At 63.9% G+C, this 57,671-nt stretch carries 50 protein-coding genes, 1 pseudogene and 1 CRISPR repeat array (1 of these 52 cut by a window edge); of the genes and pseudogenes, 17 read left to right on the forward strand and 34 right to left on the reverse strand.

All coding sequences use genetic code 11. The annotated features are described in order from the left end of the window. Nucleotides 1-1,445: the 5' portion of a S1C family serine protease gene (locus B5F40_RS02635; RefSeq protein WP_087192828.1), read on the reverse strand. 52 nt of this gene lie to the left of the window's left edge; only the first 1,445 of its 1,497 coding nucleotides appear in the window; its start codon is at nucleotides 1,443-1,445; the stop codon falls past the left edge of the window. Between the two features lie 515 nt (nucleotides 1,446-1,960). On the opposite strand from B5F40_RS02635, the gene B5F40_RS02640 reads away from it, so the two are divergent. The 4 genes from B5F40_RS02640 to B5F40_RS02655 all read left to right on the forward strand — a co-directional run bounded on the left by B5F40_RS02640 (nucleotide 1,961) and on the right by B5F40_RS02655 (nucleotide 6,692). Beyond that, nucleotides 1,961-2,479 carry a D-alanyl-D-alanine carboxypeptidase gene (locus B5F40_RS02640; RefSeq protein WP_087192829.1) on the forward strand — a complete coding sequence of 173 codons (519 nt, stop codon included), beginning with the start codon at nucleotides 1,961-1,963 and terminating at the stop codon, nucleotides 2,477-2,479. Between the two features lie 160 nt (nucleotides 2,480-2,639). Then, nucleotides 2,640-3,827 (forward strand): iron-containing alcohol dehydrogenase, encoded by a 1,188-nt coding sequence (locus tag B5F40_RS02645; RefSeq protein WP_087192830.1) that lies wholly within the window; start codon nucleotides 2,640-2,642, stop codon nucleotides 3,825-3,827. A gap of 214 nt (nucleotides 3,828-4,041) precedes the next feature. Continuing rightward, nucleotides 4,042-5,454 carry an aldehyde dehydrogenase gene (locus B5F40_RS02650; protein ID WP_087192831.1) on the forward strand — a complete coding sequence of 471 codons (1,413 nt, stop codon included), beginning with the start codon at nucleotides 4,042-4,044 and terminating at the stop codon, nucleotides 5,452-5,454. Nucleotides 5,455-6,002: 548 nt separating this feature from the next. Next, a complete protein-coding gene (locus tag B5F40_RS02655; protein ID WP_239442870.1) occupies nucleotides 6,003-6,692 on the forward strand; it encodes a C39 family peptidase in 690 nt (229 codons plus the stop codon). 195 nt (nucleotides 6,693-6,887) lie between these two features. Here B5F40_RS02655 and B5F40_RS02660 read toward each other — a convergent pair whose 3' ends face one another. Beyond that, nucleotides 6,888-7,727, reverse strand: coding sequence for a deoxyribonuclease IV (locus B5F40_RS02660; protein WP_087192832.1), 840 nt, complete (start codon nucleotides 7,725-7,727; stop codon nucleotides 6,888-6,890). Nucleotides 7,728-8,179: 452 nt separating this feature from the next. Here B5F40_RS02660 and B5F40_RS02665 point away from each other — a divergent pair, with 452 nt between their 5' ends. Next, on the forward strand, nucleotides 8,180-8,518 hold the full coding sequence (locus B5F40_RS02665; RefSeq protein ID WP_342395010.1) for a GNAT family N-acetyltransferase: 339 nt from the start codon (nucleotides 8,180-8,182) through the stop codon (nucleotides 8,516-8,518). Between the two features lie 1,136 nt (nucleotides 8,519-9,654). After that, a CRISPR array of direct repeats spans nucleotides 9,655-11,535; the repeat unit is 36 nt; unit sequence GTTTTCGTCCCCTCTCGGGGTTTGGGGTTATCTGCC. 89 nt (nucleotides 11,536-11,624) lie between these two features. Here the strand turns inward: B5F40_RS02665 and cas2 are convergent. The 13 genes from cas2 to B5F40_RS02730 all read right to left on the reverse strand — a co-directional run bounded on the left by cas2 (nucleotide 11,625) and on the right by B5F40_RS02730 (nucleotide 24,575). Beyond that, on the reverse strand, nucleotides 11,625-11,978 hold the full coding sequence (cas2, locus tag B5F40_RS02670) for a CRISPR-associated endonuclease Cas2 (protein WP_087192833.1): 354 nt from the start codon (nucleotides 11,976-11,978) through the stop codon (nucleotides 11,625-11,627). A 4-nt stretch (nucleotides 11,979-11,982) separates the two neighbouring features. Then, nucleotides 11,983-13,005 (reverse strand): CRISPR-associated endonuclease Cas1, encoded by a 1,023-nt coding sequence (gene cas1, locus B5F40_RS02675; protein WP_087192834.1) that lies wholly within the window; start codon nucleotides 13,003-13,005, stop codon nucleotides 11,983-11,985. Then, nucleotides 12,986-14,290, reverse strand: coding sequence for a type III-A CRISPR-associated CARF protein Csm6 (gene csm6, locus B5F40_RS02680; RefSeq protein WP_087192835.1), 1,305 nt, complete (start codon nucleotides 14,288-14,290; stop codon nucleotides 12,986-12,988). Before csm6 ends, cas1 begins: the two co-directional genes overlap by 20 nt. Continuing rightward, a complete protein-coding gene (gene csm5 / locus B5F40_RS02685; protein WP_239442879.1) occupies nucleotides 14,290-15,708 on the reverse strand; it encodes a type III-A CRISPR-associated RAMP protein Csm5 in 1,419 nt (472 codons plus the stop codon). The genes csm6 and csm5 overlap by 1 nt, the downstream gene beginning before the upstream one ends. A gap of 36 nt (nucleotides 15,709-15,744) precedes the next feature. After that, nucleotides 15,745-16,668, reverse strand: coding sequence for a type III-A CRISPR-associated RAMP protein Csm4 (gene csm4 / locus B5F40_RS02690; RefSeq protein ID WP_087192837.1), 924 nt, complete (start codon nucleotides 16,666-16,668; stop codon nucleotides 15,745-15,747). Next, a complete protein-coding gene (csm3, locus tag B5F40_RS02695; protein WP_087192838.1) occupies nucleotides 16,665-17,324 on the reverse strand; it encodes a type III-A CRISPR-associated RAMP protein Csm3 in 660 nt (219 codons plus the stop codon). The genes csm4 and csm3 overlap by 4 nt, the downstream gene beginning before the upstream one ends. A 3-nt stretch (nucleotides 17,325-17,327) precedes the next feature. Then, on the reverse strand, nucleotides 17,328-17,753 hold the full coding sequence (gene csm2 / locus B5F40_RS02700) for a type III-A CRISPR-associated protein Csm2 (RefSeq protein ID WP_087192839.1): 426 nt from the start codon (nucleotides 17,751-17,753) through the stop codon (nucleotides 17,328-17,330). A gap of 3 nt (nucleotides 17,754-17,756) precedes the next feature. Then, nucleotides 17,757-19,985: a type III-A CRISPR-associated protein Cas10/Csm1 gene (cas10, locus tag B5F40_RS02705; protein WP_087192840.1), complete on the reverse strand. Its 2,229-nt coding sequence runs from the start codon at nucleotides 19,983-19,985 to the stop codon at nucleotides 17,757-17,759. Next, a complete protein-coding gene (gene cas6 / locus B5F40_RS02710) occupies nucleotides 19,982-20,623 on the reverse strand; it encodes a CRISPR system precrRNA processing endoribonuclease RAMP protein Cas6 (protein WP_087192841.1) in 642 nt (213 codons plus the stop codon). Before cas6 ends, cas10 begins: the two co-directional genes overlap by 4 nt. A gap of 244 nt (nucleotides 20,624-20,867) precedes the next feature. After that, nucleotides 20,868-21,638, reverse strand: coding sequence for an energy-coupling factor transporter transmembrane component T family protein (locus B5F40_RS02715; RefSeq protein WP_087192892.1), 771 nt, complete (start codon nucleotides 21,636-21,638; stop codon nucleotides 20,868-20,870). Next, on the reverse strand, nucleotides 21,635-22,588 hold the full coding sequence (locus B5F40_RS02720) for an energy-coupling factor ABC transporter ATP-binding protein (protein WP_087192842.1): 954 nt from the start codon (nucleotides 22,586-22,588) through the stop codon (nucleotides 21,635-21,637). Before B5F40_RS02720 ends, B5F40_RS02715 begins: the two co-directional genes overlap by 4 nt. After that, the gene (locus B5F40_RS02725) at nucleotides 22,585-23,424 is read right to left on the reverse strand and encodes an energy-coupling factor ABC transporter ATP-binding protein (RefSeq protein ID WP_087192843.1); all 840 of its coding nucleotides are present in this window, start codon (nucleotides 23,422-23,424) and stop codon (nucleotides 22,585-22,587) included. Before B5F40_RS02725 ends, B5F40_RS02720 begins: the two co-directional genes overlap by 4 nt. A 353-nt stretch (nucleotides 23,425-23,777) precedes the next feature. Next, a complete protein-coding gene (locus tag B5F40_RS02730) occupies nucleotides 23,778-24,575 on the reverse strand; it encodes a tryptophan transporter (RefSeq protein ID WP_239442871.1) in 798 nt (265 codons plus the stop codon). Between the two features lie 906 nt (nucleotides 24,576-25,481). Here B5F40_RS02730 and B5F40_RS02735 point away from each other — a divergent pair. After that, a complete protein-coding gene (locus tag B5F40_RS02735) occupies nucleotides 25,482-25,799 on the forward strand; it encodes a nucleotidyltransferase domain-containing protein (protein WP_087192844.1) in 318 nt (105 codons plus the stop codon). A gap of 29 nt (nucleotides 25,800-25,828) precedes the next feature. Beyond that, nucleotides 25,829-26,158 (forward strand): annotated as a pseudogene (locus tag B5F40_RS16920) (HEPN domain-containing protein); the annotation flags it as partial. 198 nt (nucleotides 26,159-26,356) lie between these two features. On the opposite strand, the gene B5F40_RS02745 reads toward B5F40_RS16920, so the two are convergent. Continuing rightward, nucleotides 26,357-27,994 carry an MDR family MFS transporter gene (locus tag B5F40_RS02745; protein ID WP_204217302.1) on the reverse strand — a complete coding sequence of 546 codons (1,638 nt, stop codon included), beginning with the start codon at nucleotides 27,992-27,994 and terminating at the stop codon, nucleotides 26,357-26,359. A 215-nt stretch (nucleotides 27,995-28,209) separates the two neighbouring features. Here B5F40_RS02745 and B5F40_RS02750 point away from each other — a divergent pair, with 215 nt between their 5' ends. The 3 genes from B5F40_RS02750 (at nucleotide 28,210) to B5F40_RS02760 (ending at nucleotide 31,845) form a co-directional block, all read left to right on the forward strand. Next, nucleotides 28,210-28,767: a TetR/AcrR family transcriptional regulator gene (locus B5F40_RS02750; protein WP_087192845.1), complete on the forward strand. Its 558-nt coding sequence runs from the start codon at nucleotides 28,210-28,212 to the stop codon at nucleotides 28,765-28,767. A gap of 450 nt (nucleotides 28,768-29,217) precedes the next feature. After that, complete coding sequence (locus tag B5F40_RS02755; RefSeq protein WP_087192846.1) at nucleotides 29,218-29,745, forward strand: PadR family transcriptional regulator; 528 nt, start codon at nucleotides 29,218-29,220, stop codon at nucleotides 29,743-29,745. Nucleotides 29,746-30,360: 615 nt separating this feature from the next. After that, complete coding sequence (locus B5F40_RS02760) at nucleotides 30,361-31,845, forward strand: MFS transporter (RefSeq protein ID WP_087192847.1); 1,485 nt, start codon at nucleotides 30,361-30,363, stop codon at nucleotides 31,843-31,845. 20 nt (nucleotides 31,846-31,865) lie between these two features. On the opposite strand, the gene recN is transcribed toward B5F40_RS02760, so the two are convergent. Together recN and B5F40_RS02770 are read right to left on the reverse strand one after the other, a co-directional pair. Then, complete coding sequence (gene recN / locus B5F40_RS02765; protein WP_087192848.1) at nucleotides 31,866-33,590, reverse strand: DNA repair protein RecN; 1,725 nt, start codon at nucleotides 33,588-33,590, stop codon at nucleotides 31,866-31,868. A gap of 116 nt (nucleotides 33,591-33,706) precedes the next feature. Beyond that, nucleotides 33,707-34,405 carry a hypothetical protein gene (locus tag B5F40_RS02770; RefSeq protein WP_087192849.1) on the reverse strand — a complete coding sequence of 233 codons (699 nt, stop codon included), beginning with the start codon at nucleotides 34,403-34,405 and terminating at the stop codon, nucleotides 33,707-33,709. 29 nt (nucleotides 34,406-34,434) lie between these two features. Here B5F40_RS02770 and B5F40_RS02775 point away from each other — a divergent pair, with 29 nt between their 5' ends. Further along, nucleotides 34,435-35,001 (forward strand): hypothetical protein, encoded by a 567-nt coding sequence (locus B5F40_RS02775; RefSeq protein ID WP_239442872.1) that lies wholly within the window; start codon nucleotides 34,435-34,437, stop codon nucleotides 34,999-35,001. A 155-nt stretch (nucleotides 35,002-35,156) separates the two neighbouring features. Here B5F40_RS02775 and B5F40_RS02780 read toward each other — a convergent pair whose 3' ends face one another. The 14 genes from B5F40_RS02780 to bilS all read right to left on the reverse strand — a co-directional run bounded on the left by B5F40_RS02780 (nucleotide 35,157) and on the right by bilS (nucleotide 49,811). Beyond that, the gene (locus B5F40_RS02780) at nucleotides 35,157-36,071 is read right to left on the reverse strand and encodes a MerR family transcriptional regulator (protein ID WP_087192850.1); all 915 of its coding nucleotides are present in this window, start codon (nucleotides 36,069-36,071) and stop codon (nucleotides 35,157-35,159) included. A gap of 484 nt (nucleotides 36,072-36,555) precedes the next feature. Next, entirely contained in the window at nucleotides 36,556-37,194 is a 639-nt protein-coding gene (locus B5F40_RS02785; protein ID WP_087192851.1) for an NAD(P)H-dependent oxidoreductase, read from the reverse strand. Next, nucleotides 37,191-37,739 carry a flavodoxin family protein gene (locus B5F40_RS02790; protein WP_140396392.1) on the reverse strand — a complete coding sequence of 183 codons (549 nt, stop codon included), beginning with the start codon at nucleotides 37,737-37,739 and terminating at the stop codon, nucleotides 37,191-37,193. The genes B5F40_RS02785 and B5F40_RS02790 overlap by 4 nt, the downstream gene beginning before the upstream one ends. A gap of 493 nt (nucleotides 37,740-38,232) precedes the next feature. Next, nucleotides 38,233-38,868, reverse strand: a complete 636-nt coding sequence (locus tag B5F40_RS02795) for a TetR/AcrR family transcriptional regulator (RefSeq protein ID WP_087192853.1) — start codon at nucleotides 38,866-38,868, stop codon at nucleotides 38,233-38,235. 351 nt (nucleotides 38,869-39,219) lie between these two features. Further along, complete coding sequence (locus B5F40_RS02800) at nucleotides 39,220-40,659, reverse strand: radical SAM protein (RefSeq protein ID WP_087192854.1); 1,440 nt, start codon at nucleotides 40,657-40,659, stop codon at nucleotides 39,220-39,222. A 42-nt stretch (nucleotides 40,660-40,701) separates the two neighbouring features. Further along, nucleotides 40,702-41,574, reverse strand: coding sequence for a TorD/DmsD family molecular chaperone (locus B5F40_RS02805; RefSeq protein WP_087192855.1), 873 nt, complete (start codon nucleotides 41,572-41,574; stop codon nucleotides 40,702-40,704). Nucleotides 41,575-41,970: 396 nt separating this feature from the next. Continuing rightward, a complete protein-coding gene (locus B5F40_RS02810) occupies nucleotides 41,971-42,549 on the reverse strand; it encodes a 4Fe-4S dicluster domain-containing protein (RefSeq protein ID WP_087192856.1) in 579 nt (192 codons plus the stop codon). 15 nt (nucleotides 42,550-42,564) lie between these two features. Then, entirely contained in the window at nucleotides 42,565-45,192 is a 2,628-nt protein-coding gene (locus B5F40_RS02815) for a molybdopterin-dependent oxidoreductase (RefSeq protein WP_239442873.1), read from the reverse strand. Nucleotides 45,193-45,211: 19 nt separating this feature from the next. Further along, the gene (locus B5F40_RS02820) at nucleotides 45,212-45,985 is read right to left on the reverse strand and encodes a DmsC/YnfH family molybdoenzyme membrane anchor subunit (protein WP_140396393.1); all 774 of its coding nucleotides are present in this window, start codon (nucleotides 45,983-45,985) and stop codon (nucleotides 45,212-45,214) included. Nucleotides 45,986-46,508: 523 nt separating this feature from the next. Next, nucleotides 46,509-47,477 carry an SPFH domain-containing protein gene (locus B5F40_RS02825; protein WP_239442874.1) on the reverse strand — a complete coding sequence of 323 codons (969 nt, stop codon included), beginning with the start codon at nucleotides 47,475-47,477 and terminating at the stop codon, nucleotides 46,509-46,511. Further along, nucleotides 47,464-47,865: a GntR family transcriptional regulator gene (locus B5F40_RS02830; protein WP_239442875.1), complete on the reverse strand. Its 402-nt coding sequence runs from the start codon at nucleotides 47,863-47,865 to the stop codon at nucleotides 47,464-47,466. The genes B5F40_RS02825 and B5F40_RS02830 overlap by 14 nt, the downstream gene beginning before the upstream one ends. A 20-nt stretch (nucleotides 47,866-47,885) precedes the next feature. Then, nucleotides 47,886-48,812 carry an NrfD/PsrC family molybdoenzyme membrane anchor subunit gene (nrfD, locus tag B5F40_RS02835; protein WP_162610866.1) on the reverse strand — a complete coding sequence of 309 codons (927 nt, stop codon included), beginning with the start codon at nucleotides 48,810-48,812 and terminating at the stop codon, nucleotides 47,886-47,888. Between the two features lie 146 nt (nucleotides 48,813-48,958). Then, the gene (locus B5F40_RS02840) at nucleotides 48,959-49,219 is read right to left on the reverse strand and encodes a TfoX/Sxy family protein (RefSeq protein WP_087192858.1); all 261 of its coding nucleotides are present in this window, start codon (nucleotides 49,217-49,219) and stop codon (nucleotides 48,959-48,961) included. Between the two features lie 70 nt (nucleotides 49,220-49,289). Beyond that, nucleotides 49,290-49,811, reverse strand: a complete 522-nt coding sequence (gene bilS, locus B5F40_RS02845) for a flavodoxin family protein BilS (RefSeq protein WP_087192859.1) — start codon at nucleotides 49,809-49,811, stop codon at nucleotides 49,290-49,292. Nucleotides 49,812-50,169: 358 nt separating this feature from the next. On the opposite strand from bilS, the gene dtd reads away from it, so the two are divergent. Continuing rightward, nucleotides 50,170-50,616 carry a D-aminoacyl-tRNA deacylase gene (dtd, locus tag B5F40_RS02850; protein WP_087192860.1) on the forward strand — a complete coding sequence of 149 codons (447 nt, stop codon included), beginning with the start codon at nucleotides 50,170-50,172 and terminating at the stop codon, nucleotides 50,614-50,616. 122 nt (nucleotides 50,617-50,738) lie between these two features. Here the strand turns inward: dtd and B5F40_RS02855 are convergent, their stop codons facing one another. Then, the gene (locus B5F40_RS02855) at nucleotides 50,739-51,101 is read right to left on the reverse strand and encodes an arsenate reductase family protein (RefSeq protein WP_087192861.1); all 363 of its coding nucleotides are present in this window, start codon (nucleotides 51,099-51,101) and stop codon (nucleotides 50,739-50,741) included. Between the two features lie 423 nt (nucleotides 51,102-51,524). On the opposite strand from B5F40_RS02855, the gene B5F40_RS02860 reads away from it, so the two are divergent. Then, a complete protein-coding gene (locus B5F40_RS02860; RefSeq protein WP_087192862.1) occupies nucleotides 51,525-52,316 on the forward strand; it encodes an EFR1 family ferrodoxin in 792 nt (263 codons plus the stop codon). 16 nt (nucleotides 52,317-52,332) lie between these two features. On the opposite strand, the gene B5F40_RS02865 is transcribed toward B5F40_RS02860, so the two are convergent. Then, nucleotides 52,333-52,779: a PIN domain-containing protein gene (locus B5F40_RS02865; RefSeq protein WP_087192863.1), complete on the reverse strand. Its 447-nt coding sequence runs from the start codon at nucleotides 52,777-52,779 to the stop codon at nucleotides 52,333-52,335. 736 nt (nucleotides 52,780-53,515) lie between these two features. Between B5F40_RS02865 and B5F40_RS02870 the strand changes: the two genes are divergently transcribed. From B5F40_RS02870 to B5F40_RS02885, 4 genes are all read left to right on the forward strand, one after another. Next, nucleotides 53,516-53,896: a GntR family transcriptional regulator gene (locus B5F40_RS02870; RefSeq protein ID WP_087192864.1), complete on the forward strand. Its 381-nt coding sequence runs from the start codon at nucleotides 53,516-53,518 to the stop codon at nucleotides 53,894-53,896. After that, a complete protein-coding gene (locus tag B5F40_RS02875) occupies nucleotides 53,893-54,783 on the forward strand; it encodes an ABC transporter ATP-binding protein (protein WP_087192865.1) in 891 nt (296 codons plus the stop codon). The genes B5F40_RS02870 and B5F40_RS02875 overlap by 4 nt, the downstream gene beginning before the upstream one ends. 5 nt (nucleotides 54,784-54,788) lie before the next feature. Continuing rightward, the gene (locus tag B5F40_RS02880) at nucleotides 54,789-55,478 is read left to right on the forward strand and encodes an ABC-2 transporter permease (protein ID WP_239442880.1); all 690 of its coding nucleotides are present in this window, start codon (nucleotides 54,789-54,791) and stop codon (nucleotides 55,476-55,478) included. A gap of 855 nt (nucleotides 55,479-56,333) precedes the next feature. After that, on the forward strand, nucleotides 56,334-57,098 hold the full coding sequence (locus B5F40_RS02885) for a transglycosylase domain-containing protein (RefSeq protein ID WP_239442876.1): 765 nt from the start codon (nucleotides 56,334-56,336) through the stop codon (nucleotides 57,096-57,098). Nucleotides 57,099-57,671: the final 573 nt, after the last annotated feature.

Consider the following 57,671-nt stretch of genomic DNA (forward strand, 5'->3'; position numbering starts at 1 on the left):
GACTCCTGCGAGGTTCCGCTCTGCTGCTGCGTCGATGCGTTCTGCGACTGCTCGTCGGAGCCGAGCGTGACCTCGACCTCCTTCGTCTCGCCGTTGCGGTTCACCTCGAGCGTCACCTTGTCGCCGGGGTTCTTCGAACGCACGTCCAGCATGAGGTCACTCGCGGATTCCACAGCGTTGCCATCGAATTTCGTGATGATGTCGCCAGCTTCGATGCCCGCCTCGGCCGCGCCGGAACCGGGAGTCACATGGGCCACGTAGGCGCCGCTGTCAGTGGGAAGCCCGTAACGCTGCGCGTTCTGCGCGCTCACGGTGGACAGGGACACACCGAGCTGCGCATGGGTGGGCGTCTTGCCGTCGATGATCTGCTGGGCGATGTTCACCGCATAGTTCACCGGGATGGCGAAGCCCACGCCCGAGTAGTTGCCCGAGTAGGACGTGATGAGAGTGTTGATCCCGATGAGCTTTCCGTCGGCGTCCACGAGCGCGCCGCCGGAGTTTCCGGGGTTGATGGCCGCGTCGGTTTGGATGAGGTTCGCATAGATGGTGGTCTCGCCCGAACTTTGCCCGCTGAAGGGATCGGCGCCGCTGTCCATGATCTGCGAGCGGCTCGTAGCCGAGACGATGCCCGTGGCCACGGACTGCTCAAGCCCGAAGGGACTGCCGATGGTCATGACCCATTCGCCGATGATGAGCTCGTCGGAGTCGCCCACCTCGATGGGCGTGAGGCCGCTCGCATCCTTAGCCTTGATGACGGCCAGGTCGGAACTGGGATCGGTGCCAACCACCTCCGCGTCGTACTGCTCGCCTTCGACGGTCACCTTGAACGCGTCGCCGCCTTCGACCACGTGGTTGTTCGTGATGATGTAGCCGTCTTGGGTGAGCACGACGCCACTGCCGAGCGAGGACTGCGTGAGCGTGCCGGAGTCGGCGGCGCCGTTCGCGCCGGATCCATAGCCGTACAGCCCGCCCATAGACGACTGGTTCGTGTACACGTCGATGGCCACGACCGAAGGCAGAGCCTTTTTGGCAACGGCCTCGGCGAGCGTGGGATCCTCGTCGCCAACGTCGATCGGGTTCGAGCTTTGCGCGCCGAGTTGGGTTTGCTGGCCGCTGTCGGACGAGCTGCCGGAACCCGAGCCGCCAGTCGCGGCCTGCCAGATGGCGAACCCGCCCAAGCCGACAACACAAGCGAGGGCCGCACCGCAGAACGCGAGCAGAAACGTGCGCAGGCCATGGGACTTCCGCTCGACCGAGACGGAGGCTGGCGCGCGGTAACCCTGAGGCTGCGCGGGCTCTTGGTACGGTGACTGTTGGTACGGTTGCTGGTACGGCTGTTGGTATGGGGGCTGCTGACCCATGGGGGCCGTGTGCTGGGCATGCTCCTCGCCCGACTGAGGCGGCTGCGCGCCGCCTTCGGGGGTGACGCCGTGCGTATCGGTCATGTGATTCACGCTCCTTGTATTCGCAACGGACATGGTTCGTCGCACATGCTTGCTGTAATGCGGTCACCTTACCACGAAGGCCTTCGGACCGGACATCCTGCGCCCGATTGTCATCTTCGCGTCACGGAATTACACCGACCGGTGTACGCGTTGAAAGCCTACGCACACCGCATGGTGCAGGAAGGGAGCGTGCCCCCTCCCAAGCAGTCGGCATACACGGGATGGCAGTTTGCCTCGACCCTTCCCCGGAGAGGCGGATCCCGAGCGCGCCGAAAGGCAGCTCCTTGGCCCTGGCCTTTGCCTCGTTCGCACATCGGGAATGACGACTTCTTGCTCACACGCGGCGCTCATGTCGCCCAACGCTTCCCGCCGCAAAGCCGCGCCCATCCCAACCGTGCGGCTTTTCCGCAGAGCGCTCGCGCGGTTCTCGTGCCGTTCGCTTCACGAGCATCGCCTTGGCGGACCTCGCGGGAGTATCATACGGTCGTTATCAAGAAGATGCGCAAGGAGGGCATATGACCAGCCAAACGCCTCCCCGTCGCACGCTGGACAAGCGCGCCCAGGCGCTGTACGTGCGCGTGCTGCTGGGCCTGCTGCCGACGTTGCTGAGCGTGCTCCGACATCTGTCGCCGAAAATCCGCACGGAGATCGATTACCTCGCGCCCGGCTACACGTTCATGCTGTCCGTAGGCGGCACCGACCTCGCAGGAACGTGCACTCGCACCGATGGAGGCGCGTTCAAGCGCGTGCCGCCCGACCGCGTCGCCCGCGACGTTGAGCCGGGAAGCGGGCTGGCCAGCGCCGACGCGGACGCGGTGACCGTGGACTACGTCATCGACTTCCGCTCGCTGGCCTACGCGTTCGGCTGCTTTTCGGGCGGCCTGACGCTCAAGGACGCCCTCGCGCAGCGCGCGTTCTCCACACGCGGCCCCAACGATACGGGCGTGGCCCTCACCTATCTGTTCACGGCGCTGCTGAAGATGTTCTTCGGCTGGCGGCGCGCATATCGCAGGCCGGCGGCGGCGATGCCGTAGGAGATAGGGAAACGGTGCCCGGAACGTGCCACAGCCTCCGATTTCGGCCGCACCGTCGCAAGCGTTCGACCTGCACCTATGCAGCATATCACCTGATCATGGCGCTGGACGAAAACAGAGGCTGTGGCAGAGTTTTCCCCGAGAAGGCGAAGGAGAAGCCGTGAAAGCATTCGAATTCTGCTGCCCCACCAAGATCATCGCGGGGACGCACGCGCTGGACAAGCTGCCCGGCGAGCTGGCCGACCGCGGCGTGGCGCACCCGCTGGTCATGACGGACGCGGGCCTGGTGAAGCTGGGCGTGGCCGCCAAGCTCACGGACGTGCTGGACGCGGCCGGCGTCGCTTACGACGTGTTCGACCAGGTGCCGCCCGACTCGTCGATGGACGTGGTGAACGAGGTGGCGCGCCTCTACGCCGCACGCGGCTGCGACGGGTTCGTGGCCATCGGCGGCGGCTCGGTCATCGACACCACGAAGGGTGCGGCCGCCTCGCTCGCCTGCGAGGGGGTGGACTTCGCCACGCTGCAGGGCTCGGAGATCCTCCATGCCGACCTGCCGCCGTTCATCGCCGTGCCCACCACGGCCGGCACCGGCAGCGAGGTGACGCTCGTGGCCGTGGTGGCCGACACGAAGAAGCACGCGAAGCTGTCGTTCACCTCCTACAAGCTGGTGCCGCACGCGGCCATCCTCGACCCGGCGCTCACCGCGTCGCTGCCGCCGAAGCTCACGGCCACCACCGGCATGGACGCGCTCACGCATGCGGTGGAGGCGTACACGTCCATCCAGAAGAACCCCGTGTCCGACGCGTTCGCGGTTAAGGCCATCGAGCTCATCGCGGCCAACCTACCGGTGGCCTGCCGCGACGGCGCGAACGTCGACGCGAGAGCGAGCCTGGCGTTGGGGTCGCTCATGGCGGGGGCGGCGTTCAGCAACGCCATGGTGGGCATCGTGCATGCGCTCGGCCACTCGCTCGGCGGGCTCTGCCACATCCCGCACGGCCAGGCCATGATGATGCTGCTCCCCCACTGCGTGCGCTTCAACCTCTACCATGGCGTGCACGCCGGGCTTTACGGCGAGCTGCTGGGCCACCTGGCACCCGCGCGTGCAGCCGAGCTGGGACCGGGCGCGATGCCCGCCGAACGCGACCTGGCCTTCTGCGATGAGCTGTTCGCCATGAACGAGCACTGCCACGAGCAGTACGGCGTGCCGCTCAAGCTGTCGGAGCTGGGCGTGGCGCACGACCAGCTCCCCGCCGTGGCGAAGCAGGCCCGCTACGACGGCGCCGCCCTGTACAACGAGGCGGAGGTCACGCTGGACGACGCTTTGGAGATTTTGGAAGCAACGTTTTAACGGCTTGCACCCGCCGTAGGAGCCGTATCAAGAGCTTTTGCCCCGCCTTCTCTGGCAGGTTGAGCTCAGGGCAAGGACCCTGTCCTTGTCGGCAAGCGGGACCGCCCCGCATGCTGCGGCAAGGACAAGGTCCTTGCCCTGCGGACGGTCCCGTGACGAGTTCGCATTCGGGGCTTTCGATGAGGCCCCGTCCAACAGGTAAGGAGGCTTTTGCATGACCACCGCACCCACGTTCGAGAGCGTCGCCGACGTCGAGGCGCAGGCGCAACGGATGCGCGCCTTCTTCCAGGCGGGCGCCACGCTGCAGGTGGACTACCGCCGCGAGGCGCTCGTGAAGCTGAAGGCCTACCTCAAGGCCAACGAGGCGCGCATCCTGGAAGCGCTGCGCGCCGACCTGGGGAAATCCGAGTTCGAAGGCTACGCCACCGAGCTCGGTCTCGTCTACGACGAGATCAACACGTGCATGAGGCATCTGTCCAAGTGGGCACGCCCGCGCCGGGTGCCCACGCCGCTCGTGCACTTCCGCTCCACGTCGAAGGTGTACCCGAGCCCGCTGGGCGTCGTGCTGGTGCTCTCGCCGTGGAACTACCCCGTGCAGCTCGCACTCGTGCCGATGGTGGACGCCATCGCGGCCGGCAACTGCGTGGCGCTCAAGCCCTCGCGCACGTCGAAGGCCACGAGCGAGCTTCTGATCGACATCTTGGCGAACGTGTTCCCGCCCGAGTTCGTGTGCGGCTTCCCCGGCTCCGGCGCCATGAACGACTGGCTGCTCGAGGTGCGGTGGGACCAGATCTTCTTCACCGGCAGCCCGAACGTGGGGCACACCATCATGGAGGCGGCGGCCAAGCACCTCACGCCCGTGGTGCTGGAGCTGGGCGGCAAGAGCCCCTGCATCGTGGACGAGACCGCCAACGTGAAGCGCGCAGCCCAGCGTGTGGCCTGGGGAAAGGGCATCAACTCGGGACAGACGTGCGTGGCGCCCGACTACTTCCTCGTGCACGAGAGAGTCGTGGACGACTTCGTGGCGCAGCTGGACGCGTGCTTCCATCAGTATTACGGCGAGGACATCCTGGCCTGCGAGCAGTGGCCGCACATGATCTCGCAGCGCCACTTCGAGCGCGTGATGGGGCTCATCGAAAACCGCAACCCAAACGCGACGGTGGCGTTCGGCGGCCACGGCGACCCCGAGACGCTGCGCATCGAGCCCACGTGCCTTCGGGGCGTGACGCTCGACGACCCCGTCATGGGCGAGGAGATCTTCGGACCGGTGCTGCCCGTGCTCACGTACCGCTCGCTCGACGAGGCCTTCGACATCGTGCGCACGTTCGAGAAACCGCTCGCCTGCTACATCTTCTCGGATGACAAAGCCGTGCAGCAGCGCGTGATCCGCGAGCTTCCCTTCGGCGGCGCCACGGTGAACGACGTGGTGATCCACCTGGCGAACAACCACATGGGCTTCGGCGGCGTGGGCAACTCCGGCATGGGCGCCTACCACGGCAAGGTGGGCTTCGACTGCTTCACCCACTACAAGTCCACGCTCAAGAAGGGCACCTGGCTGGAGATGCCCATCCGCAACCCACCCTTTGACGATACGAAGATGAAGGTCTTGCGCATGTTGATGCGGTAGAAAATCGCACACAACGGGCGACAAGCGGCGAACAACGGAACGCGCTTGGGCGAAACCGCCGAATTCCGTCATTATCTAACAGGTTCTTGATCTGCGATAATGCATTATCAATGCAGGTCGAACATGGTGTTTTTTCATGGTAGAAAATGACGGAATTCGGCGGTTTTCCTTGTCCTGTGACAAAGCCTCGAAAGGAGGCGTGGCGTCGCAGCGTGTCCAAATGCCTCGAGATGCGGAGGTTTCGCGACGAGCGTAACGATTCGACGGCGTCGAGCGTCTTATAAGCGACGAGAACGCCGAACGGCGCCAGCCAACCACGGGCGCCGAATCGAAAGCGAGGCAACATGCCCACCGAACGCACCCGCCCGCATCCCCGCGTCACGCATGCTCGCCCCTCTTCCGCAAGCGACGGCCCATCGCCCTTCGACCGTCACCCGTCGCTTGCGCACAGGCCCCATTCGCGCAAGCGGCGCGCCCGCCCCCTCTTCGGACAGCGCAGCCGATGGACCGTCGCGCGCCTGTGCTTGCTCGCGGCAGAGGCGCTGGCCGTGGGCGCAGTGTCGCTCTTGCTTTCGCCCTCGCCTTCGATGCTGGTCTCCACCTGCGCGCAAGCGCAAGCAGCCCAGGACATGTCCGCCTTGCGGACAGCCGTCGCCCAACCATGCCGCTCCATCGTCCTCGACGTTCCCGCTTTGCAGCAAAACCCCGAGCTTCCCACCGGATGCGAGTCGGTCGCGCTGACCAACGTGCTGCGCGCGCTTGGATTCAACCTGGAAAAAACCGAGATCGCCGACGATTGGCTGCCCGTAAGCGATGACGACTTCGTGACGGCGTTCATGGGCGACCCTCGCACGCCCGACGGCCACAGCTGCATGGCCCCGGCCATCGTCCAGACCGCCAACGCCTACCTCGCGGCCCAAGGCTCCGAGCTCAGGGCCGCAGACCTCACCGGCGCCTCGTTCGAAACGCTCCTCGGCGAGGTGGCGGCCGGTCGCCCCGTCATCGCCTGGTGCACGATAGATCTCGCGGATCCGGGCGACCCCTATCGGATCGAGCGCGCGAACGGCCGAACGTACCGGTTGCACGCGAACAGCCACTGCGTCGTGGTGAGCGGATATGACCTGGATGCAGAAACGGTGCTCGTCAGCGATTCGCTCGTCGGCCAGACGAGCTGCAACCTGCAGCTGTTCGCCGAACGCTATTACGAATTGGGGGCGCAAGCGGTGATCATCGCGTGACGCGCCGCGCGAAGAGCGCGAGATGCCCCGATCCCGCCGGGAACGTCCGGCACGCGCCGCTTTGGCGCGCGCGAGACGCCCAGCGCGCTCCGCTCCGAGCGCATCCGACTCCGCATTCCCAACCTGAGAGAGGCATCCAACCCGCGCCCCCGCCTCGCGAGCGCGGTCCCATCCCACATGCTCCCGCGCGCTTCCCTACCCCTCTACGCGCGCCGCGCGCAGACGCGCGATCTCGTCGGCGTAGCCCGAAAGATCGTCCTGCGGCGTTTCCAGGTAAAACGGCACGTCGCGCAGACGAGGATGGTTCGTCACCGCCGACAGCGCATCGAAACCGATGCAGCCCTCGCCGATGCGCGCATGGCGGTCCTTGCGCGCGCCGCAGGGGTTCATGCTGTCGTTGAGGTGGATGGCGCGCAGCCGATCGAGCCCGATCACGCGGTCGAGCTCCGCCAGCACGCCGTCGAGGTCGCCCGCGATGTCGTATCCCGCGTCCCACACGTGGCACGTGTCCAGGCACACGCCCACCCGCCCGTCCGCGTCCAGCCGATCGATGATGGCCGCCAGCTCCTCGAAGCGCCCGCCGATCTCCGAGCCCTTCCCCGCCATCGTCTCCAAAAGCAGCGTGGTGGTCTGCCCCGGACGCAGCACCTCGTTGAGCGCAGCCGCGACCTTCTCGACGCCCACCTCCACGCCTTGCCCCACATGCGATCCGGGATGCATGTTGTACAGCTGATGCGGCGTCGCTTCCATACGCTCAAGGTCCTCGGCCAGCACCTGCAGGGCGAACTCGCAGGTCTGCGGCTTGGCAGAGGCGGGGTTCAGCGTGTAGGGCGCATGCGCGAGGATGCGCGAGATACCGCGCTCGGCCGCGAACGCGTGAAATGCCGCCACGTCAGCAGGGTCGATGGTTTTCGCACGCCCTCCGCGCGGATTGCGCGTGAAGAACTGGAACGTGTTCGCGTCGATGGAGGTGGCGTCTTTCGCCATGCGCAGGTAGCCCTTCGCGCTTGAGAGATGGCATCCTATGGTGAGCATGGCCGTCCTTTCCGTCGTGCAACGATGACACGGCCATGGTAGCAGATACGAGGCGGCCTGCACGGCGGGATGCTCGCAAGCCGCGCCCGCCGACGATGCGGGGCCGAGATAGAAGGCGAAGTAGGCAAGAGCGACGGGCGAGAGCGACCGCGCAGCCGACAGCGAGCAGAGGAAGGGGCTAGCTTACTGCGAGAGGCAGCGCGAGGCGGCAACGAGGCGAGAGCGTCAACGGACGGGCGCCCGGCGGGCGAGAGCCGACCGCTATCAACCGGATCGCGACAGCGAACGGAGCGCGCTTCTGCTATCGTGGCTCCATCCCCCGCGCCATCGAAAGCGAGCCGCCCATGATACGAAAAGCCGAGCCATCCGACCTCGAAGCCGTCGCATCCCTTGCCGCGTGCCTATGGCCTGCGCATTCGCCCGAGGATTTGAAGCCTGAGTTCGCCGAGTAGATCGCGGACCGCGACGCAGCCGTCTTCTTGTTGTTCGACGATGAAGGCTCGCCTGTCGGATTCGCCCAATGCCAGCTGCGTCGCGATTGCGTGGAGGGTACGAGCACAAGCCCCCTCGGCTACCTCGAGGGCATCTACATCGACGAAGCGCGTCGTCGACGTAGATGCGGGCGCACGCTGCTGGCCGCATGCGAGAAGTGGGCAGCAGAATGCGGTTGCACCGAGTTCGCAAGCGATTGCAAACTCGGCAACGACGAAAGCCTGGCCTTCCATCTGAGCGCCGGCCTCGTCGAGGCGGCCCGCGTCGTCTGCTTCGCCAAGCGGCTCGCGCGCCCCTAGCCGCCGAAAACAGCTCCGAACCCTTCGGCGCGAAAACGTAGGCGCTGGAAAGACCGAAGGAAAGGACGCGCGCAATCTCTTCCCAGCACCAGCCGCAACCCGGCAGGGAAAGACCGTCCGAACCGGCGCGGATCGCGTCTTGCGCATAGATTTCACCCTGAAAGACGTCCCCACATCGAAACGCGGGCAGCAAAAGCCCAGTTCGCAAAAATCCAAGAAGCGAACGGATCTCGCAAGTCTATGCTCAAGACGCGATCCGCGCCGGTTCGGCTCGATTCCGCCGCTAAACCAGGATTGACATAGGCCGGGTCGGCCCGCCAAGCAAGACCCCGCCCGTCGGGTGGGGAGGACCCTCTGAAGCGTCCGGCCCGAGGAAGGTCGGCTCGGGATCCAGCGCATATAAGTTCGCATCAACCCTGGTTTAATGATGGAATGGTCGAGTTTCGAGCAAAAATTGCCCATGTGTAGGATTTAGGATCGACCAAGGAAAGCCAACCGGGCAATTTCTCGAAAAACAAGCAAGAAAACGCAGGTGGTGAGCGACTATTCGTCAAAAGCGAATTTCAAGAACCTTCACGTCGATTGTTTTTGCTCGGTGCCAGGTCTTTCCCCTTGCAAGATCTGAGCCGCCCGCGCGCACTGGACGGACAAGCGCACGCATGCACGAGGCGTGCGGAACGCCGCTTCGCACAGCGGAAATGCATCCGAGCGGAAAGACCGGGCTTACGCATCCCGCAAAGACCGCACCCCTTACCCCAGCACCCCTCCCAGCACCACAAAGGCTACCGCCAATCAGCACACCAATGACATGCGCGCGGATTATGCAATCCGCACCAAAGACCCCTCGGGGCTTGGGAGCATCTCTCTACAATGCTTGTTGCAGCAAGCAAAAGTAACTCAATGATCTTTTTCGCCCTCTCGCTCGGAATTCGGGGCTATCTCCCCCGCGGTTGCCATAGAGCACTCGATGCCTTTCATAGCGTCTTTAAGAATAGACGGGCGTTATCATCCGGAAAAGCACGGGGCAGCCGAACATGAAGCACATGGCAACGAATATGAGCACCGTAAGCCCGATCGGAACCACGTACAAGAATCCTTTCACCTCCGCTCCCTTTCGGTTAATCGCGCACATAGAAATTTTCGTCCCCTCTCGGGGTTTGGGGTTATCTGCCTGACGTTTCCGACGCGATGGGCGTGACCGTCACGACGTTTTCGTCCCCTCTCGGGGTTTGGGGTTATCTGCCAGAAGCTACCCTCTACCGCCACGACGACGGCGAGTTAGTTTTCGTCCCCTCTCGGGGTTTGGGGTTATCTGCCGCCCCGGCCTCTGAGAAGGGAGATCACATGATAACCAACAGTTTTCGTCCCCTCTCGGGGTTTGGGGTTATCTGCCTTTACGTTGCGTATCCGCAGTACGTGAGCGACGTGATCGTTTTCGTCCCCTCTCGGGGTTTGGGGTTATCTGCCGCCACAGACGGAGAGCCGCTTTTCACCCATGAGAACGGGTGGTGTTTTCGTCCCCTCTCGGGGTTTGGGGTTATCTGCCTGTTATTGGATGTACAGCAAATGCGTTCTCATGTGTTTGTTTTCGTCCCCTCTCGGGGTTTGGGGTTATCTGCCCAGATTAGCAATGTCACTGTTGAAATCCTTGATAGTGGGTTTTCGTCCCCTCTCGGGGTTTGGGGTTATCTGCCTCCCTCGACCGACACCGAATGGTGGCAGTACCAATACGTTTTCGTCCCCTCTCGGGGTTTGGGGTTATCTGCCTGTTATATCTAAGAAGACCGCTGAGTTCTCATCTTTTAGTTTTCGTCCCCTCTCGGGGTTTGGGGTTATCTGCCGAAGCTGAGGAATATATCAACATGATGCATCAGAGTTTTCGTCCCCTCTCGGGGTTTGGGGTTATCTGCCGTGATCAGGCTTGCAATCGTAATAGCGATGCCCGTTCGTTTTCGTCCCCTCTCGGGGTTTGGGGTTATCTGCCTTCTTGATAGTGGTATGTTGAGTGTGGAGAGTCTCCAGTTTTCGTCCCCTCTCGGGGTTTGGGGTTATCTGCCTCTACGGCGAGCGCAACAACGTCGCCGAGTTCGTGATGGTTTTCGTCCCCTCTCGGGGTTTGGGGTTATCTGCCTCGAAGATGCCCGGCTCGCATCCGCGCCGCAAGTACGTGATCGTTTTCGTCCCCTCTCGGGGTTTGGGGTTATCTGCCGGCTGGGGGGCATGCCCTCCCCGGGTCGCCGACCGACGTTTTCGTCCCCTCTCGGGGTTTGGGGTTATCTGCCCGGAACCATGGCAATGATGTATCCGATGTTAAAGGTTTTCGTCCCCTCTCGGGGTTTGGGGTTATCTGCCAGGGAGAGGAGAATGGACGGATGCCTCAAGTTCCTAGCGATCGTTTTCGTCCCCTCTCGGGGTTTGGGGTTATCTGCCGCGTGGAAAGGAGGAAGACATGCGATTGATGGGCGAGTTTTCGTCCCCTCTCGGGGTTTGGGGTTATCTGCCTGTACAACACCGTCAAGTGCGTTGTCTCAAAGGTAGACGTTTTCGTCCCCTCTCGGGGTTTGGGGTTATCTGCCAAGGAGGACACAGTGACAACGCTAGCACGAACCAATCAGGTTTTCGTCCCCTCTCGGGGTTTGGGGTTATCTGCCCTATGAAGCTGCTCGCTTAGCTAAGAATCTGAATGTATTGGTTTTCGTCCCCTCTCGGGGTTTGGGGTTATCTGCCTCACTGATGGCGGAGATGCTCAAGAAGGTGCTGTACGTGTTTTCGTCCCCTCTCGGGGTTTGGGGTTATCTGCCGTACGCGTCGGTGTCCGAGGCCGCACGCAGACTGGGTTTTCGTCCCCTCTCGGGGTTTGGGGTTATCTGCCTTCGTGGAAGATGAACGGCAAGGCGGAATTCAAGCAGTCGTTTTCGTCCCCTCTCGGGGTTTGGGGTTATCTGCCCGATGACCCTCGACGCCAGGTCCTGCATCGGCAAGTTTTCGTCCCCTCTCGGGGTTTGGGGTTATCTGCCCCTATTGACATAATAACCGAAATTTGCACACGGCCACCCAGTATTCAAAAAAACAGGTGCATTCAACCGCCATATCGTCAGATGATTCCTCAAACAAACACATCGTTTTCAGGAGCGTGATCGACGCATTTCCCGAGAACCGTCAACTCGCAATTACTCGCTATGCGGTAAATTCTTACCTTGTCATCAGGATCGTAAAACCTCTTACTCGCCATAACGCTCGTCAACTTGGCTGTCAACTCCCTGATCTGAGCGCTTTTTACATATGCTTCGAAAACAGAATACTGTATCCTATGGCCATAGCCTTTCAAAATCCTAATAACTCTTCTGTATTTTTTCGCATCGGAAATATCAAACAAAACCATGACGTAAAACCGATCCTCGGACGGCGAGGCTCCTTTGATTTTTCCTATCCGAGGATTGCGAACCTCTAACCGAGTCATAATATCAATCCTCTTCCTTCAACCATAGAAAAGGCTGATAATAAATAGGGTTTCTTTTCTCGATCGCCTCCACCAGCATAAGAGCCTTGCGATGGAGCGCAGCTTGGAATCCGTACCTTCTCCTACCTCCCCCTTCCATGAAATATACCTCGCTTCGCACCATGGCGTCCCCCAGGCGGTGAGTCAGCAACCTCATCGTCTCCTTTTTCATATAGATGGCCCCCGCCTCGTTTTTATAAAAGTCGGAGGGTAGAACTTCCCCGTCGTTCACCAAGGCGATAATCGTGCGATCGACGATCCACGCCCGCCACTCCTCAACAAGATCGGAAGCAAGGGCGGCATGTCCCTGCTTCACCGCATGCAGAAAACCAAAATAGGGGTGCAACCCCACAGCGTTGATCGCCCCGAGGACGTTGCGGAACAATATACTGTAGCCGAAGCTCAGCATCGAATTGATAGGATCCCTCGGCGGGCGGGCGCTCCTGCCGCGAAAGTCGAAGTCATGGTCGGCAAGCAGCTTCGGCAGACAATTAAAATACGCTTTTGCCCCATTTCCCTCAAAGCCCATAACCTGGGAAACGTCGCAAGCGCCGTCGAGATATTCAAGGGAATGCGTCAGGCCCCGCACCTCCTCGGCATCGAACGAGTAGATGCCCGGATATGATCGAAGCAAGCTGAGGCTGTTCCAGAGCTTCGCCCTCACGATAAGCTTCGACCATTCAAGGCAGAAACGCGGGTCATCGCTCAGATACATCTGCATTTTCTGTCGGAACGGATCGACTTGCTCAAAAGATGAAAGATGTCCGAAGTAGTGTCCATCTTCGGAATAAAACAATACAGGCATGTTCTGCCGTATGCATTCGCACAAAAGGTGGGTCGAGATCTGCGGCTTGCCGAACACCGATATCCCCTCGACATCGTCAAAGGGGAAATCGCGCATAAGCGACCCGTCGTCGGCCTTCTTGATTGTAAGCCTTCGCTCGGACAGGCCAACCTTCACCGCGCTCTCAGTGAGATACAGATGCACGGGGCACCTCGCACTGCAAGAGTTGGATCACCTCGCCGTTGATTCGGCGATAGAGCCCCCGCCCCTGCTTCGATCCATCAAGCTTGAACATGATGTCCAAGGATTCCTCCAGCGAGATTCCTCCCGCTTTTTCTATACTCGCCTTGTCAACTTTTCCCACCTCGTGCGCAAGGCGATGCCGCGCCTTCTTTTCCAATGTCCGCAGTTTTTTATACGGTTCGTATTCCAAAGAATTCGCAAAGTACTCGATGAGCTTTGCAAGATGACCGTTCGTCACATAAGGGTTCTCGCCTTTGGGTTTCAAAACTCGTCTAAGGTCGTCATTCCGGTCGACTTTGCCGGAATCGATGCGCCTCGTGATTTTACCAGAGCGCTCCAGCAACCACTCTCTATCGGGTATAGAGACGCGCACGCGCTTGAGCATCAGCTCCGTCAACGCAGGCGTCATCGCCCGTAGATAGTCGGCCCACTGTTCGCGCTGAAGATAGACTTCCAACACAGACAGGTATTCGAACAAAGCTCCCGTCGTCTCGGGAGAATCGCAAGGGAACGCCGTTCCCTTGAAGCAGGGAATCGCCCGCTGGCGATCGAGGCGCGAGCGGTAAACGCACCCTTCGATCAATGTCGTCGCCCGGAATGAAATCGACCGGCATTGCTTAGCAAGCCTCAAGGCGGCAACGTAATCGTACCCTTCGACGAACGCCCGAATGTTATCGCGGAGAACGAGATCGGAGAAGTTCGCCGACTCCACTTCGCGGCATCGATTCTGCGCATCCCCTTCCCTGTCGGGATTCATTTCCCAAAGCGTGTCGAAATCGTAGTCGTCGGCCTTCTCGCGGTCCCCGGGCTCGTTGATGCCCTTCCTCGGTGTTTCCACCTGGACCGCCCGCAGGCGCCGATGCCCGAACGCATCGATGGCGACGAGCGCCTGCTGCATGGCAGGAGTCCCCGATGTCACATTGAGCAGTATCTCCGCATCGGGGTCTTCCTCTTCCAGCTGTGCAAGCAATTCATCAAATTCCTTGATGAAAAGATCGTACCTATGCACTTCGGTCGAAGCCGATTCGATGCAGCCCACCTCCGGCCCGTACTCCCCTATTTCGGCAGCCAAGAGCCGTATCGCACGCGTGTAGCGTTCGTCCCGGCTTTCATAAGCCGCCATGGCGGGCGAAAGGAACAGAATGATCTTTTCGGGCCGATACCGCCTCACGATGTGGAGCATCGGCCCATCGCCGAGTGTGGAGAGGGGGTCCGCCGTGCCGACGGGGGAGAAGAGGATTCTCATCACATCGCCCCCTTCGCATGCGAACGATCCGGCGTATTTTCGATCTTCACGGTGCATCGGCCCATCGGAAGCAATGCGCCATCCACCTTCCCCAGCTTCAAGGTATGCGGCGACACCCCGAGGTCCTGATCCATCCAGTGGCGATGGTCGTCTTTGGCTTTTTGCAAACGCCCTCGCCCCTTGAAGAGAGCCTTCATTGGCTGAGGGCCAAACCCCTCCGCCTCGACCCTTCCCCATAAAGCCCGATGTCGCCCACTGGCAAAATCCCGGTCGATCCTAGTCGGGAATTGCTTGTAGAGGACATGGGATATCTCATGCAGCCGCTCGCCTTCATCGCGGTAGAGCGCATTGAGCACGGTCTTGCTGTCGAAATCCACTCCGCCGCCCAGATAGCAGATGGCTTCCACCCCTGTAGACCGGGGCGCTTCATCCTTATGCACGTTGCAGTAACCGCTTTCGGCCACTGCGCCATTGCGACATCGTAAACCGTTCGACGCAACATAACGGCATCGACCGTCCGATACCAGCCCGCGAGAATCTCCTTCGCCGCCCATCTCGTAATCGAAATGATCTGCGAAGCAGGCCCGGTAGCGCTCTTCGAATCGCTTGAAAACATCCCCTACATGCTCGGCATCAAGGGAAAACGGAAGGTACTCGTCGATGCGCTCATCAACATCCAGACGTAACGAGACAACCGTACCCGGCTTCAAGCACTCCCGGTAGATGTTCAGCTCGTTTCCGTCGGTTATATCGCCTATGGATTGGTTTCCCATGCGGCGCTTATGCTCCGCGCGATCCCCCTTCGAGAACCTGTCGTACTTCTTCACGAATGCCAGATCGCTCACGCTCAGCGGATCGGAATCTGAAACCGACACATAGCGCATGATGTCGCAGGCAAATCCCGCATCGCTTTCATCCGGCCGCTCGACCCACAGCGCTTTCTTATTGAGGGAAGCATCCGCGTTCGCACTTCTTCGCCAATCGCGACCTCGCCAGCCATCCTTCATCGCCCGGACGAATGTTTCGGGATCCCTTCCGATAACAGCCGCCAGCAACGCTGTCCGCAGCATGCCCTTAAAGCTCGAACCGGGCACGTAAGGGCAGCCGTAGGAATCCTTGACGAATTCGGCCGCTTCAAGATACTGCAACTTCCCCTGCCTGGTTTTAGAAAGCCCTGTATCTAACTGGTAGGCGCAAGCGTCCTGCGCCGCTTTTCGCAATTCGCCATGCCGAGATAGAAAATCTTCAAGACCGCTCCGCGAATCGCCTTCGAGAAACGCGCAGTACTCGCCCACCTGCTGCGGGGAAAGGCGCTCGACGAACCGAGCCGCATCCAAAACGCAGATCTTCCCCTTCTGCAGGAAATAATCCTTCTTCCCGATCGTACGCCCCGTGCCGATATGCACGGGTCCGATCACCGTCAAAGCAACTTGGTACCGCCTTATGGCCACGCGCTATCCCTCCATCCACATCGCCTTGGCGTAGCGCCAAACCGGATGGGCGCCGCCGACGGAAACGTCGAACACATCCCCGGAAAACGCCATTTCGAACGTCGATCCAGCATCGAAGACGAAGAAGTCGCGCTTCTTCAACGGCATTGGCGCGTAATTTTGCGACTGGACGAATCCGGACCGCTTCACCAGCGAACACGACGCGCCCCGCAAGAGTTCGTCGGACAGCTCATCCGCAGTAGGCGCAGCCGAGGACAGCAAAACGCGCATTCCTGTCGGAATGCCTTCGCACGATATGAAGCCGTCACAATCCCGCACTTCGTATTCGAAGCGTCCATAACCCGACGAGCGCTTGCCGCCAAGGCCGCTGCAGCTCAGCGTTTCAAGAAGCGGCTCGAACCCGTAATCCCCTTGCGCGAGAAAATAAAGCCCCGCATCCTCGCCGAAGCGGAACCCGCCGACATGATACGGTTCCGCCTCATCGCGATCTTCCCGTTGCAGGTTGACCTTGCTGACGACCCCTCCCGCGCCAAGCCCCTCTCGCAATGCCCGCAATGCCTCGACGGCATCCAAAGAACCGTCGAAGTAAGAGCCGTACGAATCCCAAGGCACATAGCGAAGCTTCTTGAACGCCTTCTTCGCCGCAGAATCGACCCCTTCGACACGCTCTCCGCCCATCGAAGCAGGAGCCGCGAAGGGCTTGGGAAGGTAGTGCGTATCGCCGATCCAAGGAAACGCATCGCTGATCAAAAAGCCGCCGGAACGAACCGCCCGCAGCAGATCCTCCGACGCGTCCTGCCCTAGCGCCTCGATGAACAAGGCGCTGAACAGCGTATCGGCCGAACACGCGCATTCCCCATCCGAAAGACGCCCAGCACCGAAATGGACAGGAGCAGCGAAGCTCAGTTTAACCAGCCGGGTCCTCATCGCAGCTCCGGTATCGCCGTCGCGAGATCCCCCGTTGCAACCTGCGCTTCGATATCCGTCAGATCAACCCGCCCGTTGCCGCGGGTTCCCCCGCCGCCCAAATAATCGTTGCGCAGCAAGTCGAACGCAAGCTGAATATTTTCGAAATCCTTCTCTATCTGGTCAGCATTCTCGACGTTGTAGACGATCTCCAAATCGAATTTGGCACCGCGGACAACCCGCTCGATTTGACGGGGGTTGGCCACCGCCGTCAAACGGTCGATGGTGTTTTCGAACTTGGTTTCGAATGTCTGGGGCAACGCATCCTTATTGACGAGGAAAGCGTCTTTGAACATCAATCGGCTTTGTTGGATGCCCGTCCCCGCAGCATCCGATCCCTTTTTGCTCGACCCGAACAAGCGCAGTACCTCAACCGCATCGCTTTCGAAACCCGCAACCCCCTTCGCGGGAAGGGAGCCGAACTGGCGGGCGAGCAGGGTGCGCAGCTTGCCTTTGAGCGTGCTGCCCGGAATGACGGGGCCGCGTGTCAGCGGATCGCGCACCACGGGAAGGTCGATCGCCCCAATGGCGGAAAACGACGCGTCCCCGCCGATATGCAACCCGGTCTTCACTTCGATTATCCCCGTTATCTTTATCTTGGTTGCGGTGAAAGCCATCGCTTACTCCTTTCCGCCGTAGAACTTGAAGAACGCCACAAGGCTTTCGGCATAGCGGCAATACAGAAGGTACTCGTCGTACGCATTCACCCGATCCAGCATGTCCATGAGATGCGTTTTGTCGAGGAAATCTTTGACCTCCCTCATCCTGCCGGCCTCATATGCGAGTTTGACTTTGAGGTATTGGATATCGCCCTTCGATTTCGCGAAAGCTTCCTGATCGTCTATTTTCGTATACAGGTTTACGATATGGGCATATATCCCACGAAGCTTCGTCGTGGTAAGACCGCCGAACAACCCTTTCCTGTCATTCCTTCCCGCTTCTGCTTCCATCAGCTTCTTCGCGTAATCGGCATAGGCGCCCTCCGCAAGCGAATAAAGCTTCCCACCGTTGTTGAAAAGCAACGTGGGTTGTTCCCGTTCGGCCATGTCCTAGCCCCTTTCCCGGATGCTGTACACATACCATTCGAGCGCGGTCACCAGGCACCTGCGCTCGCCCTCGTCAAGCGCCCACTCGAAGAACCGCTTGCTGATTTCCGCCCCGCGCTCCTTATCGTCCTCGAAGCTCCGCGCCAACAGGTAAGCCAACCTCGGAACGGAAATGGGGTTGTCCAAATCCCGCAGCAAATCAAGCAGTCGGTAGATAAAGGATTTCCCCTTGTCGTTGCACTCGAACGCGCTCTTGATCTCGCCCAGTTTCCCGCATACGCCGCCTTCGAACTCATCCCAGCTGAAGACGTTTCCCTTATCCCAGATAGCTAGGGCGTTTTTGCCATCATGGCCCTTGGCGGCATCCTCCAGCTCCCCCACCTCGGATGCCATGCGCGCAAGGGGGTATCGAGGATCGTACATCCCCAAACCCGCGCTTATGGTCAAAACCCCGTTGCCCGTGAAATCATCGAGGGCCTTGCGGATATCCAACGCCGCATAGATGACATCGCTCCAATTGCCGATCAGGAACAGGTCGTCACCACCCGAATAGATGATCTGCGCCCGGTAGCCGCCCTCGTCCAAGATGCCGTTTATCCTCTGCTTGAAGAAGTAGCTGAGCGACCGGCTCAACGCCGTGGTGCGGCTGATGGATATCTTGTCGTCCGGCAACCCGCTCGAGAAGATCATGCCGAGGTTGTCCACGTCGGCCCTCAGCACGCCAAGGCGCTCTATCCCCTTGCCCTCTTCGAGGCTGATTCCGCTTTCCGCGTAGTCGCCGATCCCCCTGCCATGCTGATCGGCCGTGTAATCCCCCATCCATATATGGGTCGCCAAGGCATCGCCGGTATCCCACTCCTTGGTGTAGATGCGAATCGCATCGGGCCTTTCCGCGCGATACTCATCACGGCTAAACACGCTCAACCAGCAACCGAAGGGCAATTCAAGCTCGCCTTCGGAGGAGACGACGAAGACGCTCTTTCTCACCAGCTTCGGCGAGATGGTTCCAAGAGCCCCGCAAAGCGGGCACAGCCCATCGCCCTCGCGTATCTCGGCGTCGCTGCGATGGCACTCCTTGCACTCGCGCGTATGGTCCCACTCGCGACGGCTTGCGAAATTGAGTTTCGCAATCTCCTCTGCCGTATAGCGACTCCTCTTTATCGCGGAGAGTTTGTCACCCAAGTCCTTGTACAGCAAGCGATAGCGCTTCGATCCCCTGCTCGTTCCCTCTTTGTTCATCAGATCGTTCGCCGAACAGGGAACAAACGCGCACGCGCAGAACAAATCCGTTCTGAAGCGCTCCATAAGCCATGCCCCGAGTTCGGAGGAGAACGCCTCGATCTGGCTTTTCGCCTTTTCGGTGTTCGGAAAGAGGGCATATGCGTGGCCTCCTCCCGTGTACAGCAAATTGCATCGGGTCAGATCGAGGCGAGCCAGCAGTTCATCCATGCAGTGTTCGAGGAGGATTTCCAAATAGAAGGATCGCGCTCGCAATTGCTTCAGCGCACCCGATCCGCTTATTTGGTAGATGAAGCTTTGGATGCCGCTCAAATCGCAGGACCAGAGAAGGAACATCTGCTTATCGTAATAAGCAGATGCCTTTTCCCCATTGAACAGGATAGAGCGGTAATCCTCAACGCCAACAGCCGACAAATAGTCGTACAGGCATGCGGCAAGAGCCGCGGTAGTCTTCGCATGATCGAACAGAGAGACATCTACGAGCTCGGCTTTGTTGGTCGAAGAGGGCACACGGTCGCACGTCGCCTCAAAAAGGTTGATCAGCGACCCTATGCGGCCTTCCTCAAGAGCGAAGCCAGCGAACTCCCTCTTGATCCTCTCGCGAATGGCATTGTAATCCTCGTGTTCTACAACGCTATCGTCATGATGCCCTGCGACGATATTGAAAACCCGACGAAGCTTGGCCTCCCTATCGAACCCGGAGTCCCCTCCCTCCTCCTTGCGATCTATTCCAGCACTTATGTTGTCGGCAAAGTACGTGAGGTAGGCCAAGGAATCCGACGTGAGCGGCGCCCCTTTCAGTTCGCGAGCATGATGGTATCTGATTTGATCCACCACCTCATTCCGCAGGGGATCCCCTTCGGGAACGATCCCCGCGATGAAATCGGCACCGAGTTTCGAATGAGTCCCTTGAGCCGAGGAGCCTCGATAAACAATTTTGCCGACATCGTGCAGCAATGCACCGTAAATTAATTTGAGCTTCTCCTCATTCACTCTACAAGCAAACCTCCCATCCCCATCGAAGTTTTGATCCCTATTCCGGCGAAACGCCCGAAGTGGAAAAGCATGCCTGCCAGTCCCTTCAAAGGCTGAGGGCCCTCGACCTTGACCGTCATCGTCCCCATGAACGCCGGGATATTTTTGCCGGACAGAGCAAATCCTTGGGAGCGTAGACTGTATCTCACTATGCGCGTGCGAGAAACAAGATAGTCGACCGTTCCGGCATCCGCTTCATGGTCGGCATCGAACACCTGGCCGTAATGCATGAGGAGGTTTTGGTAGACGAGACGCATATTCGGAATGTTTTGATAGGCCCCGCCGCTTTTGAATGCGGCAGGGGAGACAAACCTCAGGGTGAATCGCTGCGCGTCGCCGGTATAAACCATGTCAACAAGATCACGGCGAGATAGCTCATCTCGACAAGGAGCTCCAAATGCCAAGGGAAGATCGAGCTTCTTTATCCGCAAATCCGCAGCATTCAGAAGGCGTTCGACGATTGCCTCGTGCGCTTCACCTGTAAGCGCATTCACGACCCAGACGAGCGAAGAACCCTCAACTACGCAGTATTGGCTATAGGAATTGAAAGGGGCACCGTGCAGTCGTTCGGCCCATTGGGGCTCGACGCACTCCATGAGAACGCCTTGGAGAAGGGGACCCAAATCCCATGGGCGTATTTTAGATTTTTGCTCAAGAGCGCGAGGGGGGGGGGCAGCTCAATACCGAGAGGGATTCTCGTCATCGTCAATCGATCTCGTTCGAAATGTCCCAAGGTTCCCGTCCAATCGAGTCACCGAAACTAGAAGCGGCGATTCTCTCCGTCTTTCTTTGTATTCTAACCGATAACATGCTCAAGGCATCCCATAATTCGCAGACTCCTTACCCCGCCGCCCCCAACGCCACGGAAACCGCCACCAAAAGCGCGCACGCCGCCAGAGCCGCCACATCGCGCACCGCGAGCGGGTAGCCCTTGTAGCCGCTGTCGACGGTACGCAGGTTGAAGCCGCGCACCTCGGCGGCGATGGCGGCGCTGTTCGTCTTGCGCACCGACGACACCAGAAGCGGCACACACAGCGGCACCATGAGCCGCGCCTTCTTCACCATGCCGCCCGTGTCGAACTCCACGCCACGCGCTGTCTGGGCCTCCATGATGCCCTTCATGTCGTTCATGAACACGGGGATGAAACGCACGGTGGACGTGAAGGCGAACGCGTAGCGGTACGGCACGCGCAGCACTTTCACCGCGGCGTTCGTAAGATCGTTCAACTTCGTCGCGTAGAACACGAGGAACAGCGGGATGGCCGCCGCCACGAGGCGCACGACGGTGGTGAGCGCCGCCAGCAGGCCGCCCGTGCCGATATAGCCCCACGGCAGCGGCGCCAACTGCGCGCCGGCGGGCGTGGTGAGCAGCTGTACCACCGCCAACACGAGCGAGAACGCCAGCACGGCCCGCGCCAGCCCAAGCGTCTGACGCACCATGCCGCACGATGCCGCCAGCAAAAACCCTGCCGCCAGCAGCACCGCCAGAAACGCAAGGCTGCCCGAGCAGAAGCACGCGACGGCGAACAGGGCCGCCGCACCCAGTTTGGCGACCGGGTTCAGGCGATGCAGCATGCTGTCACCGGGAACATATTCCAAAAACGAGCTCATGGCACCCTCCTCGACTTCGATGCGCGAACGCTCGCGCAATGTCCGCGGCGCGCGCCTTCGCCTGCGGCCCCGCCCGCAGCGGCGACCCCCGCCTCTCCCGCAACCTCGCCCGCACCCGCGCCCGCGCGTCCGGCCTCCGCCGCAACGGCCTCCACCATCTCCTCCACCGTGTTCGCCCGCGCCACGGGCGTCCCCGCCAGCCGGGGGCTTTCCGCCGCCAGCACAAGGGAGATGTCCACGATCTGCGGCGGCACGAGCGAGGCGCGCCCAAGCACGGCGTGATCGCGCAGCACCTCGAACACCGGGCCGTCGGCCACCACCCGCCCGTCGCTCATCACGATGCAGCGCTTCGCGTAGTCGGCCACCACCTCCATGTCGTGGCACACCATGACGACGGTGGCGCCGCGCGCATGGATCCCGCGGACGATGCCCATCACCTTCTCGCACTCGCGGAAATCCAGCCCCGTAGTGGGCTCGTCCAGCACCAGCACGGACGGCTCCAGGACGGCAACCGAGGCAAGCGCCAGAAGCTGCCGCGCGCCGCGGTTCAGAAGAAACGGGTCGTCATCGGGCGCGAAGCCGAACTCCTCGATGACCGCGTCCACGCGCGCCTCGGCATCCGCGTCCGCAGCCCCGAGCGCCCTGAAGCCGAACAGCAGCTCCTCGCGCACGGTGGAGCAGCATATCTGCCGGTCGGGGTTTTGGAAGAGGAAGCCCACGCGCCGCGCAAGCTCGCTCGTACGCAGCGCAGTCGTGGGCACGCCGTCGATGAGCACCTCCCCCGCATCGGGTTTCAACAGGCCGTTCACGAGGCGCATCGCCGTGGACTTGCCCGCGCCGTTCGTGCCTGCGAACGCGACGAACTCCCCGTCGCGAATGGCGAAGCTCACGCCCTTCAGGATGGGCAGCGAGCGCTCGTAGGAGGCGCGCACGTCCTTGAACTCGATCACGCCACCGCCTCCTTCACCACATCGCACGCCTCGCGCACCGTGCGCGCCGCCCGCCCGCTGCACACGCCCGCCGCGCGCAGCCGGTTCACGAGCGTGGTGGAGCGCGGGCAGCCCACGCCGATGCGCACCAGCTCCTCATCGTGTGACAGCACCGCCGCCGGGGCGTCGGCGAAGCGGATGCGGCCCTCCTCCATGACGACGAGCGCATCGGCGTAGCGCGCGAGCAGCGCGATCTTCTGCTCCACCACCACGACGGCGGTGCCGTGCTGCCGCGCATAGCGCGCCAGCAGGTCGAACACGCTTAGCGAGCTGGCGGGGTCCAGCTCTGCGGTGGGCTCGTCCAGCACGAGCACCTTGGGACGCAGCGCCAAGACCGACGCGATGGCCACCTTCTGCTTCTGCCCTCCCGACAGCGACGCGATGGCGCGCTCCCGCAGATCCGCTATGCCCATGTCGGCCAACGCCCGGGTCAGGCGGCTTTCGATCTCGCCGCGCGGCACGGCGAAGTTCTCCAGCCCGTAGAGCACCTCGTCTTCCACCACCGACGTCACGAACTGGCTCTCCACGTCCTGGCACACGCTGCCCACCACGCACGACACGTCGGTGAGCGCCGCCTCGCACGTGTCCATCCCGTCCACCTCTACGCTGCCGTAGAAGTCGCCCGGATAGCAGTGCGGAACGATGCCGTTCATCGCGTAGGCGAGCGTCGATTTGCCCGACCCGGCCGCCCCGGTGACGCCCACGAACTCCCCGCGTCCGATGGCGAGGCTCACCCCGCTCACCGCCGGGGCCGCCCCCTCCCGGTAGCGGAATGAGAAATCGGTGATCCGTATCATGAAAGCTCCTCCTTGCAGATCGTTTGCGACAGCGGCGAGGACGACGCAACGCTTTGCGCCCCCTTGCGCGAACCGACGCACCTCACGCGATAGCATCCGGGAAAGCCGGGCCGCGGGCTGCGGTGCGACCTCCGCCCGGCAAGGCATCGGAAGCGCTCGACCACCTCGCGCCCCGCCGCTCAGCAACCGGCCGACAAGCCGACGATTCGTCAACCAGTCGCACCGCACGCTCGAACAGCACGCTTTTCATCGACCATCAGCACAGGACCGCGCGGGCGCGAGATGAGGGCAAAGGCGAACGCCGCGACCACCCCAGCAGCTGCCGTGCCGCCACCTCGCCCTGCGACGATGCCTTAGCGCTCCAGCACCTTCTTCAGCGGCATCGCCAGCACCTGCACGAGAGCGGCGTTGAAAGCAGCGGTGCCCAGCACGATGGCCACGTAGGCGGCTAACGCCACCATGAGATCGCCGCCGGTGGACATCACGTTGATGTAGACGGACAAAAACGCGAACGCGCCGCCGGAGACGAGCGTGGAGACGAACGTGTTCGCAAGCGGGTTGAGGTCGAGCTTGCCGCCGATGCGCATCGGCACCTTGATGAGCAGGCCGCACGCAAGCGCACCCAGAAGCTCGGAGGGGATGTTCAGAAGGGGCGTGGCGTTGAGCATCGGCACCTGGCACACGAGCCCGGCCAGAAGCCCGATGGCAAGCGACTGCGCCACCGTGGGCCGCACGAGGATGATGGCGAGGCAGTACATCGCGATGATGAAGTTGGGCTTCATGCCCATCGACGACAGAAGCGACCCCACGGTGAGCTTCAGCACCGCGCCCGCCGCCAGCAGAACGGCCACCAGGATGATGTCGCGGATGGAAAGCCCCTCGCGCCGCGAGGCGGCGGCCACCGTGCGCGGGGCCGCTTGGCGCGCCGCGCCAACCGCGCGGGGCGCACCCGCCGCATACGAAACGTTTGCCGCACGAGAAGCCGGGGCCGCCGCGCCCGGCGCATGCGCGCATGCGGCTCCCGTCAGTCCCACCGTGCGCGCGGCGTCCGTCGCCCCTGTGCGCGCGGCGTCCGTCGCACCCGTCGCCGCTGCCGTATGGAACGCGTTCGCCGCACTCGCCGCGGTTTTGATCTCGGTCTTCCCTGCCATGATCCTCATTCCTTCCTTGGCGGCCTTCCCGCCGGTCATCGTCCGTCCCCGGACTTTCCTTTCTGCCGGCACGAACTCGGGATGAGGATCGTTTCTATCTCGCAAGCCCAACAAAGTCAGCACAGACTCCCGCAGCGGTCGCCACCGCGAGGACGACGGAGGCGCAGCACCTTGGTGCGCGAACCTCCGGCATCGCCGCGAGACCAGGTGCCACGGAAAGCCGCAGTATCACCAGGGCCGTCGCCTAGCAGAGCGACGAAACCCGGCCCGTTTGCCATCCCGAAGGGTCGGCAAACAAAAAAGCCTGTCCTTTACGATAAAGGACAGGCTTTTGACCTGCGGTGCCACCTTTATTGGTCCTGCGTGTGCAGAACCCTCTCACGAACATGCCAACACATGCTCTGCCTCTCACGCGGGCTCACGGTCCAGATACTCGGTCGGCCTTCGCTGCGCCTACGCGCCGCTTCGGCCTTCCTTTCCCCTTTCCCTCGGCGAACCATTTACCGTCCGGCTTCCTACGGGAATCCCAGCTGCGCCCGCTCTCTGTGAGTGCCCATGACGGCTTGACTCTCGCCTCATCGGTTTCAAGGTATGAAGTTGTGACGCGTACTCTAGCACAAAGGAGCGGAGGGTTGTCAAGGGGGCTTTCACACTTTTCCGCTTCGCGCCCTTTTCGCAAACGCCCCGACACGCCCGCTTGCGCCCCAGCCGCCGCACCACGCGCCATCTCGCAACGCCCGCAACGCGCGCCGCCTGTCGGCACTGCGCGGTAGGGCACAATGCAAGCGATGCGGGCGCTTTGCGCGAAATCTGCACGATGAAATGCGGATGCGCTTTCGATATGCCGGGAACCCTGCTCACCAAAACGCCTGCAGCGGCAAACCCGATGAAAAGCGGAGGCGGAAAATGAGCGACGGCAAAATCAACCTCCCCGACAGCATCATCTCAAGAATCGCGGACAGCGTGGCCGAGGCCGCGCCGACCGATTCCATCTATAACTTCAGATCTTACGCGCGCGGCGAGGAAGGACCAAGCAGCGATGTGGACATCTATGCGATCGCCAGCGACGAGACTCTGCGCCCGCTCGCTTGCGCGGGAAAAGCGCGCGAGGCGCTTTTGCGGATGCCCCAGCCACGCGATGTACTGGCAGCCCCGCGAACCCTCTTCGAAAACGCAGCAAGGATTTCTGGAAGATCGAAGTCCGCGTGGCCGAGGAAGGGGTGAGGATATATGGGTGAGAGCTACCGAGGCTTTTGTACGCAGCCTACAAGGACAAACTTGCTGTCGAAGCCCTTCTGCCCGATGTCGGCATACACACCGAAGCCATAGCCTTCCACTCCCAGCAGATGGTAGAAAAGATCATGGGGGGTGCGCCCAAAACGCCACAGCGCCCCCGAAAAACGCACGCGGTGGACGACCTTCTTGCCGAAGCGGCCGAAAAGGGGTGGGTCGCACCGACTCCGGAATCCATCACGGCCGCGTCGAACATCGCCGTCCATGCCGTGGCGGCACGCTACACCGATGCATCGGACATCGGAAAGGGCGAAGCCCTGCAGGCGGTAGCCAGCGCAAACGCCGTCTCCGATATGGTGCGCGCATCCGGATACGACACCGTTCGGATCGAGTGCGAGACTCGCTTGTCCGCGAAGGACCAGAAAGTCCAAAAGCCCTTTAGAAGGATCATTCGCATGCAAGGCGAAAACGCGGCCGCATGGGTGAAGCCAAGGGCCGCGCGCCGCCTCGCTACGTCCATACGGGGTCAGCGGCAGGGGATCGTCCGCTCAGTCGCCCATGTGGCCCGATCCTTCGAGCGTCGGAGCAAGCGGGCGCTCTTTCAGAAACAGCAGCAGGAGAAACGCGCCCGCCGTAAGCGGCGCGATGACCAGGAACACCGGCGCCAACGCGTCGTTGTAGGCGGCCTGCACCGCAGTCTGCACCGGCGCGTCGAGCGAGCGCACAAGCGCGGGCGTAATAGACGCCGCGTCGGCTCCCAGCGCCAGCGCCGCATCCGCGCCGACCGCCGCCAGATTCTCCGCAAGCCGGTCGGCCAGATTCGACGTGAACAGCGTGCCGATGAGACTCGCACCCAGCGTCGCGCCGATCTCACGGAAGAAGTTGTTCGACGCCGTGGCCGCACCCACCACCGCCGCGGGGAACTCGTTCTGCACGACAAGCACAAGGATCTGCTGCCCCAGCCCTATGCCGAAGCCCAGCGCGAACAGCAGAAGCCCCATCACCCAAAGCGACGTGTCCACCGAAACGCCCGACAGCGCCACGAGCGCTACCGTCATGACCGCGCAACCCGCTAGCGGCATCCACTTCACACGACCGGTTCTGCTGGCCACGAACCCCATCACCGTCGAAGTGATCATCATGCCCGCCATCATGGGCACGGTCATGTACCCCGCCACCGTGGCTGAAAGCCCGTCGACGATCTGGAAGTATGTGGGCACGTAGGATATGACGCCCATCATGCCCACCATCACGCACAATCCTGCCACCGTGCATATGAGGTAGTTGCGATTGCGGAAAAATCCCAGTGGAATGAGCGGCTCCGCAGCACGCCGCTCGACCAAAACGAACGTCACGATGGCGACAACGCCCACCGCGATGAGCCCCACGATGACGGGAGAGTCCCACGCATACGTGCCGCCGCCCCACGATATGACGAGGATGACGCACGCCGTGGCAAGCGCCATCGAAAACGCCCCGGGCACGTCGATGGCCGACAAGCTGCGATGGGGATGCGCCCGGTGCGGCAAGAACCTCGCCGCCATCGCAAACGCGAACACCCCCAGCGGCACATTGATCCAGAAGCACCAGTGCCACGAGATGCCTTCGGTAAGCCACCCGCCCAGTAGCGGCCCCAGAACCGCACTCACACCAAAGGCAGCGCCCATAACGCCCATGTATTTGCCGCGCTCGCGCGGGGGGAAGATGTCGGCGATGATGGCCTGGGAGAGGATCATCTGCCCGCCGCCACCCAGCCCTTGGATAGCACGACCAACGATCAAACCGAGCATGGTATCCGACAGCGCGCAGACCACCGAGCCCGCCACAAAGAACACGAGGCATCCGCAGAAGAGGCGCTTGCGCCCGTACAAATCGCCCAGCTTGCCGTAGATAGGCATCGTGATGGTGCTGCACAGCAGATACGCCGTGGTCACCCAGGCCATATGATCCACGCCGCCCAAGTCCCCCGCGATGGTGGGCAGCGCGGTGGACACGATGGTCTGATCGAGCGATCCCACGAACATCGAGGTCATCAACCCGGCGAACACGAAGACGATGCTGCGCTTATCGAGATGATGACCTTCTTGCGCGGGCACGGCAGCCGAGGCGACCGGACTGCCCGAACTTGCAGCTGCCTCGCGCGCGCCTTCATCCATCGCAATTTTCCCCATCGCACCCTTTTTCATTTCGCTCCTTCCCATCTCATGGAGAAGGCCGCATCGTGTCATAGATCGACGGCCTGCTCCGACCTGCGCATAATAGCGTCATACGTCGAATAATTGACGAACATCGAATAGCAGGGTAGTCTATGAATGACCGCGAAAACAGGCAACCAGCAGATTCCCCGAATCGGTCTGATATGCGACGCTTCGCGGAAAACCGTCGAGAAAATGGTGGAGAAATGGCGAAGATGGACATGCGCTGGCAGCGCACCGAGCGCAACCTGATGGCGGCGTTCGGGGAGGCGCTTGCCGCACGGCCGATCGACAAGATATCGGTGACGGCATTGGCGAAGGCCGCCGACATCAACAAGGCCACGTTCTACCTGCATTATCGCGACGTGTACGATCTGGCCGGAGCCTATGCGCGCCGGGAGGCCGACGAGGTCGCAAACGGCATGGACTATCTTGAGGCATTCTTTTCCGATCCTGCCTTTTTCATGCGGCGTTTCGTGGACGACTTCGATCTGCTGCGCAGTCGAACGGATCCGCTCGCAGCAAACGACCTCGTGCCCATCTTTATCGACCATCTCACCGCCCGCATGGACGAACGGCTACGGGAAGCGTTCTCGTTCGAGGACGATGGGCGGGGAGAGATCCTGCTCACATTCGTGATCGGCGGTTTCTTCGCCACGATGGCGCGCTACATCGACAGCGACAAACAGAAAGCCGCCGAGGTGGGCGGGCATCTTCTCACCGCCATGAAAGCGTACGGACCCCTCCCCCTCGACGCTCGTTAGCCTCGGCAGCACGATAACCGCCCACCGCGGCCGCTCAGCACCTGCAAGCACCGGCCGTCCAGCGCCCGCCCCTAGTAGCCCAGCGCTCGCCAGCATCAACCTCCCGATGCCCACCGCATGCCGCCAGCGCACGAACTCACGTCCTCCGTCTTCGGCCAACGAGCCGCCAATCCCGACCATCCGACGGCCGTGTCCTCGGCTGACATACGCCGCCGAATTCAGCCGTCGGTCTGCCCACCCCGACGTCCGCCGACCTCTACTAACACCCGCCATGCATCATCGTCGAGCAAGCGTATGTTCACCCGACAACGGAAAGGTGAAAAGGGCATAGCCCGAGACCAGCTTCCATCCCCTTCCGTCCTCGAGCAAACGCGCATTGATCGCCAGAATCCCCTTGCCTTTTTTACTATCAATGATAGTATTAGCAATGATAGTAGTGAAAGGAGAAGCATGGCAAGCACGTCGATCGAGATCATGATTTTGGGCGCGCTCATCGAACGGCCGATGAGCGCGTACGAGATGGATAAGACGATGGAAGACCGCAACATCCGACGCTGGATACGCATCAGCTCGCCGTCGGTGTACCGCAACGTCATCCGCCTGTGCGATGAGGGTTACGCCGACGGCACCGTGGTCAAGGAGGGCGAGATGCCCGAGAAGACGGTGTACACCATCACGGACAAGGGGCGGCAGCGCTTCTCCGAGCTCATGGGTAAGGCCGCTGCGCTGCCCGCACGGGTCGACTTCGGCTTCCTGCCCGTCTTGGCGAACATCAGCCTCGTGGACGAGGAAACCGGCCGCGCGCTCATCGACGAGCTGATCGAAACGCACCGCAACACGGCCGAGCGTGTCGACGGGCTCATCCCCTCCTACGAGCGCCTCGAGGCGCGAGCGACGATGGAGCTGTGCGCCGACACGTACCGCTTGGTCGCGAAGCACCTCGAGCGGTTCGAGAAGGATCTGTACGGCGATGCTTGATGCAAAAACACGAACGAATGTTTCACGTGAAACATTTTGCGCTCGCCCGCCTGGCCCATTGCGCACCCCATCCGCGCCTGCGCCTCGGCACACTTCAACCGCGTTGAGTACTTGCCGGCGAACGTCAAGCCATTGCGCACCTCATCCGCACTTGCGCTTAGGCACCGCTGGTTTTGGATTGCGGCGGAAGCCCCATTGCGCATGCCCCGTTTGTGCCCATGGGAAAACCCTGAATGGAATCGGAGTGCCGCACGCGCAGCAAGGAGACGAAGCCGAGAGCCGGGAGTTAGGACGAAGCCGAAGATGGGAGCCGGACGTGGGAGCTTGGACGAGAGCGAAAGCGGGAACCGGGATAGGGAACCGGGACGAGGACGAAGGCGGGAACCAGGGACGGGAGTCGGGATGGAAGCCGGGTGCAAAGGCGGAGGCCGGAAGCGGGAGGCAGGAGCGAGAGACAAGGGCTAAGGAAAGGACAGGATCGAGGGCAAGAGACGCAAAGCAGCGAACGAAAAGAGAGGCGACACGCCAATCTCCATTGAGCAGCAACGCCGGTTCACCCGGTTTCTTTTTCGGTATTAACTATCATTAATAGTAGTATTATAGATAGGAGATATTATGAATGCGCAAGATTTGAGGAAGCAGGCGCTCGACGCGGGAACACGCATATCGGCCGCAGCCGCGCGCAACAGGGCGTTCGAGGGCGCGGCAAGCGGCGCGACCCGACGCAACGGGCGGGCGCAGGCGGAAAGCAAGCCCTTTCCCACCGCCGCCGTGTTGGGAGGGTTGGCGCTCGGCCTGTTCATGGCGGCGCTCGACGCCACCATCGTGAGCACCGCCATGCCGAAGATCGCCGCCGGTCTGGGCAGCTTCGACCACTACACCTGGCCGTTCACCTCCTACTTGCTCACCTGCACGCTGGCGACGCTCCTGTGCGGCGCATGCGCGACGCGCTTCGGCCACAAGCGGGTGTTCACGTGCGGCATCAGCGTGTTCGCCGTCGCATCGGCGGGTTGCGCGCTGTCGAACGGTGTCGACGCGCTCACGGCGTGGCGCGCCGTGCAAGGTGCGGGCGGGGGCCTCGTGGAGGCCGGCGTGTTCATCGCCATGGCCGAGCTGTTCGAGCCGCGCGTGCGCGGGAAGTACATGGGCATCCTCTCGTCCATGTACGGCTTGGCCTCCATCGCGGGGCCGCTGGCCGGCGGGCTGATCGCCGACACGGTTGGCTGGCACTGGATATTCCTCGTCAACCTGCCATTGAGCATCGTGGCGCTCGTGCTGGCAGTGCGGTTCCTTCCCGGGAAACAAACCCATGCGGAGCGGTCGTTCGACCTGCCCGGCGCCGTGTGCGCAGCTGCCGCCATCGTGCCGCTCACGCTTGCGTTCAGCCTGACCGGCAATGCGTTCGCCTGGTTCTCCGTGCCGTTTTTCGGGCTTCTCGCGCTGGCGGGCGTCATGATAGCGGCGCTCGTGCTGGTCGAACGGCGTCGCGATCACGCCATCGTGCCGGTGCGGCTCTTCCGTCGCGCGCAGGTGAACGGGGCGGTGGCGATGGGGTTCTGCTCGCAGTTCGCCCTGATGGTCGGCGTGATGTTTGAGCCGCGGTTCGTGCAGGAGGGGCTGGGGCTCACGTCGACCGCCTCGGCGCTGGCCACCATCCCCATGACGCTGGCGCTCGTGGTGAGCAGCACGCTGGCGGGGCGGGTGTTCGGAGCGAACGGGCGAATGCGCGCCATCAGCCGCGTCGGGTTCCTCGTGCTGGGCATCGGAGCGCTGCTGCTGTGCCTCGTGGGCCCTGCAACCGGCATGGTGCAGCTCGCCTGCTCGTCGGCGGTGCTGGGATTCGGCATCGGGGCGAACATGCCCATGACCAACATCGCTGCCCAAACCGCCGTGGAGCCGCGCGACGTGGGCAAGGTCACCTCCCTCGCGCTGTTCTTCCGCGGGCTGGGCGGCACCGTGGGGTCGGCGGCGTGCGGCGCGGTTGCCGGCGCGTCATTCGCAAACGCCGCGATGCCCGTGTTCGCGCTGTGCGTCGGCGCGGGCATCGCGGGCCTCGCGCTGTCTCGCACGCTTCCGCGACTCATCGAGTGTCGCAGGTAGAGGACGGCGGCGGGAATGTGCTACCCCCGCGCCCGCGCCAGCATTTCGCGGGCGTGGGCGAGCGAGGCCTCGGTGGCGTCGCCGGAGAGCATGCGAGCGATCTCGGTAGGACGCTCCTCTTCGGCCAAACGTCGCAGATCGGTCTCGGGCATACCGTCATCGCCCTCGGCCTTGCGCACCACGTAGTGCGCCGCGCCGCGCACAGCCACCTGCGCAAGGTGCGTCACCACGATCACCTGGTGCGTGCGCGCGAGGTCGGCCAGCACGTCGGCCAAAGCCACAGCGGTCGAACCGCCCACGCCGGCGTCCACTTCGTCGAACACGAGCGTGTCCACCTCGTCCACCGCGCCGAGCACCACCTTCGCGGCCAGCGTCACGCGGCTTGCCTCGCCGCCCGACGCGATGCGCGAAAGCGGGCGCGCCTGCATGCCCGCCCCGGGACGGAACAAGAACTCCACCGCCTGCGACCCGGCGCGCGTCCACTGCTCGCGCGCAAGCGGCCGCACGTCGCACACAAGCTCCGCCCCGCCCATCTCGAGGCGCGCCATCTGCGCTGTGACGGCCCGCGAGAACCGGGGCGCCGCCTCCTCGCGCACGCTCGCCAAGGCGCGGGCCGCATCGGCGAGCGCCTCCTCGGCCGCATCGAGCGCGCGGCGGGCAGCGCGTTCGCGCTCGGCGGCGTCGTCCACCAGCGACACGAGATCGGCCGCCTCCTCACGACGCGCCAGAACGTCGGCCATGCGCGGACCGTACGCACGCAGAAGGCCTTGCAACGCAGCCATGCGCTCTTGCCGCTGTGCGAGCGCCTCGGGGTCGAACTCCACGCCATCGCGATAATCGCGCGCCTCGCGGGCAACGTCCTCCAACACGTAGCCCGCCTCGCGCAGCGAGCTCGCAAGCGAAGCGAGCGCCCCGTCGTAGCGCGCCGCACCGTCGAGTGCCGAAACGGCCTCCCCCAATGCGTCGAGCGCGCCACCGTCCCCTGAAAGCGCCTGATGGGCAGCATCGGTGGCCGTCGCCAACGCCTCGGCGTTCTCGACCTTCGCCAACTCGTCCGCAAGTTCGTCGTACTCGCCTTCGCGCGGGTCCACCGCGTCGATGCGCGAGAGCGTGAAGCGCGCCTCGTCCAACTTCGCCGACGACGCCGCGCCCGCCTCGAGCACGCGAGCCAATTCCGAGGCAGCTTCCTGCGCCCGCGCGAACGCCTCCTCGTAGGCCGCACGCGGCCCGGCCATGCACTGCCCGGCCCACGCATCGAGCATGCGCAAGTGAACAGCGGGCTTCATGAGCTGCTGGTGCTCGTGCTGGCCGCACAGGTCCACCGTCGGCGCCACCTCGGACGCCAGCTCCCCCACGCTCGCCATGCGCCCGTCGATCGTCACGCGCGAGCGCCCGTCGGCCGTCACGCGACGCACGGCCACGACCTCCCGTTCCGCATCGGGGCGCAACGCGCCGTCCGCCGCGTTCGGCGCGTCCAGCGCGCTCCGGTCGGGCCGATCAGAAAGCCCATCCGCAGGTTGGGAGGGCGCTGCGGCCAGATAGAACCGCCCCGCCACCGACAACGCCTCCTCGCCGTCGCGGACGGCTCCCTTGTCGGCGCGCTCGCCCATGAGCAGCTTGAGCGCGGAGAGCAGCGCCGTCTTGCCCGCGCCGGTCTCGCCCGTGAGCACGGTGAGGCCGCGCGCCGGCTCGAGCGCGGCCTTGCGGATCAACGCAAGGTTCTCAACTTGGATCTCGTCGATCATCGCGCACCTCCCGCGTCGTCGGTTGCAACGGGGCCGTTCGAGGAAACGGCCTGGAGCCTCGTAGTATACCAGCAGGCACGGCGGGCGTTGCCGCTCGGCCGCGAAACCCGCAAGGCCTACAGTGCGAAACGCCCTCGCGACGGGCGCGCCCTTCCGCCACCTTGGCCGCGATGCCGTTCCATGAGATAGGCCACGCAATCGGTGCGGTTGCAGACGCGCAAAAGCTCGACTTGCCGGTCGAAAGAGCGCTCGTCGATGAAGCCCGCCTCGACGAGCGCCCGCACCATCCCCGCATCGCCTTCGCGCGCGACGCGCTCCTGCGCCGCACGCTCATGCTCGCGCAGCCGCGACACGAGCGCCACGCGCACCTCTCCGTCCAAACGGTACGGTGCTGCCAGACGGCGCAGCAGCGCACCCGGACGATCAGGCAGACTCTTTCCCGAGAGCAACAGCGCGTCGTAACGCGCGAAGTCGAAGGGAACGCCGTCAGCGGGATCGTCCAGGAAGCACGCCAGCAGTTGGTCGGCCGGCACATGGACGACCGTCCCCGTGCGCGCGAGCCGGCACACAGCGTACTCGAAGCAGCCCTCACCGACGGAGCGCACGCTGGCCGACACGCACACGGGCCCTTCGAAGATGCGCGAGCAGAAGCAGTGGGCGCCGACGACCTCGAGGCCCTCGGGAAGCGTCAGGCGCTTCGTCCCGCGGCACGCGTTGTCGCGCTCGACGACGCACACGGTGCCCGGCACCGCCAGCGACGCGGGAGCCCACGGCAGCGCGCGCACGCCGATGCGCGCAAGCGGACGGCCCTCCACCGAGCGCGGCAGCGCGCACCTCGGCCTCCGTGCCGCTCGCCGTCTGGGCGGCAGCGTCCTGCGCGTGCAGCGATCCGGCAGAGGATGCGGCCAACGCGACAGCTCCCGACGCGGCAGCGACCGGCATCCTCCCTTTCTTGCGCAAGGAGGCCACCACGCTGCAAACGCGGCTCGACGCCGAGCGCAAAGCGGGTTTGCTCTCCGACGAGGGATACGTCGCCTACGAGCGCACGCTCGCGCTCGTCGATCGCGCGCTGCGGCTGGAAACTCCGGGCCGCGGCATCGCGTTCGACGACGTCAAAGCCCTCTTCGCCGAGATGGCAGATGATCTCGATGCGCGCGTCGAGCATGCGTCGGCGGCGCTCGACAACGCGTTTCGCTTCGTGGAAGATGCCTTCGGCGAAGGCCGGGAGACGCTGTTGCTCGTCACCGACCTGTCCGCGAGCCGCTTCGGCATGGCCTTCATCAACGACCACGGCTGCGAGCGCTACTTCGCCCGCAACGACGCCCTGCTGTTCCACGAGCGCGGCGCCGACCTGGCCGAGCGCATCAACCGCTTGAACCTCGCGGAAGACGACGGGGTCGCCGGACGGTAACGGCTGCTTCGCACCGCCTGGCTCGCGTTGTCGCCGGAAACGGTCGGTTTTGCCGCGGAAAACGACCGTTTCGGGCGACAACGCCCCCCATCGCGCATGCAGCGGGAGGGAGGTCGTCGTGACGGGAAGAAGACGGGGCGAGCGCAGGCGCCCCCTTATGCGCAGTAGGCGCGGATGGCATCGCGCAGAAACTCGGCCGCACCCGGGGCCACGGCGTCGTAATAGGCCTTGAACCGGTCGTCGGCCACGTACGCCTCGGCCAACCCGCGATGCGCCTCCTTGGAGTACGCGCCGTCTTGCCAGAAGCAGCAGAGCCACTGGCGGTGCAGGTCGGCGGCGCGGCGGGCCTCCGCGCCCGCCGGATCGCCCGTGCGCAGGGCCGCCGCGAGCGCGTCTTTCACCTCCTGTTCGAGCGCCTGCGCATGCTCGTAGTCGCCTTCGGTCATGCCCCTCACCTTCGCGCTGCTCGCGTCGACGGCAGCATCGCCCCAGCGTCCTCGCGCCTCGGCGCCGTATCGCCGCTCGTTGTCTTCCACAAGGCCTTGCTTGAAGGCCTCGAACCTCTCCCGGTCGCTCATCGCATCCGCTCCTTCCGTGCAGGCGAGCGTCCTCTCCACGCTCGCGATCAATCCGTCCAAGCGCTTGCGGCGCGCCTTCAGCTCGCGCAGGTGGCCGGCCAGCGCGCCGCGCGCGTCGAACGAGGGGTCGTCCAGCAGCCGTTTGATGTCCGCAAGCGGCATGTCGCACTCGCGGTACAGCAGCACCTGTTGCAGCCTGCCCACCTCTGCCGGCCCGTAGCGACGGTACCCGTTCGCGGCGCGGCGGGCGCGCACCAGCCCCAACTCGTCGTAATGATGCAGCGTCCGCACCGTGCATCCCGACAACTCGGCCAGTTCGCGAACCGTGTACCCTTCGTCGCCCCAGCCCCGACTCGGACTCTGGCCCCGATCCTGACCCCATTCGCAACCGCAATCCCGGCTCAGACCCCGATCCCGATTCCGGCCTTCGTCCCGACCTCGGCTTTGTCTCCGGCTCGGGCCCTCCGGCTCCCCGCACGCCCTTCGCTTCATCGCGCATTCCTTTCCGACGTCGTGGCGACAGCCTACACCCTCACACAACGTGAGGGTCAACCCCGTTTCCGAAAACGAGGCGGAAAACCCGGAGCGCGCCTGCACGGCGGCGATGCCACGCGCACACGCAAGACCGGTTCAAGCCCATGCTCGCGCCGCGTCCCCACGCGCCCCGCATCGAATCGCGCCGCCATGCACCCCGCGCTCTGCACCCCTTCGCATCCGCGCATGCCTCGCATCCCCGCATTCCCCACGTTGCCCCGCAAACTGCGCGCCGTCCCATCGCACCCCGCGCTCGCACGGCATCCTCGCATCTCCCGCACAGAACTCTCGCGCGCCGCTCGACCCAATTGCGGCGCATCCCGCGCCCGCGCTCGCTCCGCACCGATGCGCGCCCCCGCCCGATCCGCGTCCCGACGCGCTGCGCGCAGCGCGCACGCGGCCCGCGGCACATCGCGTTCGGCGTCAGAACGCGCAGGACGCCTCAGTCATCGGGCGCGCAGCGCTTGAGATCGCACGACGCAAGGCCGTTTGCCTTCGCCTGCTTGCGCCACATACGATGCGCGCTCAAACGGTAGAGGAAGCGGGGGAAGTTGGGCTCGACGAACACCGTCTCGCCTCCGCGACCCGCAACGATATCGTCGGCCAACCGGTCGAAGGCGCGTCCGAGGTTCTTCGAGGGCCCATGCCCCATCGGCGCGACCTGTGACATCTCCCCCGCTCCAACAGCCACGGCGCGGCCGCGCGGAAGGCCGCAAGCATCGCCCCACAGCCAGAGCATCTCGATGGCGAGCTCGTTTTGCCGAGCATCGTAGAACCCGTTGTTCGCCACCAGGTGCAACCTTGGCGGCGCCCCCGCGGCCCTCACGCGCTCGCCGATGCGCTCGAGCGCCTCGTACAGACTCGCCGGCACCCCGTCCACGTACAGCGGAAACGCCACCACGAGCGCATCGGATGCCGCCGCGAGCTCGGCCGTGCGCTCGTTTTCCTCAGATGGCCGAGCAACGGCGTGGCGCAACTCGACCTCGGCGCGCCCCTCCAACTTGCACGCGAGCGCATCCAGGAGAAACGCCGAGTTGCCCGTCTTTCGCCGCGGGCTTCCGCACACAAGCGTCGCTTTCATCGTAGAGCCTCTTTCGCTTCTCCAAGGTTTTCATGGAACCGCACTTCGAACGCGGACGCGTAGTAGTTGACCGCGTTCGCCCGCACGAGACGGCGCGCCAACTCCCGCTCAGGCTCCGAGGACTGCCCGTAGAAGTGCGCTTCGAGGCGAAACCCTCCCTCGTAGCGCGGCACGTGGTGCATCTCGCCCTCCACGATGCGGAAGAACGGCTGCACATAGCCGATGGCGCGGTCGAGCACCGCCTTCACCGCATGCGAGAAACCGCCGTACACAAGCGGGCTCACCAACGCGAACGTCTCGCAGCGCGCCATGAGGCGGGGCATCTCGGTGCAATGATCGCGCAGAACGCAAACGCCCGGCGTGCGCGTCCAGCAGCCGAAGCAGCCCGTGCACGGCTTCACGAGCGGCGTCGCCGAGAACAGCACGTCTCCAGCGCCGAACCCTTCCGCGAACGCGGCTTCCCCTTCGCTTCCCGTGCAAGCCTCGCCAACTTCGCAGTCCGCAAAAGCTCGCAGGCGGTCGGCCGCACGGCCCCGGCCCTCCAAACCCGCTCCTCGGCTTTCGCCGTCCGCGCCGCGCCCACGGCCCGCACCGATCGCATCGAAGACGATCAAGCGTCCGGAACGCTCGCACAACCGCATGCCCTCCGGACGACCGCACGAGCACGCATCCCCCGGGCGACCGCATGAACCCGCGCTTTCCAGTCGACCATGCGGGCGCGTGCTCCCCTCAGAATGTTTAGCAAGAAACTTTCGTTTTATATCGGCAGATTCTCCCTGCAGATCGTCACAAACGCCCATCGTAGCCCTTTCGTCCTCGATCTCTGCGCCCAACAGGCTCACCGCCGCCCAAAGCGCATCCCGCCGCGCATCCGAAACCGCATCGCGCCCGCTATGGGGAGGGCATCGCCTCCGGGCTCGCCGCAGGGGCGCATCGCCCGAATCCGGCCCGAGCCCTCCTCCGCATCGCCCGCATCCGGCTTCGGATGCCGCCCATCGTAAGCATCCGCACATCGCACGATGGCCGAGCCCCGCCTCCTCAAGCCTTTCCAGAGGAAGAGCGCTCTGGCTCGGGCGGATGACAACCCCCGCCTCCGGAGGCAGCCGCCCATTGAAAGCCTTCCGCCGACCGCACGGCGAAACGGCGGAACGCGCCTCTCATGCGCGCCACTAGCTCCTCGTCGGAGAAGTCCGCGCCCGTAGCCAACATCGCGGCCATGCCGTGCACGTACACGATCATATCGAGGTACAGCTCGCGCGCTTCGTCGGGCGACAGGCCACCTAGCTCCTCGATGCATTGCTGCACGCCCTCTATCGCCACGCTGTCGTACACCTCGGCGAAGCCCGTCGCATCCATATGGGGCGACAGGTACAGGAAATGGAACAAGGAGCGTTCAGTGCGCGCAAGGCGCAGGTGCGCGAGACCGTTCGACTCGAAGAGGTTCTTTCCATCGAGCGCGTGCTCGCGGTTATAGGCCGCAACCCACGCGCGCGCATGATCGTAAAGCGCGCACACGAGCTGCCGCATATCGCCGAATTGGCTGTAGATCGGCTGCACTGAGCATCCTGCGCGCTCGGCCACCGCCCGTGCGCTCAGCGCGCCCTCGCCCCGTTCCCGCACGATGGCGAGCGCTGCGTCGAGCACGTCTCTCCTCGTCACTTTCTGCTCGGGCATTTTCTCTCCTTAATATTACATATGTAATATTACGGTTGTAATATACACGCTGACGCGAGACTCGTCAAGAGAGGAGCGCATAGGCAAACGGAGTGGCGTAGCACACGAACGCCCTCCTGCAAGCGACTGAAAGCAGGCGCATTGACTCCGATGGCCGAAAGCTCGTCGGGCTCTACGGCCTTCCGCCGGACCTGAGGGACGGCAGAGCGACAGCGTCAGCCGCCATCGGCTCCGCAGACGCTGCAAGCGCATCGCCGAACGTTCGTAGGCAGCCTCGCCCCGGAAACGCCCGCGAACCTTCGCCGCAACGCCAGGGCCCGACACAGCAAAGTTCAAGCAGGGCCGTCGAGCTCAATTGCGAAGCAGAGGCGTTGCGGCCACTTCCCGCAGATAGAAAGCAGATCGCACAGGCGCTCGCCCCGACTTCGGGCCCGATCCCGGATCGAGGCCGGAACTCGCTTCCGTCCGATCCCCCGGCGCCTCGGTTTCCGGCCCCGCTCCCGCCGCCTCCGCGCCGCGCTCCGAACCCGCCCCCTGCCCGGGTTCCGCCCCCGGCCCCGCAGCCTCCCGCTCCTCCACCACGTTCGCGCTCTCGGCCAGCACGATGCCGGCGCATGCGCGTGCGAGCGCGTCCGCGCAGGCGAGCGGCAGGGCGGCGCTTGGCACCTCCGCGTCGAAACCGCACGGCACGCCGGCCCGCGCGGCCCACGCCCGCGCGCGCCGCGCGTCCTCGCCGAACGCCTTCGCGCACTTCAGGAACCGGTCGCCCTCGTCTTGGCTCATCCACGGATGCGCGGCGCGCAGATCGACGTCGGCGAAGAACGCCTTGTTCTGCTGGAAGATCTGCCCCGTGTTCTTGTTGTCCGAGCTGCAGTAGTGCACGCCCAGCCGCAGCCCTTCGCGGCTGGCGAACTCCATGAGCGCCAGCGCCTCGGCCTCGCTGCCCGCCACAGGCACGCCGCCGCCGTACCAGTAGTCGTAGAGGTACTTGAAAGGGTGTTTCCGCAGCTTGAAGCCGCGCTTCGCGAACTCCGCGCCGTTGTGCAAAGGGAAACAGAACTCCAGCAGGTTCACGCCGTGCGCGCCCGCGGCGTCCGAGCGCCGCAGCAGCTCCTCCATCTGGCCGCGCGACCCGGGGATCACAGGCACCTCCACCACCACATCGGGCAGCACGGCCGCCGCGCGCTCCATCAGCGCGTACACCCGCTCCTGTCCGTCGTCGGCATCGGGCGGCTTCACGCTGAAGCGGATCTCGGTCAGCCCCGCATCGGCAAGCGCCCGCAGCCCCGCGTCGTCCAGCAAGTCGCCGCTCGTGTACAGGCGCGTGTGCGCGCCGGGGTACAGCTCGCCCGCGCGCCGCAAAAACGCCTCCACCTCGCCGGGATAGAGCATCGGCTCGCCGCCGGTGATCGCCAAGCAGCGAAACCGCGCGCCCGCATCGTGCGCCCGCTCCAGCTCGCGCACGATATCGCGCTTGTGGGTGCGGAAGTAGTCGTAATGGTCCTGATTGGGATTGAAGCAGAAATAGCAGCTCTTCGTGCATTTCAGGTCGATGAAGAACGTCGCCGTCTCCTCGCCGGTGCGGCACGCCTCGCATGCCGGCGACAGCCAGTTGCGCCACAGCGAGAAGCCGCCGTTCTCGCAGCGGCACCCGCACGCGGCGGCCACGCGGGCGCGCTCCTCGCGCGGCGCGCTCTCCTCGCGCTCGAAGGGAACGCCGAACGCCTCCACCGCGGCTTCGAAATCGCGTTCCGCCTCGTCGAACGCCTCCGCGTACTCCCGAAGATCCACCCCGCGCCCCTTCCTACGAAGCCCTCAGCCCTCTTGAAGCCCTCAGCCCTCTTGCTCGGCCAGCTCCTCCTCAAGCCGCGCCGCCGCCGCGCGGTCCAAGCGCGCGAACGCGGCCAAAGCCCCGGCGAACGCGGCGTAAAACGCGCGCCCGTCCTTCTGGATGACCGTGCTGGCAAACGCATCGATCCACGTCAGCAGGTGCTTGTCGAGAAAGCGCCCTTGCACGGCCAGCGTCTGGCGCACCTCGTCGTCGCGCCCGTCGGCGTACGCCTCGTACGCGCGTTGGCTCGTGCGCCCCAGGTAATCCATCATAGCAGCAATGTGATCGTCGGGAAAATGCCTCTCCGCCCGCAGCTTGAAGCCCGCCTCATGGTAGAACGAGCGCACGTCGAGCGTGCTCTCCTGGAACACCATCGACTCCTTGCCAACGTACGGCGACTCCCACGGATGCACGTAGGACGCCCCCGGCACCTGGAACAGCTTCGCGAAGTCCGAGGCCAGCGCCTCGATGAACGCCTCATCGCCTACCGATGCGGCGTTTTCGCGCACGCACGCGCACGCCTCGTCCATGCATACCGCCGCGCTGCGCCCGCTCGAACCCACCTGATGGCCGGCGACCTGCCGAAACTCGTCTCGGGTCAGCTCGTCCCGCACGGCCTCGAGCACGCCTCGCCCCTGCTCGCCGAACATCGCCGCAACGCCCTCGCGCGCAGGCTCGCTTCCGAACACCACGTGCAGCAGGTTGTACAGGTACGCGCGGCGGGCGAGCATCATCGCCGTCGCGCATTCGCGCCCGTGGCCCTGCTCGCGCTCCTGTTCGCTCCCCTGCCCGCGATCCTGCGAACGTCCGCTTTCGCGCTCTTGCGAACGTCCGCTTTCGCGCTCTTGCGAATGCCCGCTTTCGCGCTCCTCCATAAAATCCCCTTTCCACGAAGCTGCTACCCGATCCGTCAACGCCGTTGCCTCAACAATGCCGCGCGAAGCTCACCGCCCGACCGCTCCGAGCAAGGCGCGGATGGCCCGGCGCGAGACCCCCACCCGACGAGACCGGTGCGAGAACGGCACCGGGTGGCTTAATGCAGCCGCGCAAAGCCCGCCGTTGCGGGCGACCCGACATGGCCGCACCAAGGTCCTTGCTCCGAACGTCCGTGCAGCGGCGGCGCGAAACGGATTGCCGCCGCGGCATCACACGCAGGGCCACAGCACCAGGCGCCTCCGCGATGCCGCCGAACCGCCCCGCCCGACGCACCGACGCCGCCGAAGGGCCGCCGCGCCGAAAACCCGACGCGGCGGCCCAACTGGATGCGGCTGCTACCAGTTGACCTCCCGGTACCTCTCGTCGAAGGCGCATTCCTTCGCCTTGATGAGGATGTTCGGATGCGTCTCATCCGGCGAGGGCAGAACGGCGATGCGCCCCTCGTCCAAGTCGCCGCCGAATTCGGCGCGCAGCTCGTCGATGTCGCCGAACTTGAGCGCGCGGTTCGGACACCCGGCCACGCACGCCGGCTCGCCGCCGCTTTGGCGCAAGCCGTAGCATCCGTCGCACTTGCCGGACACGCCCTGCTCGGGGAAGAACTTCGGCTGGCCGTACGGACACGACATCACGCACATGCGGCATCCGATGCACTTGCTCTGGTCTTGGATGACCGTTCCGTCCTCGGCCTTGTAGATGGCCCCCGTGGGGCAGTTGCTCAAGCAGACGGGATCCTCGCAATGGTTGCACCCGAAGGAGTAGCTGTACCCCTGCACTTCGGGGAACCGCCCCACGGTGTACGTGCGAACCTCGCGGTACAGCGTCCCCACCTCAAGGCGGTTCTTGTCCTTGCACACCACCTGGCACGCACGGCAGCCGATGCAGCGCGTCATGTCAAGGTAAAATCCAACAGTCATGATGCTCCCTCCTGACTAGCCGAGGTCGACGATGCGCATGGGTTGGTCGCAATCGTCTTCCAGCGCTGCGCCCGCGTACTTCTCGAAGTTGCAGTTATTGTTGTTGTAGCTGGTCACCCCGCAGCCGGAGATGTCGTTGCCGATGAGGTAGTTGTCGGCGCCCGCCAGATCGATGCCCGTCTCCTCGTCCACGTTGACCCACGACCCGTGAGGGATGCCCACCTGGCCGGGGCGCATGTTCTCCAGGCAGCAGGCCTTGCGCAGCACCTCTCCGTACTTCGTCCACACGCGCACGGTGTCGCCGTCTTCGATCCCCTTCTCGGCGGCGTCGGACGCGTTGAGGAACACCGGGTTCGGCCAAGCCTCGCGCATCCAGGGGCAGTTGTCGAACACGGTGTGCGAGCGGCGGAAGTAGTGCGGGTTGAACATGAGGTAGGGGTACTCGCCCGCCTCGCCGCCGATCTCCCCGTTTTTAAACGTGGTCTCGTAGCCGATGGACGGCACGATGTACTCGGGATACGGCTGGTACGTGCGGTCCGTCAAGCCGATGCTGTTGTACAGGTCGGCCTTCGCCTGACTGGTGATCTCGAACTTTCCGCTCGCGGTGTCAAGCGGGTTGGCGTCGGGGTCGGCAATGAAGTCGGCATATCCCAGAAACGCGCTGTATTGGTCGCCCAGCGCGCGCTTCACCTGGTAGCCGCCGTTCTCGATGAACTCCTGCAAACCGACGCGTCCCGTCTGGGGCTTGCCTTCGACGCCCCACCGCTCGATATCGTCCTCGGTGATGGAGATGAGCGGCTCGTATGCGCCGGAGCCGTCCTCCTTGACGACCGTCGTCCCCGCCAGCTGGTTGAAGAACGCCTGCTTCTCGCTGATGGGATAGACCGTCGCAGGATCGATCCCCAGCGCCTCGAGGATGAGCGCGTTGATCTCCTGATCGGTCTTCGCCTCGTACAAAGGCTCGGTCACCTGCGAATAGCAGAACAGGAACTCGCGGTTGGACGCATCCAGGCCACCTGGCACCTCCCATTTCGTGGTGACCGGCAGCACGATGTCGGAATACCGCGCCTGCGTGTTCATGAACTGGGCTTTCGCCACCACGAAATCCATTTTGCGGTGCGCCTCGATGCCCCGCTTCATGTTGGGGCCGGTTTGCAGATAGGCGTTCTCGTCATGGACGATGCAGTGGATGTCGCACGTCTTATCGACGCCCGCCTGAGATCCATCGCCTGCGTACCAATCTCCCACCTGGCGATACGTGCCGGAGAAGCACGCCTCCCACACTTGAGGGCCCGGAATGACGCCGTCGATGGGGTTCTCCAGGCTGGGAAGCCCCGTCTTGCCCGCCTTCACGAGGGCGGGGCCGCCGTTGCCGGCGTTCGCATGGTAGTTGTTCGCAGTGCAGTTGCCCGGTTTGCCGAAGTGGCCGCCCATCGCGCCAAGCGTCATGAACAGCTGAGGGACGTTCTCCGAGCCGTTGCAGCGCGCCGCCGCGAAGTTGTGGAGCATCCACACGTTGCGGGTTTTGCCGATCTCGCGCGCGAAATACGTGATCTGCTCCATCGGCACGCCGCAGATGTTCGATGCCCATTCAGCCGTTTTCGGCTGGCCGTCGTAGGCGCCTTCCACGTAATCGCGGAAGTTCACGTCCTCTTTGAGGTCGGCGGGTTTGTGATCGGCGTCGAAGCCCACCGTGTACTTATCGAGGAAGCCCCAGTCGATGACGTCGCCTTCTTCGGCATCGAGGCGAAGCATCTCGGAAGCCACGCCCAGCATGAACGCCGTGTCCGTGCCGGTGCGGATGGGAATCCAGTACGCGTCGAGCATCTGGGCGGAAGCCGTGTAGATGGGGTCGACCGTGATGAACTTGACCCCCGCCTCCTTGGCGCGAAGGTAATGGTAGCTCGGCGTGCCTGGAGCCGACCAAGCGGGATTCGACGCGTAGAACACGATGGTGTCGGCGTTGAGCATGTCGGTGCGATCGTTGCACGTGCCGGCGTCGGTGCTGGGGATGCCGATGGTGGTATCCGGATTCAGCAGGTACGAGCCGTGGGACGTCGAGTCGGCGACGGACGTATGGCCCCCATAGGCCAGAAGCGGCGCGAACGCATAGCGCGAGCCGTAGCTGCCGAGGAGAAACGCCTGGTTGCCGTACTTCTCTTTGATGGACTTGAACTGGCCGGCCACGTAGTCTATGGCTTCATCCCAGCTGATGCGCTCCCATTCGTCTTTGCCGCGCAGCTCGCCGTTGGGGTTCTCGGGCGACCAGCTCTTGCGCTTCATGGGGTATTTCAAGCGGTCCGCGCCGAAGCATTGCTGCTGTTGGGCCTTGCCGCGCACGCAGCCGCGCTGCTGCGGGTAGTCCGGGCTGTCCTCGTGCGTGTCGTCCGTCTTCTGGCGGATGACCGCGCCGTCTTTCACCATCACCTTGTTCATGCAGCGCCCGCCGCAGTTGTGCCAGCATGCGGCGGCAACCCATGTGCCGCCGTCAGCCGGATCGGTGGGCAGCTCGTGCTTGTCAGCGGCGTCGAGGCTCGCTTCTGCGGAGCACCCCGTCGCCGACAGGGCGGCAGCGCCCACCGCCACCGCAGCGGCGGCCCCGAGAAAGCCGCGACGCGATATGTTCTTCGATTCGATGCTCACGATATTCCCCCTTGCTTCCCTAAGCCACCGTGCAGGTTGCGTAGAACGCGTAACGTGAGATGCCCACGCCGACGATCGCCGCGACGCAGATGGCAACGGCGACGGCGCGCTTGCTCGCGATCCTCGGCGAAAGCGCCACAAGCACCGCCGAGACGACCGGCGCGACAACAAGCGCGGCGATCTGGCTCACCGGGTCGAAACCCTCGTTCGAGAACGCGACGGCCTCCAGCACAAGGCCTGCGGCGAGCGCCGCGTTCACGATGAATGAAACGATGCGCAGCACCGCGCCGTCGTAGCCCTCCGAGCCGAGCACGGCGAACAGCGCCAAGCCCATGGCCAGGTCGCCGGCCAGAAACGCAAGGATCGTCGCCGGTGCGTCGCACCACACCGCGATGCCGTACACGTCGGTGTAGGCCACGCCCATCATGACCATGCACACCACGCCGACGACCGCCCCCGCGACGCGCAGCCCGTAGGGGCTGTCCTTGCGCACGAGCGTGACGACGAGGTCGATCACGGCCAGCATCATGAAGCACCCCGCGACCAGGACCTCGCGGATCATGCCGGAGCCGAAATTGACCGTCCCTCCGATCACCGACTGGATCGCCCGCGGAATGCTGTGCACATGCGTGGCCGCCGCCACGAGCCCCACGGCGAACAGAATCGCCACCACGAGGGGAACCAGCCACGGGCGCCCGCCTTCGCGCCGACGTCGCAGCCCCGTTTCGAACGCGTACGCGCCTGCGGCCACGCCTCCCAACATGGTGAACGCATACAGGGATTCAAGCCCCATATCCAAGCCTCCTCTTCCCGCGCGCCCGCCTCTTCAGGCAAGCGCTCGCTTTGCAGCGCGCCTCCTCAGCGCACACCATCGGAGCGTCCAAACGCGCGCAGCAGAGCCTCCGACGGCGTGCGCGCATGCTCGGACGCATGCTCTGTGGGAATTCGGCCGATCCCTCCATCGCCTATTATGGCAAAATTGTCGTGCGACAATCAAGAGTGTCGCACGACAATTTTTGGTTGAGTTATACTATTTTAAGGATAATTTGGGAGGAGCGCTCTCTCGCATGCGAGCGGAAGCCGCGCTATGTCCTGCCCCCGCCCTCGTTCCCCTTCTCGCCCTTGCTCCCACCCCTGCCCCTTCCCTTAAAACGGCCCCTCGGACGATCCCGCTCGGAACGCACGGCCCCCAAACCATGCGTAGTCGCCCGAAGCGGTCGTTTTTCGGGCCAAAACCGACCGCTTCGGGCGACAACGCGCACCGTACGCACATCAGCCGCAGCCCACGCGACGCCCGACCCGTGCCCGTCACGCCCCTAACGCTCGGGAGACTCCTTTCCGGACTCTTTCGCGAATCCCTCGCTGTAGGCGCTCGGCACCACGAGGGAGCTGCCGTTGTCCTGCATGCCCTCGTAGGTGAGGTGCATCTTGCGCAGCGACAGCGCGATGTCGTCGTACGAGTACGTCTCCGCCACCTCCTGCAGGATGGCCGACACGTCGCGCTCGGCCTCCATGAGCGCGATGCGCGCGTTCTTGCGGCACTCGGCCTGCGCCTCGAGCGACATCACGCCATGCAGCTCCTTCGGGATGATGATGTCGCGGATCTCCACCGACAGCACCGTGATGCCCCAGTCGGTCACCTTCGCCTCAACGGCCTCCTGAAGCTCCTGATCCAGCTGGTGGCGGCGCATCACCACGTTCGACACCGACGCGCGCCCGATGGCGTCGCGCAGCGCCGTCTGCGCGGTCAGGGCCACGGCGAAACGGCAGTCCTCCACCTCCGTGCACGCTTTCTCCGGGTCCCAGATCATCCAGAACAGCACGGCGTCCACGTCAAGCGGCACGAGGTCGCTCGTGAGCGCCTCCTCCGCGCCGAACGGCGTGGCGATGGTGCGCTGGTCGACCCGCAGCGTGCAGAACTCGATGAGCGGTATGCTGAAGAAGATGCCCGGCCCTGCCAAGCGGCTGAACCGCCCGAGCCGCATGATCACCGCGCGCTCCCACTCCAGGCACACGTGCACCGACGACAGCACCGCCAGCCCCACGACGAGCGCCACGGCGATGGCCACCAAGCTCAGCGCTCCCGCCAGCGCGTACCACGCCCCCAGCACCGCCAAGAACGCCGCCAGCGCCAAAACCACCGTCACCATCACGGCGCCGTTGCGCGTGGCCTTCTTGCTGGGGTCGGACCGATAGGCGTCGGCGGCCACGCCGAACTCCATCTCCGAGCGACGGTACGAGTCGCGCTCGTCGCGCCCGCTGCGCATCCTGTCACTTCTTATCATGGCTCATCTTCATCCTTCGAACGTGCTTGGACACCAGCTTGGGCACATCGTCGTACGCCATGCCCTCCTTGAGGCAGCTTTTGACAAAGTCCTCGACCAGCGCATCCACCCGGTCGCCCTCGCGGGGAAGCGAGTCCAGGTCGTTCACGAACACGCCGCTGCCGCGCACCGTCGTCACGTAGCCGTCGCGCTCAAGCCCCATGTACGCCTTGCTCACCGTGTTGTAGGCGATGTGCAGGTCAGCGGCGTATTTGCGCACGGTGGGCAGCTTCTCACCCGGCTTGTAGAACCCTGAGGTGATCAAATACTCCATGCGATCGCGCAGCTGAACCCACAGCGGCAGGTCGCTCTGGTCGCAGAATGAGAATGTCGGTGTTTCCTTCGCCACAATCGATGCCGTTGCTTCCTTCAGACCGCGGTTTGAACGCCGGCGTTCACGAGCACGAACCGCAGGCTGAAGCCGCCGACAAGGATGAGCGCCGCCATGACAGCGACGATGCCGCTTGCATGGTTGCGCCGGGCGAGCAGCGCGGACGTTTCGATAGCCAATGGCGCCAGTATACCGCATCCCACGAACCCCAACCAAAACACCCAGGCTTGGTCGCCCGACAACAGCGCGTCGAACGGCCTGTCGTCACTCGCGGCGTTCACCGTGATCGCGCACATGAGCGCAGCGATGGCCTCGAGGACGATGATCGCCGCGTCAGCAAGGGAAAGCCCGCGAATCCAGGGGAGCGACCCTGCGCGGCTTTCGCACAGGCAGACGCCGATCAGGGCCACCGCGCATCCGCACGACAGCGCCGACAGCAGGAAGAGCACGGGCAGCCATGCAGAGCGCCACAAATCAACCGCGATGACGTTCTCCAGCAAAAGCCCCGTGTACACCATCACGGCGATCGCCAATATCTCGCCTACCGCCTTCGCCGCCAACGCCGCTCGCTCCCATGCCGGCCCCAGCACCAGCGCAGACTCGGCAAGCGAAAGGGCGAGGCATGCCGCGAACAGCGTGAGAACGAAGGTGCCGATGGAGACAAAGCTGCTGGTCGGATACAGGAACAACAGGTAAAACGCCTCCGGTCGACCGAGGTCGGCCAAAAGGCACAGCATGCCGACGACGAGCATCGTGAAGGCGATTGCGTAGCCCGTCGCAACGACGCGCCGCTGCGCCATCGAGCACGCGCGACGGCCGCGGCACCCGCGGGGCATGCGAGCAAGGCGCGGGTCGTTCGCATGCGAGAAAGCCGTGTGCAGGTCGATGGCGGAGAATACCGCGAAGCTCCCGGCGGCGGTGCCGCCGAGGAACAGGTACCACACGATGAGCTCGCCGAAGACCACCGCTCCCCCTCTCGCCGTCTCCGCCGTCCGCCGCGCCCGCCGGGACGCGTTCCTGCACAGCATACCATTTTGTCGTGCGACAATCAGCACGACGGTTCCACCGGTGCCCCGCTGCGTCTGCCGCGCTCCCTCCCGCGCCGTGCCCCCTACGCCGGCCTGTTCGCGTCCATGAACGCCTTGAGCTCCTGTTTGCGGGCAGGATCGAGCTCCTTTTTCGGGATGCCCTGCACTGCGCCCTCCAAGCCGTAGAGCATGTGCAGGCACACGCCGGGGTCGATGGCCTGCACTTTGAGCCATGCCTGCTCGGCCCCTGCGGCCATCAGGTCATCGGGCGTCGCGATGCCCACCCGGGCAAGCCGCTCGGCTGCATAGGGGCCGATGTTCGGCAGATCGGTGAGGTTCGCCATGATATTCTCCGTTTCTCGCCGCGACGATGGCAAGTCCGCACGTGCGCGCGGGGCCGCTAGCCCCGAAGCCTCAAGCTGGCAGCGAGGCCTGCACCTTGGCGCGCAGGCGCGCAAGATCGTCGTCGCCGGGATGCGCGAGAGCCTCGTCGAAGTTCTCGATGAGCTGGGCCATGCGCGGGGCCTGTGCGGGATTCTCCTTCGCCTGGCGCTCGTAGCGCTCGCGCACGCTCGCCGGCATGCGGCCCTGGCACATGAACGTGCCCACGATCCGCGCCGATTCGGGCACATGCGCCGCAACGCGCGCCATCACACCTGCAAAGTACGTCTCGTCGGCGCCAAAGCCCGCCGTGCCGAACAAGAACACCTCCTTGCCGCCGAGGGAGGACAGAAGCTCGGCCATCCCGTCGGAGCAGTCGCCGCGATTCGTCCAAAATCCCGCGTACACGCGTTCGGCCCTCGAAAGATCCGACGCATCCACCTCCTCGACGCGCCCGAGCGCAAGCAAGCCCTCCTCGGACAGCACCTCGGCCACAGCGCGCGCAAGCGCCTCGGTGTTGCCGGTCCTGCTGTCGTACACGATCACATAGCCCATGCGCCGTCCTTCCCCCGCGATCCCATGCGAACCACGCGCCCGCCTTGGTTTTCGCTCCGTTATACACCTCGTTGCACGGCGGGTAAACACGACGCACACGATCACCATGCCGCCGCCGATAACCGCTCGCCGCGCCCCATCACCCGAAACGGCGCGCGAACGTCCCACCCGTCGACCGACGGAAGCAAGGCGGCCCGTGCTATACTGTCGCGGCGAAGCGGTTCGGATCGCTTCGCGGCCGCTCCTGTCGGCGCAAAGCGATCACGAGCGCTCAGGCGCGTACGGCAACCAGCGCTTCGAACGCGCGAGCCGGCAAACGGGAGACGCAGGAGAAGGACCAGAAACGAGAGGAGCGCCCATGCGAGCCGTCGTCCAGCGCGTCAAGCGCGCACAGGTTGACATCGGCGACGAGACGGTCGGCTCGGTCGAGCGCGGGCTCGTCGTTTTGCTAGGCGTCGGCCGCGATGACGACGAAGACGACGCCGAACGCCTTTGGGGCAAGATATCCCGTCTGCGCATCTTCGAGGACGCCGACGGAAAGACGAACCTCTCGCTTGCCGACGTGGGCGGCGACGTGCTCGTCGTATCTCAGTTCACGCTGTTCGCCGCCTGCAAGAAGGGCAACCGCCCCTCGTTCGCGCACGCCGGAGCGCCCGCCGAGGCGAAGCGCCTCTACGAAGCGTTCGTCGCGCACGCCCGACGCGATGTCCCTCGAGTCGAAACGGGCCGGTTCGGAGCCCATATGGACGTGAGCCTGGTCAACGACGGGCCTTTCACGCTCTGGCTCGACACCGACGAACTGTAGCCCCTCGAAAAGGCCGCTCGTCGCGCAAAGGACGGGCGAGGCGCTTCGGAGCCGAGAGCGGCCGAGCCGCTTCCCGCGCGGCACGCCCCTCGGCCCCCGCGAGCGCGGCTCGAAGCGGGCCCCTACAGCAGAGCGCGCTCCCATTCGGCCTCTTCGAAGCCCACGAGCACGAAGTCCTTGCCCACCACGAGCGGACGCTTCACCAGCATGCCGTTCTCCGCCAAAAGCGCGTACGCCTCCGCATCCGACATGCCCGCATCCAGAAGCGCCTTCACGTTGCGCTCGCGGTACAACATACCGCTCGTGTTGAAGAAACGGCGCAGCGGCAGCCCGCTTCTCGCATGCCATGCCGCCAGCTCGTCGGCCGTGGGATTGTCCTCGACGATGTGCCGGCCGATGTACGCCACGCTGTGCGCGTCGAGCCACGCCTTCGCTTTCCTGCAGGTCGAGCACTTCGGGTATTCGACGAACAGCACGTCTGCCATAGAATCCCTCCTCGGTTCGCTTCCCTTTCACATCGTCATCATAGCAGAGCGCAACCGGCGCGGCACGCACGCGAGCCCGACGTCGGGCGAGGGCGCGCCTAGCGCCCGCCTTCGCACGCCCCCTCGGCGCGATGGCGCCCCGTGGAAGCCGACCAACCCGAAGCTGACGTCCCGCATGGAGCGCTTTGGGAAGCGCCATCACGCGACGAGGCAAAATGTGGGGAGACGCCCGGGGCGTGCTAAACGCGAGGCGCTCGCGGTCGCAGGAGGCTCGAGGCGCCCTGCGGAAACCGCGCGAGGCGCAAGACGCATGGCCGCGTACGCATGCCGCATGGGAAACGACTCCATGCCGAAACGTCCGCGCGCCCGTCCCCTTGCTATACTGGCCCCACCGAAGCCCGACTCGAGCGGAAAGGACGCGCCATGATCTTCTACTTCACCGGCACCGGCAACTCGCTCGCCGCCGCGCAGACCATAGCGCGCGCGACCGGCGACATGCTCGCGGACATCGGCGCGTCGTACAAGCACAAGGACTTCGATTTCACGCTCGAACAGGGCGAGCAGCTCGGCTTCATCTTCCCCACCTACTACTGGACCACCCCCGCCATCGTCGATGAGTTCCTCGAACTCGCCCGGTTCCGCACCGGCAACAAGGAGACGTTCGTCCCCGGCTACTGCTTCGCGGCGGTCGGCTGCGGCAGCTTCGTCGGCAATACCGCACGCATCTTCGGCAAGCGCTTGCTCGCCAGCCAAGGCATCAACCTGGACGCGTCGTTCAGCGTGCGCTCGGTGGGCAACTGCACGTTCCTCTACGCGCCCGCGCAGGGCGCGCGGCGCGAGCAGCTTCTGGCCAACGCCGAGCTCGAAGCGCGACGAGTAGCCGAACGCGTCAGGCAACGCGAACGCGTGCGAGCCGAGCGGCGCAACCCCATCGGCGTCCTTCTGTCCGCAGCCTTCGAGAGGAACGAGAAACCGTGCCCCACGGCCGCGTTCCACACGCTGCCCACCTGCATCCGCTGCGGCAGATGCGTCGAGCTGTGTCCAACGAACACCATCGCCCTCATCGAGGGCGCGCCTCGCTGGGCCGAAATGGGCTGCACCCGGTGCCTGGCCTGCCTGCACCGCTGCCCCACCAACTCAATCCAATACGGGAAGCGCACCGAAACCCGCGGCCGCTACACCAACCCCGTCCTCGCCGAAAGGAAGGGTGCATAGGAACGCCCCCCCCCCGCTACCAGTCGATCATCTCGTAGACGATGCCGCAATCCTCTTCGAGCATCGCGAAAAACGACGGCGCATCGATTGCCGGTATTTTCGAACGTTTGAAGCCGCCCGCATCGCGCGCAATGATGTAGTCTGCTTTCACCTTCTCGGCGCATACGGCAATCGGGCAGTCTTCGAAATCGGGCCATGATCGCTCCGCCGCTTTGCGAATACCGTCCTCGCTCACCGAGCACACCCTCACAAACGAGAGACATTCGAGAAACATGTCCTGGAGCTTCTCAGAGTCGACAGCTCTCCGCAACAGGCAGAACGCATCCGTGCACGATTCAATCGAAGCCCATAGATCAGCATATCCCGTCATTTGCAAAGCGTTGATCAGTTCCCACTGATCGCAAAAAGGCCGCCGTGCCCCGAAGTAGCCCACGAGAACGTTCGTATCAAGCAAGAGCCTCATACTTCTCCCTCATCGCCTCCTCCAACAAGTCCTTGTACGACTTGCCTTGCCAAAACGATTCCGGGACAGCGCACGTCGCTCGCTTGCTCCGCCCTCCCAACGTCTGCTTCTGTTCGTCGGCTAGCCTTATGACGCGCGGCCTGAGCTCGCGAGCCTCAACTGGCAACTCCCCCGCTCGAGAACGTATCGATAAGCGGCATTGACCAGCTCGGTGGGAGTCGAGCCGATCTTCTTGAGAACGGCGTTTCCCTGCCGCTTGATTTCCTCCGGTACGCGAGCGGCGACGATGGCATCGTCTCGCTTGCTGCGCGATCACTTCTTGACGAGCGCAGTTTCCATGCGTCCCCCTTTCAGCATGATCGATACATTGTAATGCCGTATTGCTTTCAAGTAGGTATTCTCGACTATTCCTCTTGACCGCCGTGTGCCTAGTGATTATAGTGTGCATATCGGGTATATACACACTGCACAGCAATCGCAAGGTGGCCATGCAGAGGATGCCCGATACGGAGGAGGCGGGGAACGTGCCCGCATCCTCCAGGACGCAAGGCGGGACGCCGCCGAGCGCCCACCGGGCGCACCGGGACGCCGGAGCGCTCACGCCGTCCGCACAGCGGCATCCGCGCACCGCCCATGCGGCAGCGCGGCGCGAACGACGAAACGGAGCACTCGCCGCAAAGCCGTCGGCAAAGCGCGCCGAACGGCACCGCGCAACGACACAGGAAAAGGGAGCATCTTGGACATCATCATCTCGAACGCGAGCGACAAGCCCATCTACGAGCAGATCGTCTCGCAGATGAAGGCCCTCATCCTCTCGGGCGGGCTAGACGAGGGGCAGCAGCTGCCCTCCATCCGAGCGCTCGCGAGCGACCTGCGCATCAGCGTCATCACGACGAAGCGCGCCTACGCAGAGCTGGAGACCCAGGGATTCATCGAGACAGTGCAGGGCAAGGGCAGCTTCGTGGCCGGCGGCAACAAGGAGCTTTTGCGCGAGGAGCGCCTTCGCACCATCGAAGGGCTGCTCGTGCAGGCCGCCGACGAGGCACGCGCCGCGAACGTTACCGTCCAAGAACTCCACGACATGCTCGACCTCATCGCAGAAAGTGACGACCGATGAACGACCTTCTCCGCATCCGCAGCCTGTCGAAGCACTACGAGGGCTTCGACCTGAAAAACATCGACCTGACGGTTCCCGCCGGCAGCGTCGTGGGGCTGGTCGGCTCAAACGGAGCCGGCAAGACCACCACCATCAAATCGGTTCTGGGCCTGGTTTTCCCCGACGCGGGTTCCATCGAGCTTTCCGGGACGAACGTCGGCGAGCACGCCGACGCGAAAGCCGTCAAGCGGGCCAAGCAGCGCGTCGGCGTCGTGTTCGACACGTGCTCGTTTCCCGAGGAGATGACCGTCGAGGCCGTGGGCCGGCTCATGTCCTACAGCTACGAAACGTGGAGCGACGCGGACTTCGAGCAGCGGCTTGCCCAGTTCGAGCTGCCGAAAGACCGCACCGTGAAGGACCTCTCACGCGGCATGAGCATGAAGCTCTCGCTGGCTTGCGCGCTTTCGCACGACCCCGACCTGCTCATTCTCGACGAGGCCACAGCCGGCCTCGACCCACTCGCCCGCGATGCGGCGCTCGAATGTCTGCACGGCTACATGCGCGACGAGCGCCACGGCATCCTCATGTCAAGCCACATCACAAGCGATCTCGAGAAGATCGCCGACTACGTGGTGTGCATCGACAAGGGCCGCATCGTGTTCTCCGTCGAGAAGGACGCCATCACCGACCTCGCCGGCATCGCGCACTGCCGCGCCGCCGAGTTCGAGCGCATCGCGGCCAGCGGGTTCTTCGCGCCGGGCGAGCTGCGCTCCCTGCGCCACCCGTACGGCATCGACGTGCTCGTGCCCGACCGCTTCGCCTTCGCCGAGAATTTCCGCGACATCGCGCTCGACAAGGCCGACATCGATTCCTTCATGGGCCTCATGCTGAAAGGAGACGTCCAGTGAAAGCCATGTTCATGTCCGATATGCAGGTGGCGAAGAAGTACCTGCTCCAGCAGATTGTCGTCGCCCTCGTCGTGGGCCTGTTCATCACCTTTGTGACGCAGAGCCTCTACATCACCGCGCCGATGCTCATCGTGATCATCCCGTTCTCCATCGCATTCACCATCATCGCGTACGACGAGCGCAGCGGCTGGCAGCAGTTCCGCCTCGCGCTGCCCATTTCGCGCGCCGACGTCATCACGGGACGTTACGCAAGCATAGCGCTGCTCGTGCTAGTCGGCGTGGTCGTCGGGTTGGCGGTGACGGGAATCGGCATTGCGGCGGCGCAGCTTCTGCCCAGCGTGCCGCAGCTGGCGGAGCTTATGTCGAACTTCTCGTGGCAGGCCATTCTCATGGCAAGCGCGATGGGCCTTGCCGCGATCTTTATCATGCTGTCCATCATGCTGCCGCTGGTGTCGCGCTTCGGCATGACGAAGGCGGTGCGCTACCTGCCCCTCGTCATAGTGTTCGGGTTCGTCATCGCGCTCAACCTGGAAAGCAACCTGCAGATGCCGGCGTTCGTCCTCGACTTCGTCAACTGGGTAAAAACGCCGGAGGGCACGCTCGCGGCAGCGCTCATCGCTGTCGCCGTTGTTGTCATCCTCTATCTGGCCTCGGCCTCGCTGTCGGTGAAGCTGTACGCCAAACGCGAGCTGTAGCGCTGAGAACGATCCGGGCGGGAACGCGTACGCATCCCCGCCCGGATAGCGAGAAGAGCATGATCGCCGGCCGTCGGCGTCGCCGATGGCCGCTCAGCACCAATCGACCAATGCTCGTCGAGGCACCGAAACCCCTCGTCCGTTCGAGCCTCGGAGCCGACGAAAGGCAAGACGGTCTAAACCGCCTGAGCTTTTCGTCCTCCGACATCCGCGAGGGAGCAGCTTCACGCCCGCCACCGCAGCACTTGCAAACGCGAAACCCTTCGCACAGGCCGCAAAGACGGACCCGTTGCAGCTTCTCCGTTTCACAGCATCGGAACCGTCGCATGGCGAACGTCCGATAGCGAGTCTCGAAACCCCTTCCGAGCCCTCTTACGAAGCTCGGCGCGCCCGGGAATCGACAAAGCCTCTCATGCGATGAGCGGTCTACCAGCCCCGCGCAGACGAAGGCGAAGCGCGTCGAGGAATACTCAGAACCGCCGCGACGCATTCAGCTCCGACAGGCCGTTTTCCGAGCGAAAGCCCCAGCAAGATTCGCAAGCCCCTCGGTCGGGCCGCGGTCGGCGACAGCCCAACCCCGGCGCCTCCAAAGGCCCTAGCAAGCCCTGCGCGAGCACCGAGCCCGCGTCCCGAGCACCTCGCACGACCCCCCATGCTTGAAGCCCGCATCGGGACGAACCTCCCGAACCGAGCCGATCGAGCGCGTCAAACAGCACCGCCCACGAAGCCTCATCGCATTGCGAAAATGCAAGGACGGGGCAAGCGGCGTGTAAGGAAGCGGTAAGGGACATCCGGTTTACTGTATTTAGAGCAAAGATAAGGCGCGCCAGCAACAGAGCCCGACGAGGAGGAGCCGTGCCCGGAAAATCCCACTCGACCGCACGCACGGCCGCGACGATCGTCAGCCGCTCCTGCGCCATCGCAGGCGCCCTCTGTATCGTCGTCGCGTTGTACTTCATCGCACGCGGCTTCGGGCTCTACAAAGAAGCGATCACCCAGACAAGCCTCGACGACATGGCGGCGCGCATCGAACAACAGGCCGGCTTCACCCCCATCGACGAGCTGCCCGACCTCTACCTGCAAGCCACCGTCGCCGTGGAAGACCATCGCTTCTACGCGCATCCCGGATTCGACGCCATCGCCACGGCGCGCGCTCTTGTGAACGATTTGCGCGCCGGCGCCATCGTCGAGGGCGGAAGCACCATCACGCAGCAGCTTGCGAAAAACCAGTACTTCACGCAAGAGCAGACCATCGAGCGCAAGGTGGCCGAAGTGCTCATGGCGCTCACGATGGAGCAGCATTTCTCGAAGCAGACCATCCTCGAACTTTATGTGAACTCGATCTATTTCGGCGACGGCCACACGGGCATCGGCGCGGCGAGCGAAGGCTATTTCGGCAAGAAGCCGGCCGACCTCACCCCCGACGAGTGCACGCTGCTCGTCGGCATCCCGAACGCCCCGAGCGCCTACGCGCTTTCCGAGCACCCGGAGCTCGCCCGCCAACGGCAAGGCCACGTGCTGGAGAAGCTCGTTGCCTACGGATATATGGGGCGCGGCGATGCTCGCCTCATCGCCGCGCAGGCCGCCGCGAAAGAGCCCCTCGCCTGGCAAGGCACGTAGAGCGCAGGCCGCTGCAAACCGTCGATGCTCTGCCGCGTTGGGCAGCTGAGCGTCCTAGCGCCTTCGCCACGCCGGCTCGAGAGTTTCTCGCCGGCTCCGCACGAGGCGCTCGACCCTGACGGCTCCGTCTCCGCTCAAAATGCCGGACAGATGCCGATTTTTGCTCGTGCCAGGTATCCGATCACGCAAAGATTTTCGTTTGGTGAACGGTTTTTCGATTCCCAAGAGACCGCAGAAAAAGCCCACCTGGGAAAACGTTCCAAAAGACAACCGATGCGACAGCAACGTCCTCCCCAATCCCGGAAAACCGTTCACCAAACGAAAATTTTGCAGAAAAGACAAGCAGCCTCTGTCGGCCCAGGATTGGCAGAGGCTAGGTCGGATTGCTGCGCACGGCCCGCTCCAGCTTCGGAAGCACCCCGCTGGGCGGGCGAAGGCCCCCGGAGCGTCCGACCCCAGGAGTGCACGCCCGCACCCGGGCTCGCGTTGGGAGGATGAGGGCTTCCGAAGCGTCCGACCGAAGAGAGCTCGGCTCGCGATCCGATAAACGCGCGGTGGCGTCAATTCCTGGTT

The sequence above is a fragment of the Gordonibacter sp. An230 genome (genome assembly GCF_002159915.1).
In the GTDB taxonomy this organism is placed as follows: domain Bacteria; phylum Actinomycetota; class Coriobacteriia; order Coriobacteriales; family Eggerthellaceae; genus Rubneribacter.

Coding starts and splice junctions, on each gene's coding strand:
- B5F40_RS02640 (WP_087192829.1), top strand. CDS start 1,961: ATGACCAGCCAAACGCCTCCCCGTCGCACGCTGGACAAGCGCGCCCAG.
- B5F40_RS02650 (WP_087192831.1), top strand. CDS start 4,042: ATGACCACCGCACCCACGTTCGAGAGCGTCGCCGACGTCGAGGCGCAG.
- B5F40_RS02660 (WP_087192832.1), bottom strand. CDS start 7,727: ATGCTCACCATAGGATGCCATCTCTCAAGCGCGAAGGGCTACCTGCGC.
- cas2 (WP_087192833.1), bottom strand. CDS start 11,978: ATGACTCGGTTAGAGGTTCGCAATCCTCGGATAGGAAAAATCAAAGGA.
- csm6 (WP_087192835.1), bottom strand. CDS start 14,290: ATGAGAATCCTCTTCTCCCCCGTCGGCACGGCGGACCCCCTCTCCACA.
- csm4 (WP_087192837.1), bottom strand. CDS start 16,668: ATGAGGACCCGGCTGGTTAAACTGAGCTTCGCTGCTCCTGTCCATTTC.
- csm3 (WP_087192838.1), bottom strand. CDS start 17,324: ATGGCTTTCACCGCAACCAAGATAAAGATAACGGGGATAATCGAAGTG.
- csm2 (WP_087192839.1), bottom strand. CDS start 17,753: ATGGCCGAACGGGAACAACCCACGTTGCTTTTCAACAACGGTGGGAAG.
- cas6 (WP_087192841.1), bottom strand. CDS start 20,623: ATGGAGTGCGTCGAGCCCCAATGGGCCGAACGACTGCACGGTGCCCCT.
- B5F40_RS02715 (WP_087192892.1), bottom strand. CDS start 21,638: ATGAGCTCGTTTTTGGAATATGTTCCCGGTGACAGCATGCTGCATCGC.
- B5F40_RS02725 (WP_087192843.1), bottom strand. CDS start 23,424: ATGATACGGATCACCGATTTCTCATTCCGCTACCGGGAGGGGGCGGCC.
- B5F40_RS02730 (WP_239442871.1), bottom strand. CDS start 24,575: ATGGCAGGGAAGACCGAGATCAAAACCGCGGCGAGTGCGGCGAACGCG.
- B5F40_RS02735 (WP_087192844.1), top strand. CDS start 25,482: ATGAGCGACGGCAAAATCAACCTCCCCGACAGCATCATCTCAAGAATC.
- B5F40_RS02745 (WP_204217302.1), bottom strand. CDS start 27,994: ATGAAAAAGGGTGCGATGGGGAAAATTGCGATGGATGAAGGCGCGCGC.
- B5F40_RS02750 (WP_087192845.1), top strand. CDS start 28,210: ATGGCGAAGATGGACATGCGCTGGCAGCGCACCGAGCGCAACCTGATG.
- B5F40_RS02755 (WP_087192846.1), top strand. CDS start 29,218: ATGGCAAGCACGTCGATCGAGATCATGATTTTGGGCGCGCTCATCGAA.
- B5F40_RS02760 (WP_087192847.1), top strand. CDS start 30,361: ATGAATGCGCAAGATTTGAGGAAGCAGGCGCTCGACGCGGGAACACGC.
- recN (WP_087192848.1), bottom strand. CDS start 33,590: ATGATCGACGAGATCCAAGTTGAGAACCTTGCGTTGATCCGCAAGGCC.
- B5F40_RS02780 (WP_087192850.1), bottom strand. CDS start 36,071: ATGAAGCGAAGGGCGTGCGGGGAGCCGGAGGGCCCGAGCCGGAGACAA.
- B5F40_RS02785 (WP_087192851.1), bottom strand. CDS start 37,194: ATGAAAGCGACGCTTGTGTGCGGAAGCCCGCGGCGAAAGACGGGCAAC.
- B5F40_RS02795 (WP_087192853.1), bottom strand. CDS start 38,868: ATGCCCGAGCAGAAAGTGACGAGGAGAGACGTGCTCGACGCAGCGCTC.
- B5F40_RS02805 (WP_087192855.1), bottom strand. CDS start 41,574: ATGGAGGAGCGCGAAAGCGGGCATTCGCAAGAGCGCGAAAGCGGACGT.
- B5F40_RS02810 (WP_087192856.1), bottom strand. CDS start 42,549: ATGACTGTTGGATTTTACCTTGACATGACGCGCTGCATCGGCTGCCGT.
- B5F40_RS02820 (WP_140396393.1), bottom strand. CDS start 45,985: ATGGGGCTTGAATCCCTGTATGCGTTCACCATGTTGGGAGGCGTGGCC.
- B5F40_RS02825 (WP_239442874.1), bottom strand. CDS start 47,477: ATGATAAGAAGTGACAGGATGCGCAGCGGGCGCGACGAGCGCGACTCG.
- B5F40_RS02840 (WP_087192858.1), bottom strand. CDS start 49,219: ATGGCGAACCTCACCGATCTGCCGAACATCGGCCCCTATGCAGCCGAG.
- bilS (WP_087192859.1), bottom strand. CDS start 49,811: ATGGGCTATGTGATCGTGTACGACAGCAGGACCGGCAACACCGAGGCG.
- dtd (WP_087192860.1), top strand. CDS start 50,170: ATGCGAGCCGTCGTCCAGCGCGTCAAGCGCGCACAGGTTGACATCGGC.
- B5F40_RS02855 (WP_087192861.1), bottom strand. CDS start 51,101: ATGGCAGACGTGCTGTTCGTCGAATACCCGAAGTGCTCGACCTGCAGG.
- B5F40_RS02860 (WP_087192862.1), top strand. CDS start 51,525: ATGATCTTCTACTTCACCGGCACCGGCAACTCGCTCGCCGCCGCGCAG.
- B5F40_RS02865 (WP_087192863.1), bottom strand. CDS start 52,779: ATGAGGCTCTTGCTTGATACGAACGTTCTCGTGGGCTACTTCGGGGCA.
- B5F40_RS02875 (WP_087192865.1), top strand. CDS start 53,893: ATGAACGACCTTCTCCGCATCCGCAGCCTGTCGAAGCACTACGAGGGC.
- B5F40_RS02880 (WP_239442880.1), top strand. CDS start 54,789: ATGTTCATGTCCGATATGCAGGTGGCGAAGAAGTACCTGCTCCAGCAG.